Raw genomic sequence first — 55,780 nt, forward strand, 5'->3', positions numbered from 1 at the left:
CCTGCTGTGGTCCGGCCTCGTGACCATGGCCGCGATCGTCTACCTGCTGCTCACCATGCGCGCCCACCGCCTCACCCCCGCCCGACTCGCCGTCGCCGCCGGCTTCTACGCGGTCTTCGCCGTCGGCCTGGTCCCCCTGCTCGCCTGACCCGCCCGGCCGGTCCGCCCCGATCCACGGCGGACCGGCCCGGGCTTCTCCTGACCGGGCGCGCTGTGTCAGCGTGTGCGGCGTGAACAGTGATCACCCACGCGACGCGGCACTGGCGCAGGCGGTGCAGCTGCGCGAGCAGGGTCGCGCCGAGCAGGCCCGGACCCGGTTGCTGCTCCTGACCGAGCGCTACCCGGACGATGCCGAGATCGCCTACCAGACCGCCTGGGCACACGACGTGCTCGAACTGGAGGCCGAGGCCGTCCCCTTCTACGAACGCGCCCTGAGCACCACGGGCCTGACCGATGAGGACCGCCACGGCGCGTTCCTCGGCCTGGGAAGCACCTACCGGGTGCTGGGCCGGTACGAGCAGGCCGTGCGGACCCTGGGCCGCGCGCTGGAGGAGTTCCCGGACGATCCCGCCCTCCAGGCCTTCCTGGCCATGGCGCTGTACAACCGCGGCGAGGGCCGCCAGGCCGTTCGCCTGCTCCTGAGGACACTCGCCGCCACCAGCGGCGACCGGCGCGTACAGGACTACCGGCGGGCGATCGAGCACTACGCCGACGACCTGGACGGTGTTCAGCAGCAAGGGGGGTAGAGCCGCCCGCCCGAGCCGGCTCGCCCGAGCCGGTCCGCCCGGATCCGCGACGGACGGCCCTGTCGGCGGAGCCCGCCAGCGTGCGCGGCATGGGGATCTACCTGGTGAGCGCGGACGTCGAGGAGTGGTTCGGCGGGGCGGTCGCGGCCGCCCTCGACGAGGAGTTGGCGCGGCGGGGCCTGCCGCCGCAGCTGCCGCCGGCTGCTTCGGTCGCGTCGTTCGCACCGTTCGAGGAGAAGGTGATGCCGCCGACGGACACCTTCGGCGCACTGTGCCGCGAGGTGCTCGCGCCCGAGGAGGCAGCGGGGCTGCTCGACTGGACCGAGCTGGTGCCGGTGCCGTTCGACGGCGTCATCGAGCTTCCGGTCCCGTCGACGTACGGCGACCGGGCGGTGGTCTTCTCGGCCCACCGGCTGCTGCCGCTCGCGGAGCGGCTGGCGGCGGTCCTGGAACTGCCCGAGGACCTTCGCCGCAGCGGCTTCCGGACCATGGAGGTGTCCAGCTGGTTCCTGGACGTCGCGGGGGAACCGGACGCGCTCGCCGGTCGGACGGGCCGCTGGACTCGGGATCTGCCCGCCGCCTTCTACGCCGCAATGTACCTGCGGGCGGCCCAGTACTGCCTGCGACAGGGCTGCCCGCTCACCTACTGCTGACGCGACAGCAGGGTGTGGACCTGGCGTGGCTCGACCTCGCGCTCGTCGAACACGACCGCCTCGGCGCACTCGTGGGCCACGGCGGCGAACGCGCCCTGGAACGCCTGCGGGGACTCGAACTCGCCGGTGGTGACGACGGCGTCGCCCTCGGGGGTGACCCAGACCTCGGCCCGCAGGAATCCCGGCTGCCGGGTCAGCACCTCGCGGACCTGGTGGCAGCGGCCGACGAACTCCTCGACGTACTCGGCCTTCGGGTAGTGGTAGGCGACGAAACCGAACGACATGGTGATGCCCTCCCCGGATTGTACGATGGCGTACAACGAAACTAGACCCGTTGTACGCCCCCGCACAACGGCGGAGATCATGAGGTGGATCACACCATGGGCGCACTGCGCACACCGCGCGAGAAGTGGGTCGGGGCCGGCCTGCAGACCCTGGCCTCGGGCGGCGTGGACGCCGTACGCGTCGAGGCGCTGGCCAAGTCCCTCGGTGTGACCAAGGGCGGGTTCTACGGCTACTTCGCCGACCGCGACGCCCTGCTGACCGAGATGCTCGACGCCTGGGAGCGCGAGGCCACCGACGACGTCCTGGAACGGATCGAGCACGAGGACGCGGACACCCGCGCCAGGGCCCGCCTCGCCGGGAAGCTCACCTTCTCCGACCGCCTGCGCCCCATCGACCTGGCCGTCCGCGACTGGGCCCGCCGCGATCCGGCCGTCGCCGAACGCCTGCGCCGCGTGGACAACAGGCGCATGGACCTGCTGCGCGAGGCCATCGGCAGCTTCTGCGCCGACCCCGACGAGATCGAGGCCCGCAGCCTGCTCGCCTTCTGCCTCGCCATCGGCAACCACTTCCTCGCCGCCGACCACCCCGGCCGCACCCGCGCCGAGGTCCTCGACCGGGCCGGCCGCCTGATCCTGGAGCGCCCGACCGGCGACCCGGCCCGCTGACCGCCCTGCGCGTCGGACCACCGACCCTGCGCGCCGAGCCACCCGCCCCGGAACGCCCGGCGGACCACCGCCCCGGAACGCCCGGCGGGCCGGAACGCGGTCGCGTCCCGGCCCACTCGTCTCCCTGCTGCTGACGTCTGCTGGTGACGTCTGCTCAGAGCGCCGCCGCCAGGCGGGTGCCCTGGTCGATGGCGCGCTTGGCGTCGAGTTCGGCGGCCAGGTCGGCGCCGCCGATCAGGTGGGGCTCGACGCCGCGGGCGCGGAGGGCGTCGACGAGCTCGCGACGGGGTTCCTGGCCGGCGCACAGGACGACGGTGTCGACGGGGAGGGTCTGTTCGTTGCCGTCCACGACGACGTGCAGGCCGGCGTCGTCGATGCGGCGGTACTCGACGCCGGGGACCATCACCACGCCGCGGTGGCGCAGTTCGGTGCGGTGGATCCAGCCGGTGGTCTTGCCGAGGCCGGCGCCGACCTTGCCGGCCTTGCGCTGGAGCAGGTGGACGGTGCGCGGGACGGCCGGGCGCTCGGGGGTGGCGAGGCCGCCGGGGGTGGTGTGCTCGGCGTCGACGCCCCACTTGGCGAGGAAGTCGGAGTCGGTGCCCGGGTCGGTGAGGTACTCGGCGACGTCGAAGCCGATGCCGCCCGCGCCGATCACGGCCACCCGGTCGCCGACCTTCGCGCCGTCGCGCAGCACGTCCAGGTAGCCGAGCACGCTCGGGTGGTCGATGCCCTCGATCTCGGGGACGCGCGGGGTGACGCCGGTGGCGAGCACGACCTCGTCCCAGCCGGTCAGGGCGTCCGCGTCGGCGAGCGTGTTCAGGCGCAACTCGACGCCGGTGCGGGCGAGTTCGTACCGGTAGTAGCGCAGCGTCTCGTCGAACTCCTGCTTGCCGGGGACCCGGCGGGCGACGTTCAGCTGGCCGCCGATCTCGCTCGCGGCGTCGAACAGGGTGACCTGGTGGCCCCGGTCGGCGGCGGACACGGCGAACGCGAGGCCGGCCGGGCCGGCGCCGACCACGGCGATCCGCTTGCGCAGCCGGGTGGGGGCGAGGACGAGCTCGGTCTCGTGGCAGGCGCGCGGGTTGACCAGGCAGGAGGTGATCTTCGCGCTGAAGGTGTGGTCCAGGCAGGCCTGGTTGCAGCCGATGCAGGTGTTGATCGCCTCGGGGGTGCCGGCGGCGGCCTTGTTGACGAAGGCGGCGTCGGCGAGCATCGGGCGGGCCAGCGAGACCAGGTCGGCGTGGCCGGTGGCGAGCAGTTCCTCGGCGAGTTCCGGGGTGTTGATGCGGTTGGTGGTGACCAGCGGGATGCCGACCTTGCCCATCAGCTTCTTGGTGACCCAGGCGAACGCTCCGCGCGGCACCGAGGTGGCGATGGTGGGGATGCGGGCCTCGTGCCAGCCGATGCCGGTGTTGATGATGGTGGCGCCGGCCGCCTCGATCTCGCCGGCGAGCCGCACCACCTCCTCGAAGGTGGAGCCGCCGGGCACCAGGTCGAGCATGGACAGCCGGTAGACGACGATGAAGTCCGCGCCGACCCGCTCGCGCACCCGGCGCACGATCTCGATCGGGAAGCGCATCCGGTTCTCGTACGAGCCGCCCCAGCCGTCGGTGCGGTGGTTCGTCTGCCGGGCGATGAACTCGTTGATCAGGTAGCCCTCGGAGCCCATGATCTCCACGCCGTCGTACCCGGCGGAGCGGGCGAGCTCGGCGCAGCGCGCGAAGTCCTCGATGGTCTGCTCGATCTGCTCCTCGGTCAGCTCGTGCGGGACGAACGGGCTGATCGGGGCCTGCAGCGCGGACGGGGCGACCAGGTCCTGGTGGTACGCGTAGCGGCCGAAGTGCAGGATCTGCAGCGCGATCCGGCCGCCCTCGGCGTGCACGGCGTCGGTGATCACCCGGTGCTCGGCGGCCTCCTGCTCGGTGGTGAGCTTGGCGCCGCCCGACCACGGCCGGCCGGCCTCGTTCGGGGCGATGCCGCCGGTGACGATCAGGCCGACGCCGCCACGGGCGCGCTCGGCGTAGAACGCGGCCATCCGCTCGAAGCCGCCCTCGGCCTCCTCCAGGCCGACGTGCATGGAACCCATCACCACCCGGTTCGGCAGGGTGGTGAAGCCCAGGTCGAGCGGGGCCAGCAGGTGGGGGTACGCAGCAGTCATCGACGCCTCCGGTCAGGATTTGTTACCCAACGGTAGGGGCCGTCCGGCCGACTCTGCAACTAGTTGCACAAACGCGGGCGCGGGCCCGGGCGGGCGATAGGCTCGGGCCATGAGTACGGACGAGGCGAGCGTACGGATCGACAGCTGGATCTGGGCGATCCGGCTGATCAAGACCCGCTCCGCGGCGGGCGCGGCCTGCCGGGCCGGGCACGTGAAGGTGAACGGGGCCACCGCCAAGCCCGCCCAGCACGTCAGGGCGGGCGACGACGTCCGGGTGCGGATCGAGGGCCGCGAGCGGATCGTCCAGGTGGTCCGGCCGATCGCCAAACGCGTCGGCGCCCCCGTCGCGGAGACCTGCTACGTGGACCACAGCCCCCCGCCGCCGCCCCGCGCCGAACGGCCCGCCGAGATCGGCCTGCGCGACCGCGGCGCCGGCCGGCCCACCAAGCGCGACCGCCGCGACCTGGAGAAGCTCCGCGACGGCTACCGGCCCTACTTCTGAGCAGGCGTCAGGAGCCCTGAGCCCGTTCCTTCGCGACCCGCACCTGCTCGGCGAACTCCTCGGCGGTGATCCGCTCCACCGGGGCCCCGTACTTCGCGGCCAGTTCGTCGGCGGGTGCGCTGTCGTGCTCGACCACGTCCATCACCAGCAGCGCCCGCCCATTGTCCACCCGCGACGACAGCACGATCAGGCCCGCGCCGCCGTCGGTCATCTCGGTCTGCTCGGCCGCGTTGCCGATCGCCGCGCCCGCCGCGAAGCCCAGCAGCGCCCCGATCGGCCCGCCGAGCAGCCCGACCAGCCCGCCCACCAGTCCGGAGCCGATGGTCGGCACGCCCGCACCGCGGATGTGGCTCTCCGGAATGTCGACGATCCCCTCGTCGCTGCGCTCCAGCACCGCGACCTGCCGCACCCCCGGCAGGTGCATCGCGTCCTCGTACGCCCGCCGGCACGCCTCCCGGTCGGTGAAGCCGAGCAGCAGCACGTTGTGGTGGTGGTCGCTCATCGCAGTCCCCTTCGCCGACCGGTCGCCGTCCGCCCCGTCCGGGCGCGGACCCGCCCATCCTGCCCCGCGGGGCCCGCGTCGCGCCCGTCCGGCACGCCCGTCCGCGTGGCCGCTCTGCACCGGCCTGTCACTGCGGCCGCCCAGTCCCTGCGCATCGACCGAGGAGGGGGACATGGGTTTCAGCGGAGAATACGTCCTGGCCTGCAGTGACCGGCCGCTTCGCGAACCGGCCGCGTTCGCGGCCGGCTGCGCGGAGGGCCACTCGGACTGCGTGACCGAGTGCCTGCCGCGTCCCGGCGGCCGGCAGACCCTGCAGATCCACCACGGCCTCCCGGGCGACTCGCTCCGGCCGTTCCGGCAGCTCGCGGGCTCCACCGGCGCCCCGGTCCTGATCGCGCGCGTCATGGACAGCGACGTGTGCGAGGTCGTCGGCCTGGCGCCGTCCGGGGCGCGGTGGTCGACCTACCTGGACCCCGCCACGGCGGCCGACTACGGGTTCCCCGAACTGCCGCCCGGCGCCGCCGAGCACATCACCCGGTGGGCCGCCGAGGCCGGCTGCGTCGCCGATCCGGTCGCGCTCGCGGAGGTTCCGACCAAGCGGGCGGACTCGCTCGTCGACGATCTGATCTTCGACTTGATCGACGCGTGCGGGTTCCCACCGAGCATCCCCGCCGGGGCACCCGCCTCCGCCTGACCGCGGCCGGCCGCGACGGAGTCGGCTCCCGCGGGCGGCGATAATGGTCGCCATGGCCCGCCGACGCACCCCCTCCTCCGCCTCCGCCGCTCCGACCGGCTGCCCGTGCGGGCTGCCCGCTGCGTACGCCGACTGCTGCGGGCGGCTGCACCGCGGCGAGGCCGCCGCGGGCAGCGCCGAGCAGCTGATGCGCTCCCGGTTCAGTGCCTTCGCGGTGCGCGACGAGCCGTACCTGCTGCGGTCCTGGCACCCGGACACCCGGCCCGCCTCCGTCGACTTCGACCCGTCGCTGCGGTGGGAGCGCCTGGAGATCCTCGGCGCCACCGACGGCGGGCCGTTCCACCAGGACGGCACGGTCGAGTTCCGCGCCCACTACCGCGAGCGCGGCCGGGCCGGCTCGCTGCACGAGAACAGCCGCTTCGTCCGCCACCAGGGCGAGTGGGTGTACCTGGACGGCGTCATCCAGCCCTGAGCAGGCGGTACTTGAGGCCGAGCAGCGCCCCGCCCGGGCCGCGCGGCAGCAGCAGGCTGACATCGGTGCGGTCCTGCGCGCCGAACCGGTACTTGTACGGCTCGTCGCCGCGCAGGAAGTCGAAGACCCGCACGCCCTCGGCCGCGCAGCTGCGCACCGCCGCGTCGATCAGTGCGGTGCCCAGCGATTCGGCGGCCCACCGCTGGTCCCAGCCGATCTGGTAGTAGGCGAACCGATCGGCCCACCGAAACCCGTACAGTAGGCCGATCAACTCGCCCTGGTGACGGGCGAGTTGAAAGGCCGGCCCACAGCCGGGCCGGGCGGTCTCCAGCAGCGCCCGGTGCAGTGGCAGCCGGCTCGCGTCGAAGCTGCTGACGCCGCCGGCGGCGGCCTGGCGGCGCAGCCGGTGCAGGCGCAGCAGCTCGTCCAGCACGCCGGGCGGGGCGGCCGTGGGCGGCGCCCAGTGGAAGGTGACCCCGGCCGCCGCCAGTCGGCGGTGGGCGCGCCGGTTGGCGGCCCGGAAGTCGCGCGAGCCGAGCCGGTCGGGGCCGACGGTGAGGTCGAGTCGCGGGCAGGCGGTGCGGGCGACGGGGCGGGCGCCGGGCGGCAGCAGGTCGTGGTGCGCCTGGTCCAGCGCGGGCAGCCACAGGGTGCGGCGGCGCGTCCGGGAGGCGAGCCAGGCGGCCACCTCCTCGCGCCGGTGCGGCCGGACGGCGGGCCCGCAGTGGTCGGCGGCGCCGGGCCCCGCCCCGAGCAGGGTCACCATCGGCACCCCGAACGGCACCCGGTGGTGCAGCCGCAACCGGCCGCGGGCCAACGGCAGCACCGCCTCCACCCGTCCGTCCGGGCCGCGCCACACGGCGATCTCGCCCCGCTGCCCGGCGCCGAGCGTGCGCCACCAGGCCAGCACCCAGTCCGGCCCGGCGAACCACGACCCGTCCGGATCGTCGGCGATCAACTGCCGCCATCCGTCGACGAGTTCGCCGTCCAGCCGATCCGTCCGCACGATCTCCACGCCGCACCCCCGGTCCTCGGCACTCATCTCCATTCCCTTCAACGCCCCTTCAACGCCCCTTCAACGCCCCCCGCGCAGGCGGTGCACCGCCGGATGGAGACCCGACAGGATGGTGTCGAAGCGGTGGCGCCCGGTGTGCGAGTTGACGCGCAGCCGGCTGATCCGCAGCCGCTCCGCGGGGACGAGTGCGGTGTGGCGGTGGTCGAAGAGGAACGCGGTGCGGTAGCCGAGGATGCGCAGCACCGTCTCGGCGCGCGGGTCGTGGTTGCCGTTGGGGTAGGCGAAGGTGGTCGGCGGGCGCCCCAGCCAGGTGGTCAACCGGTCGTGGGCCTCGACCAGTTGGGCGTCGAGGTGGTCGTCGTCGCAGCGGTCGAGGCAGGGGTGGGAGGCGGTGTGGTTGCCGACGGTGAGGCCGCCGTCGGTCAGCGTGCGCAGTTCGGCCGCGGTCAACTGCCGCTGCCGGGGCGCCTGCCGCCCGGCAGTGGCGCGCAACTCGGCGAGGGCGTGCAGCCGTTCACCGTCCGGCAGGGTCTTCAGGCGGTGGACGGCGGCGGCGGAGGGGAGGCCGCGCAGGGCGCCGGTGTGGCCGCCGCGGCGGATCAGCTGGGCGGCCTCGGTCCACCAGTACGGATGGTCGGTGTCGATCAGGTCGGTGATGACGTACGCGGCGGCGGGGATGCGCAGTCGGGCGAGGATCGGCAGGGCGTGGGTGAGGACGGTGGGGTCGCCGTCGTCGAAGGTGACCAGCACGCTGCGGGGCGGCAGCGGGCGGTGGTGCTCGGCGGCGTGGGCGACCTGGTCGGGGCCGACCGGGTGGGCGGTGCGGGCCAGGTGCTCCATCTGGGCGCGGAACGCGGCGGGGTCGTCGATGCCGTGGTAGGCGAGGACGGCGAGGCGGCGGGCGGCGCGGGCCCGGAAGGCGGGCTGGAGCGGGGAGTGCCGCAGGAGCGCGTCGAGGGTCCGGCGCCGGGCGGCGCGGTCCGTGGTCGGCATGGTTCCCCCCATGGGCCGGTGGCACGGACGGGCACCTGGGGCCTGCGGCCCGCGGTGCCCGTCGGAGTCAGACCATCAGCGTCCCATGCGCGGGTAATGGCTGTCCCAAGTTCCTGGAAGCTTCCTGGGAGCCGGCCGGGAGCGGGCGGCGTCCGACGGCCCGCCACCTGTCCGGATCGCACCGCTTTGCGGCTCATATAACGGATTGACATAGTTCTGGGAGACTGCTGCCCGTCCGCCCATGGGAGTGCCCTCACTATGACCATGCCCGGCTTCGGCTCGCTCGGCTCCAACGACGCCTTCTCCGAACTGCTGAATCGCTTCTTCGGCCTGAATCCGGCCGCTTCCCCGCCCGCCGTCCAGCGGGTCCCGATCGGGCGGCTGCTCACCGAGTCCGCCCGGGACCTGATCGGCCGGGCCGAGCTGCGCGCCCAGGAGGACGGCAGCACCGATCTCGACACCCCGCACCTGCTGTGGGCGGCGACCCTGACGGACCCGGCGCGCTCGCTGCTCGCCCAGGCCGGCGCCGACCCCGACAAGCTCGCCGTCACCATCGAACGGTCGCTGCCGGCCGGCGAGGCGGACCCGTCCGCGGAGCCCGGCCTGACCCCGGCCGCCAAGCGGGTGCTGATCGGCGCGCACGCCCGTTCGCAGGCCGCCGGCGTCTCGTACATCGGGCCGGAGCACATCCTGGCCGCCCTGCTGGACGACCCGGACTCGGCGGCCGGCCGCCTGCTGGCCGCGCACGGCGCCGACGCCTCCCGCATGCGGCGCGGGGCGGAGGCGGCCGCGGCCCGCGGCGAGCGGGGCGTCCCGGCCAAGGAGGAGAGCAGGACGCCGACCCTGGACGAGTACGGCCGCGACCTGACCGAGGACGCCAAGCTCGGCAAGCTGGACCCGGTGGTCGGCCGGGCCGAGGAGATCGAGCAGACCATCGAGATCCTCTCCCGCCGCTCCAAGAACAACCCGGTGCTGATCGGCGAGCCCGGCGTCGGCAAGACCGCCATCGTCGAGGGCCTCGCCCAGCGGGTGATCGCCGGTGACGTCCCCACCACGCTGAAGGACCGCCGGGTGGTCTCCCTGGACCTGTCGGGCCTGGTCGCGGGCTCCAAGTACCGCGGCGAGTTCGAGGAGCGGCTGAAGAACGTCATCGACGAGGTCCGGGAGGCCGCCGACTCGACCATCCTGTTCATCGACGAGCTGCACACCGTGGTCGGCGCGGGCGCCGGCGGCGAGGGCGCGATGGACGCCGGCAACATGCTCAAGCCGGCCCTGGCCCGCGGCGAGCTGCACGTGATCGGCGCGACCACCATCGACGAGTACCGCAAGCACATCGAGAAGGACGCGGCCCTGGAGCGCCGGTTCCAGCCGGTGCTGATCCCCGAGCCGTCCGTCGAGGAGACCGTGCAGATCCTGGAGGGCCTGCGCGACTCCTACGAGGCCCACCACCAGGTCCGGTTCACCGACGACGCGCTGCGCGCCGCCGCCGACCTGTCCGACCGGTACGTGTCCGACCGCTTCCTGCCCGACAAGGCCATCGACCTGATGGACCAGGCCGGCGCCCGGGTCCGGCTGCGGGGTCTGGGCCGCTCCACCGAGGTGATCGGCCGGGAGGACGAACTCGCCAAGCTGCGCCGCGAGAAGGACGAGGCGGTCGCCGCCGAGGACTTCGCCCGCGCCTCCGAGCTGAAGGACCGGATCGCCGACCTGGAGTCGCAGAGCGCCGAGATCGAGGAGCGCCGCGAGGGCGTCGTCTCGGTCACCGTCGACGACATCGCCGACGTGCTCTCCCGGCAGACCGGCATCCCGGTCGCCCAGCTCACCGAGGACGAGAAGGCCCGGCTGCTCAAGCTGGAGGAGGAGCTCCACAACCGGGTGATCGGCCAGGACAAGGCGGTGGTCGCGGTCTCCGAGGCGGTCCGCCGCAGCCGGGCCGGCATGGCCGACCCGAACCGCCCGGTCGGCTCGTTCCTGTTCCTCGGCCCGACCGGCGTCGGCAAGACCGAACTCGCCAAGGCCCTGGCCGAGTTGATCTTCGGCGACGAGGACCGGCTGGTGCGCTTCGACATGAGCGAGTTCCAGGAGAAGCACACCGTCTCCCGGCTGGTGGGCGCCCCGCCCGGCTACGTCGGCTACGAGGAGGCGGGGCAGCTCACCGAGGCGGTCCGCCGCCGCCCGTACAGCGTGCTGCTGTTCGACGAGGTCGAGAAGGCCCACCCCGACGTGTTCAACGCGCTGCTCCAGGTCCTCGACGACGGGCGGCTGACGGACGCCCAGGGGCGCACCGTGGACTTCCGCAACACGGTGGTCATCATGACCTCCAACATCGGCTCGCAGCTGATCCTCTCCCACCGCGGCGAGACCGACGAGATCCGCGACCGGCTGATGGCCGAACTCCGCGGCCGCTTCCTGCCGGAGTTCCTCAACCGGATCGACGACATCATCGTCTTCGACGCGCTCGGCGAGTACGACCTGCTGCGGATCGTCGACCTGATGCTCGCCAACTCCGAACGGCGGGTGAAGGCGCAGGGCCTCCACCTCGACGTCACCGAGGCGGCGAAGCAGTGGCTGGTCGACCGCGGCCACCAGCCCGAGTTCGGCGCCCGGCCGCTGCGCCGCACCATCCAGACCCAGCTGGACAACCGGCTCGCCACCATGCTGCTCTCCGGCGACCTGCAGCCCGGGGACACCATCGTCGCGGACGCCCAGGACGGCGAACTGGTCTGCTCGATCGGCCGCCCGGACGCCGCCTGAGGCCTGCGGCCCGCCGATCGGCCGCACCGCCACGGCCGGATCCGCCCCGGGAGCCTCTCCCGGGGCGGATCCGCGCGTCATGCGGAGGTGGCGCGGGCGGCCCAGTCCGCGAGGGCCGTCCGGTTCGGCTGGCCGGCCTTCTCCAGCAGGCTGGCCACGTGCTTCTCCACCGTCCGCGGCGAGATGCTCAGCCGGGCGGCGATCTCCTGGTTGCCGAGCCGCTGGGCGACCAGCAGCACCACCTCGTACTCCCGCACCGTCACCCGCCGCCCGCGCAGCGGCTCCGGGACCTGCTCGGTGCCGGTGCGCCGCTGCGGGACGCTGGCCCCCGCCTCCCGCAGCAGACGGCGGCAGGCCGCTCCGACGGCCGGCACTCCGGCGCGGTGGAAGTACTCCTCGGCGCTGCGCAGCCACCCCACCGGCTCGCCCCAGCCGTCGGCGAGCGCGGCCTCCGCGACCAGCCGCAGCCCCAGGTGGCGGGCCATCGCGAACGGGCGGGCGGCCCGGGCGGCCTCCTCGACCGCCTCGGCGGCGGGCCCCGACTGCCCGGCCCGGCCCAGGTGGACGGCATGCGCGAGCCGTTCGAACTGCCGGTTCCAGGCCAGCGCGGAGGCGTGGTCGGCGGCCGTTCGGGCGTGCTCCTCCGCGGACCCGGTGCCGGCCAGCGCGCGCAGCAGCGGGTGCAGGCCGTGCGCGCCGTTCAGGTAGAAGACGGACGGGTGCCGGGCCTCCCAGCGGCGAGCCCGGTCGAACTCGGCGAGGGCCAGCGCCCGGTCCTCCTCCAGCAGGGCGCACACCGCCCGGCAGTTGCCGTGCGCCAGCGGCAGCTGCAGCGAGTCGGCGCCGTCCCAGCGGTCGAACTCGGCCAGCACGTCGGTCATTTCGGCCCGGCGGCCCTGGTGGGCGGCCACCATCGCCCGGGTCAGCAGCAGGAACTGGTGGTGGTCGACGTTGCGCAGCCGGGCGCTGGCCTCCAGGCCCTGGTCGGTGAGCTTCCGGGCCCGGGCGTAGTCGCCGCGCAGCACGGCGTGCATGGCGAGCGTCGCCTCGGCGGAGCGGACCAGGTCGAGCGCCCCCAGGTCGAGTGCGGCCCGGTGCGCCCGCTCCAGCTGGACGGACTCCCCGATCCGCATGAACTCGTTGACGCCGAGCCGTAGCTGGGCGTCGACCTGCCAGCCGGGGAGGCGGTGCCGGACGGCCAGGTCGAGCAGTCGGCGCAGGCAGCCGTCGGCCCGGTCGAAGCCGTGCCGACGCTCCAGCAGGGCGAGCAACTGCCAGGCCTGGCAGGCGACTTCGGGCAGTCCGGCGGCCTCGGCCCGTTCGGCGGCGCGGCGGGCCAGCCGCTCGGCGGCGGCGGTCCGCTGCTCGCCGTCCGGCACCCCGTCCGCATGCGCGGAGACGGCCTGCGCGGGGTCGGTCAGCGCCAGGTGGGCCTCCACCACCTCCAGTGCGCAGGTCCGTTCCGGGCCGGCCGCCGGGCCGAGCAGGGTGCGGACCAGGGCGGCCTGCTCGGCGGCGTCCGCGAGGCGGCCGGCGCTGACGGCGGCCCGGGCCAGCCGCAGGTGCAGGGCGGCGGTGCGGTCGTCGCCGAGCGCGGCCGGACCGCCCAGCGGCAGCGTCCGGGCGAGGTCGCGGGCCTGGTCGAACTGGCCGCTGTCGGCGAGGGCGTGCACCAGCCGCTCGCGGATCCCGCTCGCGGCGGCCGGGCCGGCGCCGCTCCCGCCGACCAGTTCCAGGGCGCGTTCCAGCAGGGCGACGGCGGACTCGGTCGCCCCGTCCTGCCGGGCCTCCTCGGCGGCCTCCGCGAACAGCCGGGCGGCGGCCTCCGGTTCGCCGGCGGCCTGCCGCAGCACGGCCACCAACTGCCGCCACTCGCCGGGCAGTCCGGGGTAGGCGCGTTCCACCTCCCCGGCCGCGCGGCGGGCGATCGCGGCCCGCTCGGCGGGCAGCAGGTCGGCCAGCAGCGCGTCCGCGACCAGCGCGTGCCGGAACTCGTACCGATCGGCGACCGGGCCGCTGGGCGACAGCAGCCGGGCGTCGATCCCGGCCCGCAGGTGGATCAGCAGGCTGCGGTCGTCCAGCCCGGTGACCAGTTGCAGCACCGGCAGTGCGAAGCGCCGCCCCAGCACGGCGGCGACGTTGAGCATCTCCCGGCCCGCCGGGTCGATCCGGGCGGCGCGCTGCGCCACGCTGCGCACCACCGTGGTGGGCACCTCGATGCCGAGGTCGCCGAACACCTCCCAGCCCCGTTCGGGGTCGCGGCGCAGCGCCCCGGCGGTGACCATGCCGCTGAGCAGTTCCTCGACCACGAACGGGTTTCCGCCGGCGTCCCTGGCCACCCGCTCGACCACGGCGGCGGGCAGCGCGCCGGGGGCGGCGGACAGGCAGGCGGCGGCGAGTTCGGCGGTCTGCGACTGGTCCAGCGGGTGCAGGTCGAGCCGTCGGGCCTGTCGGCGGGCGGCGGCGTCGAGGGCCAGGTCGAGTGCGGGGCCCGGGTGTTGGCGCAGCGTCGCGACCAGCAGGACGGGCAGGCCGTCGAGGTTGTCGATCACGTAGTCGAGCACGGCCAGGGTCTCCGCGTCCGCCTCGTGCAGGTCCTCGACGATCAGCAGGCAGCCGCGCGGCGGCCGGTCCGGCCCCTCCCGGCCGACCGCGCCGAGCAGCCGCAGCAGCGCCTCCGCGATGTCGGTCAACGAGGGCGGCGCGGCCGGGCGTTGCTCGCCCCGCCAGTCCGGGACCAGCGCCGCCAGCGCGGACCGGTACGGCGCGAGCGCCGGGTCCTGCGGCGGCCCGCTCACCCGGAACAGCGACAGCAGTGCTTCGGCGACCGGCCGGAACGGCACCGGCGCGCCCGCGCTGCTGCCCCGGCCGCGCAGCACCGCCATCCCGTCCGCGACCGCCCGGTAGGCGCAGTCGGCCGCCAGCCGGGTCTTGCCGATTCCCGCTTCGCCGCCGACGAACACCGCGCGCCCCTGCCCCCGGCGGGCGTCGATCAACCCGTCGAGCAGGACCCGCAGTTCCTCGGCGCGACCCACGACATAAGGCGAGGAGGTGAGCATTCCGGCAGGCTAGCCGCCGGTGCCGTCAACGGGCCATGGGGACGTTCGGGCGGTTCTCAGTCCTCGGTGAACGACAGCGAGGTGACGGTGTTCCAGGTGGTGGTGTCGTTGGTGTTGACGTCGATCGTGCTCAGGTCGGGCGCCGCCCACCCGCTCAGCACCAACGCCCGTCGCACGCGGGGCAGTTCGGCACAGCGCAGGGTCGGGGCGATCTCGCCCGCGGGGTGCGGGGCGCTCTCGTCGGCGCGGGCCTCGGGGTTCTTCCACTGGGCGACGAGGGTCGAGGCGGTCATGGCGGTCCTCCTGGTGGGGGGAGACGGAACGGGCGGACGGACGATCAGGTGCGGGCCTGGCGCAGGTGCCGCGGGGGCTCCAGCAGCAGGACGCACGGCACCTCGGCCGGGTGGGCGAGGCGGAGCAGGGTGTGGCCGATGCCGGCCAGGCCGGTGAGCAGGGCCGGGGTGGGGATGGCCGCGGGGGTGGCGCAGCGCGGGCCGGAGTGGTCGAGCTCGCCGAGCAGGGCCGCGGCGCGGGTGGCGGCGTCGGTGGGGCGGCCCGTGAGCAGGAGTTCCAGGGTGGCGCTGTCGCCGTGCAGCAGGCTGTGGTCCGCGGCGGGTCCGGCCGGCGGCGACGGCGCTGCGGTGTCCGGGGTCCGGGCGGCCGCCAGGTTCGCTGCGGGGCTCGACGGCCGGGCGGGTCCGGGGTCGGGCAGGTGGACGGCGCGGCCGGTGGCCGCGTAGCGGTGCAGGGCCCAGCGCCGGTGGGCGGCGCCGTCCGGGGTGGGGTCGGGGGTGGCGGCGAGCCGCTCGGCGCAGTGGTCGGCGGCGGCGGCCGCGGCCGGGTCGCGGGTGAGCCGGTGGACGGCGAGCAGCGCGGCCAGGCAGCCGGCGTCACCGGAGAGCAACTGCCGGTCCGGGTGCGGGTCTTCGGGCGGCGAGGTGCGGGCGGCCCGGGCGGTGAGCCGGACGGCCGTGCCGACCGCCCCGCCTAGTGTGCCCGTGGCGTCGGGCAGCAGCGCGTCCAGTCGGGCCAGGCCGTAGGCGATGCCGCCGAGTCCGGTGAAGCCGCCCGCGCCGACGGCGTCCAGGTGGGCGGGGTCGGCGGCGAGCGCGTCGAGCAGGGCGGGCAGCGGCCGGACGGCGCGCCGGGCGGTCTCGGCGTAGCGGGCGGTGCCGGTGAGGGCGGCGAGCTGGGCGAGGAACAGCGCGGTGCCGAGGTAGCCGCCGTCGAGCGCCGCGCCCTGCGGCATCAGCGCCCACTGCCAGTCGGTGATCGGTTCCAGGGTCAGCCAGTTGACGCGCCGGCGGTCGCCGTGCGCGCGGGCGAGGATCCGGTCGGCGAGGTCGCAGGCGGCGGCGAGCAGCCGGTCGGGGTCGGGGGCGACGGGCGGGCGGGAGTGTCCGGCCGGGGCGGCCGGGGCGGCGCCCGGCCCGGCGGAGCGGGTGGCGAGCGCGGCCCGGACGATCCACTCCTGGTCGTACAGGTCGGTGCGGTCGAGCGCGGCGAGCCGCCGCCGGGTGCGGTCGAGCCCGCTGTCGGCGGGGGCGGGGCCGCAGGGGCGGCCGTCGGAGTGCAGGCGGCCGTCGCCGACGGCGGCGGTGAACAACGGGACGTCGCCGCGCCAGAGTTCGACGCGTTCGGCGGCGGCGAGCGGACGGCGTCGGGGGTCGTCGGCAGACTCCCGCCAGAGCAGGCCGAGCAGCCGGTCGCGGTCGAGGCCGTCGCGCAGGGCGTCGGGGTGGGTGGACTCCTCCAGCATCGTCGCGTACCGCCGGGTGGGGCGGGCCACGACGCGCACGGTGTCGGCGGCGAAGCTCTCCAACGGGCCTTCGGGGGCGCCGAGTCGGGGCGCGGTGTCGGCGAGCGCCCGGTAGCCGGCCCGGAATCCGGCGACCAGTGCCTCGGTGTACTCCTGCGGGTCGGCGTCCGTCCCGTCGAGCCGGGGGCGGTTGGCGGCGCGGCGCAGTCGGCCCTGTTCGCGCACCAGCCGCATCCGGTCGGTGCCGGCCTCCGCCCAGCCCGGCACGGAGGTGGGCAGCGGCGCGCCGTCGTCGCCGCCGAGCCCCGACACGTCGAGTGCGCCGTGTTCGCCGAGCAGCGGGAACGGCAGCAGCGAGATCCGGTGCACCGAGTCGGCGAGCACCCGCCGCGCCGGGTCGTCGCCCGGGGCCGGTCCCTGCTCGGGGTGGAACAGCGTCTCCAGGTCGACCAGGACGGGCTGGTCGGCGGCCGCGATCAGGTTCTCGTAGTGGATGTCGGTGCCGCCGAGCACGTGCAGCAGCGCGAGCTGCACGCCGAGCCGCCGGTAGAACCGCTCCACGCCGCGCCGGTCCGCGCACGGTTCCGCCTCGACGAACTCCAGCCAGCCGTAGCCGCCGCGGTCCAGCACGGCGAGCCTGCGCAGGGCCGCGTTCGGCACCGACTCGCCGAGCAGCCGCAGCAGTTCGTTCCAGTGCCGGTGGACGCCCAGCGGGCGCGGCTTGTACACCGCGCGCCGCCCGTCGGCGAACTCCAGGACGGCGACCGCGCGGCCGCGGGCGTGCCGGTCGCCCGCGCCGGTCCGCGCCCTCACCAGCGGTCCGGGGTCCTCGCCGCCGAGCAACTCCCGTACCAGCGCCGCCCGGTCGGCGGTGAACCGGCCGGCCAGTTCGGCCCAGGCGGCCACCGCGTCCTCGCAGCAGTGCGCCAACAGCCGGGCCAGCACCGGGTACTCGGCGGCCAGCGCGGCCAGCCTCGGCCGCGTCCCGGCCTGCCGGACGAAGTCGCCGAACCGCTCCGCGCCGCTCTCGCCGCGCAGGGCGCCGCCGACCCGCGCCACGTTCAGCTCCAGCACCAGCGTGCGGCCGGCGGTCCGCACCAGCCGGGACGTCAGGCTGCGCTCGAAGTCCCGCTCCAGCTCGGCGAGTTCGGCCACGGGTTCGGCGGCCCGCCAGGCCGGCTCGGCCCGCAGGGCGGCCAGCGCGGTGGCGGTGAACGGGGCCAGCACGGCCGCGAACCCGTCCGCCCACGGCACCGGCCCGTCGGCCGCGACCGCCGCCAGAGGTGCAGCCGCCACCGCGCGCCGGACGAAGGCCGGCCAGTCGGGTTCGGCGACCCGCGCCGCCAGGCTGTCGGCCGACTCGGCCAGCAGCGCCCGCAGACGGCCCCGGTCGGCGCCCAGGTCGGCCAGCCACTCGTCGAGCCGGCCGTCGAACTCCCGCTGCCAGGCGTCGAGTCGGGCCTCGTCGGCGTCCGCCGGGGCCGGCTGCACCAGCTGGACGGCGGCGTCGCGGAACGCGGCGACGAACCCGGGGCGCGGCGGTCGCGGGGCGCCCGCTCCCCCGCCCGGTCCGGGCAGGCGCTCGGTCAGGCTCAACGCCGGTGCCCACCAGGCGCCGTCGCCGTGCTGGCCCCAGGTGGCTGTGGGATCCGTCATGGTGGCGAGCATGGCAGTCGGCGGGCCGCGCGACATGGGGGACGGCCCCCATATTCCCGCGACCGCCCCACGGGGGGCGGTGCCGGGATTCGGAATTCGGGGCCCCGCCCGGATGGGACGGGCGGCCGGGCGGCGTCACGCTCGACCCATGGAAGCGACCATGACAGACACGGCGGTGCAGGTCCTCGGCCCGATGGCGGCCACGGTCGGCGGAACGCGGGTGCGCCTCGGCGGGCCCCGGCCGCGCGCGGTACTGGCGGCGCTGGTCGCGGCGGGCGGCGCGACCGTCCCCGAGCAGCACCTGATCGACGCCGTGTGGGACGACCGCCTGCCGGCCCGCCCCCGCCACGCCCTGCACACCTGCGTGGCCGACCTCCGGCGCGCCCTGGAACCCCACCGCCCCGCCGGCCACGCCCCCTCCGTCCTGCGCCACGGACCCGGCGGCTACCGGCTGTCGCTCGCCCCGGACGCCGTCGACGCCCGGCGGTTCGCCGACCTGGTCGAGCGCGCCGGGGCCGCCGCCCGCGCCCACCGCCCGCACGACGCCCTCACCTCGGCCGACCGGGCCCTGTCGCTGTGGCGCGGCCCCGCCTTCGCCGACCTCGCCCACCTGCCCTTCCTCGACCCGGAGCGCTGGCGCCTGACCGAACTGCGCTGCGCCGCGCGGGAGATCCGCGCCAACGCGCTCCTCACCCTGGACGCCCACCACCTCGCCGTCGCCGAGTGCGCCCTCCTCACCACCGAGGCCCCGCTGCGCGAATCGGCCTGGGCGCTGCGCGCCCGCACCCTCTACCGCAGCGGCCGCCAGGCCGAGGCCGCCGCCGTCCTGCACACCGCCCGCCGCACCCTGCGCGACGAGCTCGGCGTCCACCCGGGCCCCGAACTCGCCCACCTCACCCAGCGCGTCCTGGTCCACGACCCGGCCCTCGCCGCCGAACCGGCCGCCCCCGCGCGACGGCCCGCCTGACCCGGCGTCACTCCGGCTCCTGCACCGCCACGTCCAGGCTGCGCCGGCCCACCAGGACCGCCGTCAGGGCCAGGCCGAACAGGCCGGCCACCACCGTCAGGGCGGCGGTGGCGCCGGCGGACTGGAGGAGGGCGCCGGCGGCCAGCGGGGCGAGGGGTTGGAGGGCGCCGCCGATGAAGGAGGTGGTGCCGGTGACCCGGCCGTAGACGCCGTGGTCGACGACCAGGAGGGTGGTGGTGCCGAGGGCGGCGCCGACCACGGGGGCGAGCAGCAGGACGGTGGCGAGGGCGGCGGCGGGGCCGAGCTGGCCGCCGATGAACGCGGCGGCGAGGGCGGCGAGCAGCCGCAGGCCCGCGGTGGCGGCCATCAGCCGCCAGAGGCCGAAGCGGCGGTGGGCGCCCGCGGCGACGAGGGAGCCGAGGAGTCCGCAGACGGCGGCGGCGCTGAACGCGAGGCCGGTGCCGCCGCCGGCCGCGCCGGGGCGCAGCAGCAGGATGTACATGAGCATGGAGACGGCGAGGTTGCCGGGCACCGAGTAGGCCAGTGAGCCGCGCAGGAACGGGGTGCGGCGGATGACGGCGAGGCCTTCGCGCAGCCGGGGCCAGCCGCGGGCGGTCGGGGCGTCGCCGGCGCCGGAGGGCAGGCCGCGGACGCAGGCGAGGGAGACCAGGTAGCTCGCGGCGTCGGCGAGGAACGGCACGGCCCGGGCGAGGCCGAACAGTGCGCCGCCGGCGGCGGGGCCGACGATGGAGGCGCTGTAGCCGCGGACCTGGTTGGCGGCGACGGCCTCGGGCAGCTGGTCGGCGGGGACGAGGGTGCGCAGCATCTTGCCGGCGGCGGGCCCGAACGCGGTGAGGGCGGTGCCGGAGACCACGGTGGTCACGGCGAGCAGCCACATCGGGGGGCCGCCGACGAGCGTCCACCCGGCGACGGCGGTGACGGCGGCGAGGCGGACGGTGTCGCAGGCGAGCATCAGGCGGCGCGGGGAGATCCGGTCGGCGAGTTGGCCGCAGGGGGCGGCGGTCAGCCAGGTGGTGAGGAAGCCCAGGGTGGCGAGGACGCTGGCCTTCCTGGGCGAGCCGGTGACGGCGACGGCGAGCAGCGGCACCGCCAGCACGCTCATGGAGCTGCCGAGTTCGGAGGTGAACTGGCCGATCCACAGCCGCCGGAACATCGGGTTGGCCCCGACCAGCCGGAACCGGCGCAGCGCGCGCCGGTCCTCGGCGGGTCGGGTGTCCGCCTCCAGGTGGGTCGTCACGGCAGCAGCCCGTCCACGGTGAAGTGGAAGTCGGTGCGGGTGCCGGGGCGGGCGTGGCGCAGCCGGTCGAGGAAGAGCGCGATGCCGATCGAGCCGGTGGCCAGGTCGCAGCTCTCCCGCAGCGCCTGTTCACCGGGGAAGCCGAGGCCGTCGGGGTGTTCGATCCGGCTGAGCAGGATGCCGTCGGCGACCCGGCGGGCTTCGTCCAGCCAGCGTTGTTCGCCGAGCAGTTCGCCCGCGTCGAGCAGGACGTTGCCGAAGCCGGCGAGTCCGTGGGCGAGGTGCGGGAAGACGGCGTACCGGCGGGCCGAGTCGCGCAGCAGGTCGTCGGCGACGGCGGCGAGTTCGGCGTCGGGCCGGGCCGCGAGGTAGCGGACGACGGCGACGGAGACGCCGGCGGTGCCTTCGTCCCAGTAGTTGCGCAGCACGGTGCGGCCTTCGGCGGGGCCGGTGTGGGACGGGAAGCCGAGGGTGCCGCCGGGGAGGCGGGCGGCGTGCGCGAGGTCGTGGCCGAGGGCGGCGCGGCCGAGGGTGTACCAGCGTTCCTCGCCGGTGGCGAGGTGCAGGTAGAGCAGGAACAGGGCGATGCCGCTGCCGCCGTGGCCGTGGCCGAGCCGGGTCCGGGGCCGGTCGTCGCCTGGGGTGGTGTGCGGCCAGTGCGGGCCGTCGGGGCCGTGGACGGCGGCGGCGGCGAGGTGTTCGCCGTCGGCGACGGCGTCGGCGAGCAGCGCGGGGTCGTGCTGACGGTGCCACAGGTGCAGGGCGGCGAGGCCGTGGCCGGCGGTGCCGTGCAGGACGCCGGGCAGGGCGTGCCGCAGCGGGTGGCGGCGGGCGGCGGCCATCAGCGAGCGGGCGACGTCGGGGTGGCCGAGCGCGTCGAACGCCCAGGCCAGGCCGGACTGGCCGACGTACAGGCCGGGCGGGTACGCGGCCGGGTCGACGTCCTTGGCGAGCGCCCAGCCGAGCAGCGGGGCGGGCACGGTGCCGCGCAGCCGGTGCAGGCCGTACAGGATGCCGGTGGCGCCGTACGCGAGGGAGAGCGGGTTGCTCTGGTGGGCGAGCGGGTTGGTGGGGAACAGCCGGTCGGCGCGCTGCGGGTCGGCGGCGGCCTCGATCTCGGCGGTGACGAGCCCGACGGTGGCGGCGAGGTCGGCGTCCCGCAGCCCGGGCACCGCCTCGGGGTCGCCGTAGCGGCGGCCGGCGGGCTGGGCGAGCGGGACGGGGGCCGTCCACAGCTCCGGGTCGTCGAACGGCAGGGCGTCGATCCGCTTCAGCAGTTCGTCCGGATCGGTGTCGCCGTCGACGGCCTCCGGGTCCGTCAGGTCGCGGATCAGCGCGGTGAGTTCGGCGGGGAGGCCGAGGTCCTCGGCGAGCGCGTCCAGGAACCGGTCCTGGGCGGGGCGGTGGAAGCCGGTGGTGTTGTTGACCACCATGATCGAGGAGAGCATCAGCGCGCCCAGGCAGTGCCAGTCGTTGGCCCGGTCGTAGCGGTTGGTGGCGCGCAGCCGGGGGCTGGCCAGGCCGACGGTGTGCACGCCGAGGTGCGGGTCGAGGCCCTCGCGGACGGCGGACTCCAGGTCGAGCAGCACGGCCCGGCCGTCCTCGGTGACGTGCACGTTGGTGTGCGAGAGGTCGCCGAGCAGGATGCCGCGGCGGTGGGCGACGGCGACGGCCTCGGCGATCTGCCGCCACAGGGCGCGCTGCGCGCGGTAGTAGGCGCGCAGGCTGTCGCCGTCGAGCCGGCCGGTGATCACCGGGTTGGTGACGATGCCGTGCCGGCTGTAGTGCGGGCCGTCGACGTACTCCTCGACCAGGAAGGCGTGGCCGCCCTCGTGGAAGAAGTCCAGCGGCCGCACGAAGTACCCGGTGTCGGCGAGCGCCGACAGCACCCGGTACTCCTTCTCCAGCACCTCGGCGGCCTCCCGCCCGGGCCGGCCGACCAGGATGCCGGGGCGGGCCTCCTTGAGCACCACCTGTGCGCCGGTGTCGCGGTCGGTGGCCAGGTAGACGCCGCCGCGGTTGCCGAACGTCAGGGCGGCCGTGGGCAGGTAGCGGCCGTTCAGCGCGCCGTCCGGCTCGGCCTCCTCGGGCGGGAACGGGTCGTCGACCCACGACGGTGTGCTGAAGTACGGGTTGCGGACGTCGGGGACCAGGGCGCCGTCCGGGGCGGCGATCATCAGGTCGCTGATGCCGTCGGGGCGCAGCTGCTTGATCGCGGCGAAGCCGCCGTAGCGATAGTAGACGGCGGTGGAGCCGGGCCAACGCCGGTCGGAGAGGATGTACGGGCCGCCGCGGCCCGCCAGGGCGGCGGCCAACTCCTCGCCCACGGCGTGGAATTCGGCGTCGTCGGCCGGGTAGACGGTGATGAACTTGCCGCTGGCGGTGCGGGAGAAGTTCTTGCCGCTGGTCAGGTCGACCGACCACGGGTCGATCAGGAACTTGAACGCCGCCCGGCGCGCGAACAGCACCGGGAGGGCGAGTCGCAGCACCTCCGCGCTCTCCCCCGCCGCGGCGGTGACGTGCAGCTTCCAGCCCTGCGCGGGGGTGGCGCGGCCGGGCGGGTCGGCGATGAACCAGAGGCCGCGCCGCCGGGTGGTCCAGCCGTCCGGGACGAGTTCGCGGAACGCCACGAGGTGCGCCGGGTCGGGGCGGTGGCGGTCGGCGGTCTCGTACCAGCGCCGGTCGAACTGCAGGTAGAACTGGAGCGATTGCCAGGAGAGCATGGGCGTTCCCGTCCGGACGAAGCGGTGGAAAAACGGCTTGGGCCCCGGCGGCGCGGCTCCGCCGGGGCCCGGATGACCGGTGGGTCAGCAGCTGTGCGAGTCGCAGGAGGAGACGCTGATGGCCTCCTGGTCGATCGGGCTGCCCTCGACGGTGACCATCTTCTGGAGCTCCAGGACCTTCGACATGAGGTCCTCCTCTCGGTTCGTTTCCTCCGCCCCGACCGGTCGGCCGGTGCGGTGGAGACATCACATCAACGGCCGCTCCGAAACCGCTCCGAGACCGCTCCGAAGCCTGTTCCGACAGTGCCCCGTGGCAGACTCCGCGCCATGAACATCACTGCGGTGCACCACAGTTGGCATGACTGCGTGGCGCTCTTCGAGAGCCGCGGCCTGCCTTCGAGCAGCTATGAGAACCTCTACGAGGAGGGCTACGACGTCCACGCCGGCCGCCTGGCCGTCTCCGGTCCGCTGGACCTCGACGCGACCGAGCCGTACGGCACCGGGTTCGTCATCGACGGCGACCTGGAGGTGACCGGCACGATCCTCAACCTGGACGACGGCTGCCCGGCGCTGATCGTCCTCGGCGACCTGACCGCCGGGGCGGTCTACCTGGAGGGCGACGCCAAGCTGCTGGTCCGCGGCACCGTCCGGGTCGGCGCGTTCGTCGGCAACATGACGGACAAGCTGGTGATGATCGGCGGCGACCTGCAGGCCGGCGTCACCGTCCTGTCCGGCGGCTTCTTCCCCGACCTGGTCGCGGGCGCGCTGACCGGCCCGGTGCTCGCCCAGCCGTACGCGGTGGCCGAGTTGGGCCACGACGTCGCCACGCCGCCCGCCGCCGAGGTGCTGCTGCCCGAGCTCCTGCGCGCCGACGGCGAGGAGGACGGCCACTACTTCGACGTCCCGGGCGTCCACGGCTCCCGCCTCTTCGCGCACCTGGAGGCCGGCCGCCCGGTGCTGCGCTGACGCCGGGGACGGCGCCGCCCCGGCGCCTCGCCCGGGTCGACGGGGGCGCCGGGGCGGCTCGCCCGGAAGAGCGGGTGCTACATGTTGATCATGTGGCCGGCGAGGCCGTGGACGGCCTCCTTGACGGCCTCGCCCAGGGTCGGGTGGGCGTGGATGTTGCGGCCGACCTCGTGGACGGTGAGGTCCCACTGCTGGGCCAGCGTCAGCTCGGGCAGCAGCTCGGTGACCTCGGGGCCGATCAGGTGCGCGCCGAGCAGTTCGCCGTGGGTGTTGTCGCAGATCACCTTGACGAAGCCGACGGGCTGGCCGAGGCCGTGCGCCTTGCCGTTCGCGGTGAACGGGAACTTCTGCACCTTCACGTCGTACCCGAGCTCGCGGGCCTGCGCCTCGGTGTACCCGAAGGACGCCACCTGCGGCTGGCAGTAGGTGGCGCGCGGGACCATCACGAAGTCGATCTCCATGGTCTCGGCCTTGGCGATGGTCTCCGCGGCGACCACGGCCATCGCCTCGGCGGCGTGCGCCAGCATCAGCTTCGCGGTGACGTCGCCGATCGCGAAGATGTGGTCGACGCTGGTGCGGCCCCGGCCGTCCACCGCGATCGCGCCGCGCTCGGTGAGCTGCACGCCGGTGACCTCCAGGCCGTAGCCCTGGGTGCGCGGCGCGAAGCCGATCGCCTGGAGGACCTTGTCGGCCTCCAGCACCTCCTGCTTGCCGTCCCGGGTGACGGTGACCCGGACCGGCTTGTTCGGGTCCGAGTCGTCGATCGCGTCGACCCGGGTGGAGGTGAGCACCTGGATGCCCAACTTGCGGTACTGCTTGGCGAGTTCGGCGGAGACGTCGGCGTCCTCCAGCGGCACCATGCGGTCCAGGAACTCGACGACGGTGACCTTGACGCCGTAGTTGTGCAGCACGTACGCGAACTCGACGCCGATCGCGCCGGCGCCCGCGATGATGATCGACCCCGGCAGCTGCTCGGTGAGGATCTGCTCCTCGTAGGTGACGACCCGCTCGCTGAGCGAGGTGCCGGGCAGCAGCCGGGTGGTGGCGCCGGCCGCGATCACGCAGTGGTCGAAGGTGACCAGCTCGAACCCGCCGCCGCGCAGCGCGACCTGCAGGGTGTGGTCGTCGACGAAGGTGCCCCAGCCGTCGTACTCCGTGATGTCGTTCTTCTTCATCAGGTAGTGGACGCCCTTGACCCGGCCGTCGGCGACCTGCCGGGAGCGGCTGAACGCCTTGCCGTAGTCGAAGGAGACCCGGCCCTCGACCTGGATGCCGTAGAGGTCGGCCTCCTTCAGCACGGTGTGCGCGAGTTCCGCGTTGCGCAGCAGCGCCTTGGAGGGGATGCAGCCGACGTTCAGGCAGACGCCGCCCCAGTACTTGGCCTCGATCACGGCGGTGCGCAGACCGAGCTGGGCGGAGCGGACAGCGGCGGTGTAGCCGCCGGGGCCGGCGCCCAGGACGACCACGTCGTAGTGCGTGCTCATGTTCCTCGTTCCTCCGGTGACATCGAAGACCACGTTGGCTTCGCGGCCATGGGGTCAGTACATCAGGTCACGAACGGTCGGAGCTCGGGGAGGTCGGGCAGCGCGCGGGTGAGCAGCCAGTCGTCCAGCAGCGGGCGCAGCGGCCGGTCGGTGTAGTGCGAGGCGTGCGCGGCGAAGTCGTCGGTGGTGACCACGGAGTGCCGGTGCGCGGTGGCCCAGCCGTGCAGCAGGCGGAAGAACGCGGCGTCGCCGAGGGCGCAGCGCAGCGCGTGCACGGTGAGGCCGCCGCGTTCGTACACCCGGTCGTCGAACATCTGCCGTTTGCCGGGGTCGCCGATGGTCAGGTCCTGCGGCAGGCCGCGCAGTTGGCGGTGCGCCTCGGCGGCCTTGGCCTGCGTGGTGGGGCCGCCGGTGCGCTCGGACCACAGCCATTCGGCGTACTTGGCGAGGCCCTCGTTCAGCCAGATGTGCCGCCAGTCGGCGATGGTGACGCTGTTGCCGAACCACTGGTGGGCGAGCTCGTGGGCGACCAGCCGTTCCCAGCCGCGCCGCCCGTCGACGTGGTTGCGGCCGAAGGTGGCCATGCCCTGCGCCTCGACGGGGACGTCCAGTTCCTCGTCCACCACGGCGACGGTGTACTCGCCGAACGGGTACGGCCCGAACAGCTCCTCGAACAGCCGCATCATCTGCGGCTGCCGGGCGAAGTCGTGCTCGAACGCGGCCTGCAGCGCCAGCGGCACCCAGGCGATCTGCGGGATGGTGCCGGGGACGCGCTCGGTCAGCGGGAACTCGCGCAGCGGGGCGATCGCCAGCCCGACCAGGTAGGACGCGGTCGGCGCGGGCTGCTCGTAGACCCAGGTGGTGGCGGAGGACCGGGTGGTGCGGCTGAGCAGCCGGCCGCCGGTGACCACGGTGTACGGGGTGGCGGTGGTGACGGTCAGTTGGTAGGCGGCCTTGTCGGCGGGCCGGTCGTTGCACGGGAACCAGGACGGTGCGCCGATCGGCTGGGAGGCGACCAGCGCGCCGTCCTCGATCTCCTCGAAGCCGAGGCCGCCCCACGGGCTGCGGACCGGGCGCGGGTTGCCGGACCAGTGCACCTCGCAGGTGAAGACCGCGCCGGCGGCGAGGGCCTTGGCGGGCTTGATCCGCAGTTTGCCGTCGCGGTGCGCGTAGTGCGCGGCCCGGCCGTCCACCAGCACCTTGCCGATCCGGAACGCCCCCAGGTCGAGGGTGAACTCGCGCAGCGGCTCGGGGCCCGCTATGGCGGCGATCCGGGCCGAGGCGGCCAGCCGGTTGGGGCCGGGCCGGTAGTCGAGGGCCAGTTCGTAGCGGTGGGCGCGGTACCGCGGGTCTCCGTTGCGGGGGAAGTAGGGATCGCCGCTCACCGGTGCTGCTCCTCCTCGCCGGGCTGCCAGGCTTCGATCGGGTTGCCGAGCCAGCGGGTGTCGGCGGGGACCGTCTCGGCGCGCATCACCAGGGAGGCCGGGCCGAGCGTGGTGCGTTCGCCGACGGTGCTGCCGGGCAGCACGATCCCGCCCGGGCCCAGGGTGGAGCCCGCGCGGAGCTCCACAGTATCCAGCCGCATGATCCGGTCGTGGAAGAGGTGCGTCTGCAGCACGCAGCCCCGGTTGACGCTGACCCCGTCGCCGAGGGTGACCAGGTCGGCCTCGGGCAGCCAGTAGCTCTCGCACCACACGCCGCGCCCGATCCGGGCGCCGATCGACCGCAGCCACAGCGTCATCACGGGCGTGCCGGCCGTCCGGCCGACCAGCCAGGGGACGGCCAGCACCTCGGTGAAGGTGTCGGCCAGCTCGTTGCGCCACACGAAACCGGACCACAGCGGGTGCTCGACCGCCCGGAACCGGCCCACCAGCAGCCACTTCGCGGCGGCGGACACCACGCAGGCGACGATGCCGGACGCCAGCAGCACCAGCCCCGACAGCAGCGGCTGCCCGACGGCGCACAGCGCGGCGGCCGTCAGCACGGCCAGCGCCGCGGAGGCGAGCACCGGGACGATCCGGGCCAGCTCGGTCAGCCCGCGCGCCCAGCGCAGCCGGGCCGGCGGCTCGTAGGTGAGCGCCAGGTCCGCGGTGTCGGCGGCCCGGGGCAGCTTGACCGGCGGCATGCCCAGGTAGGAGCTGCCGCGCTTGGCCTTCTTCGGCGTCGCCGACAGCACCCCGACCAGCCCCCGGTCCGGAACGGCCCGGCCGGGCGCGGTCATCCCCGAGTTGCCGAGGAACGCCCGCTCGCCGATCTCGGCCCGTCCGATCCGCACCCAGCCGCCGCCCAGCTCGTACGGGGCGATCAGGGTGTCGTCGGCGAGGAACGCCCCGTCGCCGACCGTGGTCAGGCTGGGCAGCGCCAGCACCGTGGACACCTCGGCGCCCTTGCCGACCCGCATGCCCAGCAGCCGCAGCCACACCGGCGTGATCAGCCCGGCGTACAGCGGGAACAGCGTCTCCCGGGCCAGGTCCATCAGCTGGCTGACCGTCCACGCCTGCCAGCCGACCCGGCCGTGCAGCGGGTGGTACCCGGTGCGCAGCCCGCGCGACAGCAGCCGCACCCCGACCAGCACCTTCGCCGCGTACGCCAGCCCGTACGCCAGCGTGGCGGGGACGAAGGCGATCAGCGCGCCCCGGAGCGCCGCCGCCAGGCCGTCGCCGGGGTGGACGAACTGCGCGGCGATCAGCAGTGCGGGCAGTGCGGAGAGCAGCGGCAGCACGGACAGCACGAACCCGGTGGCGCCGTACACGGCCGCCCAGCGGGCGGTGCGCCGCGGGCGCTCCTTGGGCCAGCCGCGCTCCGCCTTGCCGGTCTTCACGGCGGGCGCGCCGGCCCAGCGCTGACCGGTCGGGACGTGCCCGGTGACGCCGGAGCCGGGCGCGACCTCGGCCCGCTTGCCGATCTTCGCGCCGGGCAGCAGCGTCGAACGGGTGCCGACCACCGCGCCCGCACCGATCCGCAGCGCGCCGATCTCCAGCCGGTCGCCGTCCAGCCAGTAGCCGGACAGGTCCACCTCGTTCTCGATCGCGCAGCCCTTGCCGAGCCGCAGCAGGCCCGTCACCGGCGGCAGCGCGTGCAGGTCCACATCGGCGGCGACCCGGCAGCCCAGCGCCCGCGCGTACCTGACCAGCCACGACCCGGACAGCTGCACCGCCCCCGACGCCTCCGCCAGCCGCTCCGCCGTCCACAGCCGCAGGTGCACACTGCCGCCGCGCGGGTACCGGCCGGGGCCGACCCCGCGCAGCAGCAGCCGGGCGCCGCCGGCGGCGATCGCCAGCCGGCCGGGCGCCGAGTACAGCAGCACCGCACCGGCCGCCAGCAGCCACCACGGCGCGGACGGGGCCCACGGGTAGTCGCCGACCAGGTGCAGCGCCGTGCCGAGCACGCCCAGCAGCAGCGACCAGCGCAGACCGGTCAGGGTGATCAGCGGCAGCATCAGCAACAGCTGGAGCAGCTGGGCGCGGCGCGGCACCGGTTCGACGGTGCGCGCCGGGCCCTCGGACTGCGCGGACCGCTCCAGCAGCCGGGCCAGCTTGCGCAGCGTCGGCTGCTGGTAGATGTCGAGCACCGACACGGACGGGTAGCGGCCGCGCAGCAGGGTGGTCAGCCGGGCCGCCGCGAGCGAGCCGCCGCCGATCGCGAAGAAGTCGTCGCCGGCGCCGCGCACCCGGGTGCCGAGGATCTGCGCCCACTGCTCGGCCAGCCACGCCTCGGTGCCGTACAGCTGCTCGGCGGGGCCGGACGTCTCCAGGTCGGGCAGCGGCCACGGCAGCGCGTCCCGGTCGACCTTGCCGGACGTCCGGGTCGGCAGGTGCTCGACGGTGGCCAGCAGCGGCACCAGCGCGGCGGGCAGTTCGGCCCGCAGCCGCGCCACCGCCGCGTCGCGGTCGAAGCCGTTCTGGGCCACCAGGTACCCGACCAGCAGCTGGTTGCCGCCCCGGGCCGTCCGCACCGCCGCGGCCGCGCCGGACACCGCGGGCAGCGCCTGCAGCGCCGCGTCCACCTCGCCCAGCTCGATCCGCCGGCCGCCCAGCTTGATCTGCTCGTCGGCCCGCCCGAGGAACACCAGCCCCTCGGCCTCGGCCCGCACCAGGTCGCCGCTGCGGTATGCCCGTTCCCAACCCAGCGATTCGAGCGGCGCGTACTTCTCCGCGTCCTTCACCGGATCCAGGTACCGCGCCAGGCCGACCCCGCCGATCACCAGCTGCCCGCTGCCGCCCATCGGCACCGGCGCACCCGCCTCGTCGACGACCGCCAATTCCCAGCCGTCCAGCGGCAGCCCGATCCGGATCGGGGCCTGTCCGGTCAGCAGCGCACCGCACGCCACCACCGTCGCCTCGGTCGGGCCGTACGTGTTCCACACCTCGCGGCCCTCGGTGACCAGCCGCTCCGCCAGCTCCGGCGGGCACGCCTCCCCGCCGAAGATCAGCAGCCGCACCTCGTTCAGCGCCTCGGCCGGCCACAGCGCGGCCAGCGTCGGCACCGTGGAGATCACCGTGATCTCCTGCTCGGCCAGCCACGGCCCCAGGTCCGCGCCGCTGCGCACCTGCGCCCGCGGCACCGGCACCAGGCAGGCGCCGTGCCGCCACGCCAGCCACATCTCCTCGCACGACGCGTCGAACGCCACCGACAGTCCGGCCATCACCCGGTCCCCGGGCCCGATCGGCTCGTCCTGGAGGAACATCGCCGCCTCGGCGTCCACGAACGCCGCCGCGCTGCGGTGCGTCACCGCCACGCCCTTGGGCTTGCCGGTCGAACCGGACGTGAAGATGATCCACGCGTCGTGCTCCGGGCCCGGCGCCTGCGCCTCGTGACCCGACGGCTTCACCTTCTCCAGCCGCCCGCCCGCCCCGATCACCGCATTGACGTCCGCCTCGCCGAACACCAGCTCCGCGCGCTCGTCCGGATCCTCGAAGTCCACCGGCACGTACGCGGCCCCCGCCGCGAGCGCCCCCAGGATCGCCACGTACAGCTCGTTCCCGCCCGACGGCACCCGCACCCCGACCCGGTCCCCCAGCCCGACCCCGGCCTCCGCCAACTGCCGCCGCACCCGCTCCACTTCACCCGTCAGCGCGGCATAGCTCAACGTCTGCCGCCCGTCGTCCAACGCGGGCTCCTGCGGGTACGCGGCCGCCGTCGCCGCCAGCACATCCACCAACGTTCGCGCCGCGGCCGCCGGCCGTGCGCGGAACAACGCGGTGTCGGAATCGGTGATCATGGCCATACGGTCCTCGTCCTGGGTGCCCGGGCAGTCAACCGAAAGTGTCCAAACTGCGACAACCCGGGAAAGTCTAGGCGAACAAGCAGCTGCCAAACCGGAGGAGCACACGGTCGGACGGACGCACAGCAGGGGCGCGACCCACGCCGATGACCTGCACGTGGCCGCGCCCCTGCCCTCCCGGGCGCCCCGCTACTGCCCCCGCCGAACCGCCCCCGGAGCCCGCACCGCCGGCCGGTCGGCCCGCTTCGCCGAGGTCAGCTGCCACGGCACCGATATGACCATCACGCCGGGGGTGAAGAGGAGGCGGCTCTTCAGCCAGAGGGCGGTCTGGTTGTGCAGCAGGTTCTCCCACCAGCGGCCGACCACGTACTCGGGGATGAACACCGCCACCGCATCGCCGGGCGAGGCGGCCTTCAGCGCGCGGACGTGGGCGACGACCGGCTTGGTGATCTCCCGGAAGGGGGATGCGAGCACCCGCAGGGGCACGTCCAGGCCGCTGCCGTCCCAGGCCGCCCGCAGGTCGGCCGTCGCCTCGGGCTCGACGTCCACCGTGACGGCCTCGACGGTGTCCGGGCGGAAGGCCTCCGCGTAGCCCAGGGCGCGCAGGGTGGGCTTGTGGAGCTTGGAGACCAGGACCACGGCGTGGACCTGGCGGGGGCGGGAGCTCTCCGCGGCGACGTCCTCGACCGCGAGTTCCGCTGCGACGTGGTCGTAGTGCCGCCGGATGCCGCGCATGGTGAGCCAGAGCAGCAGCGCGGCGACCACGGCCAGCCACGCGCCCTGGGTGAACTTGGTGATCAGGACGATGACCAGCACCAGCGCGGTGGTGACGGCGCCCAGCCCGTTGATCAGCCGGGAGCGCTGCGCGGCGGCTCGCACCGCCGGGTCGCTCTCGGTCGCCAGCGCCCGGTTCCAGTGCCGGACCATGCCGATCTGGGAGAGCGTGAAGGAGGTGAACACGCCGAGGATGTACAGGTGGATCAGGCTGGTGACGTCCGCCTTGTAGAACCAGAGCAGTCCGCCGGCCACCACCGCGAGCGCGATGATGCCGTTGGAGAAGGCCAGCCGGTCGCCGCGGGTGTGCAGCTGCCGGGGCAGGTAGCGGTGCTGGGCGAGGATCGAGGCGAGCAGCGGGAACCCGTTGAACGCGGTGTTCGCGGCCAGGATCAGCACCAGCGCGGTCACGGCCTGGATGAAGTAGAACAGCAGCGTGTCGGAGCCGCCGAAGACCGTCGCGGCGAGCTGTGCGATCACCGTCTGCTGGGTGTACGTGTGGCAGTCGCCGGCCAGGCCGGTCAACTGGCAGGCGTCCTCGACGTAGTGGACGTGCGAAGTGAGCGCGAGCAGCGTGACGCCGGCGAACATCACCACCGCGACGATGCCCATCACGGCCATGGTGGCGGCGGCGTTGCGGGACTTGGGGGCCCGGAACGCGGGCACGCCGTTGGAGATCGCCTCGACGCCGGTGAGCGCGGTGCAGCCGGAGGCGAAGGCGCGCAGGCCGAGCATCAGCAGGCCGAGGCCCTGCAGGGTGTCCCTGCCGTCCACGGCGGCGACGCCGAGGGCTGCCGTGGGGGCCTGCGGGTTGTCGCCGAAGGCCAGCCGGATCAGGCCGGTGACGACCATCAGCAGGATGCCGCCGATGAACAGGTAGGTCGGGGCGGCGAACGCCCGGCCGGATTCGCGGACGCCGCGCAGGTTCATCGCGGTCAGCAGCGCCACGAAGCCGACGGCGAGCGCCACCCGGTACTCGGCGAGCGAGCCGAACGCGGAGATGATGTTGTCGACGCCGGACGCCACCGAGACGGCGACCGTCATCACGTAGTCGACCAGCAGCGAGGCGGCCACCACCAGGCCGGAGTTGGCGCCGAGGTTGCGCGAGACCACCTCGTACGAGCCGCCGCCGCTGGGGTAGGCGTGCACCACCTGCCGGTAGGACATCACCACCACGGCCATCAGGGCGATCACGCCGACGGCGACCCACGGGGTGAGGTACAGGAAGGCGGTGCCGCCGACCGTGAGGACGAGCAGGATCTCGCCGGTCGCGTAGGCCACCGAGGAGAGCGGGTCGGAGGCGAAGATCGGCAGCGCGAGCCGCTTGGGCAGCAGCGTCTCGCCGAGCTCCTCGCTGCGCATGGCCCGGCCGATCACGAGGCGCTTGAGCGCCTGGGGGAGGTTGAACACAGCACGGGAGCGTATGCGCCGATGGCGTTAAGACAAGCAGCCTGTCCGATCACCGGATTTCCCGCGTTTCCGCAGGCCAGGGCCGGTACAGGTGATCGAATCGAAGGCTTTTGGGCCGTCAAGGCTGCCGTTAAGGATTCGTCAATGTCGCTCGACGAGGGCCGCAAACCGGGACGAAACGGTCACCGCGCGGTCGGCAGCCGGGCCTCGATGGCCGCCAGCGCCGCCCTGATCGCCGCCACGTCGTCCTTGTCGGCCACCTGGTCTCCGCGCTTCAGCTTCACCAGCAGGGTGCCGCCCGGCTCCAGCACGATCAGTGCGGTCTCCTCCACACCGTCGCCGCCCTGGTGCCGGATCGCCACGTCCAGGTCGGGGATCCGGATGCCCTGCCGGTCGATCTCCCGCAGGTCGTACGCGCCGTCCCGGCCGAGCACCGTCGGCGTCCCGTCCAGCAGCCGGTTGAACCAGTCCCAGCGCATCGCCTGCCGCACCAGCACCCAGTCCGTGAGCAGCAGCACCAGCGCCCCGTACAGGCCGCCGACCAGCGAGTTGTCGTTCCCGATCACCGCGTTCTGCACCACGTTCGACAGCAGCAGCATGACCACCAGGTCGAAGGTGTTCAGCTGCGCCAGCCCGCGCTTGCCGATCACCCGCAGCAGCACCAGCAGCGCCAGGTACACCAGCACGGTGCGCAGCGTCTTCTCGCCGTAGGAGATCCCCGCCTGGAACATGTCGTGCCACATGCCCGCCACCGTAGGCACCGGCGCGATCCACCTCGCCGGGCCCCACGCCCGCACTCCCCCGATCGGCCCACCGGCGGAGGCGGGCGGCCCACCGCGGCCTGCGGCCCGGTGGCGCCACGCGCGGCGGGCGGCGGGTGGCGGGTGGCGCTACGCGCGGCGGGTGGCCAGCAGCAGGCCGGTCGAGCAGTCCAGGTAGGTGGTGTGCAGCCGGGGGTCGGTGGTCAGCCGGTCCATCAGCGCCCGGACGGCGCGGGCGTGGTCGGAGGGCCAGGTCGACTGCGGGAGCAGGTCGTCGACCAGGTACTGGCCGCCGGGGGCGAGCAGGCCGAGCACCTGGTCGAGGTGGTGGAACTTGCCGGGCCAGGTGTCCGCGAAGATCAGGTCGAAGTGGCGGCCGGCCAGTGCGTCGATCAGTTCGGCGCCGTCGCCCACCATCAGCTCCAGCCGCCGGTCCGCACCCAGGTGGGCGGCCGCGACCGCCGCCACCACCGGGTCCTGCTCCACGCTCAGCAGGGTGGCGCCCGGGTCCATCCCGCTCAGCAGCCAGCTGGTGGACGCGCCGGCGCCCGTGCCCAGCTCCAGGATCCGCCCGCCCGGCCGGGCCGCCGCGAGCGTCCGCAGCAGCTGCCCGGTCACCAGGTCGCACGACATCGTGAAGCCGAGCGACGTGCAGCCCTCGACGATCGAGGCGAGCACGGCGGGGTGGGACCCGGTGGTGAGCATCACGGCGCAGCCTTCCGAGAGTGACGGTCCGTCAGCGACCCTGCCACCGTACCGGCGAGGCCCGTCCGCCCTCGATCCGTTCCACTCCTCGGACGGCCGGCGAACGGCCCGGACCGGTCGCCGCTCGGGGCCGCCGCACCCGTCCGAGTGCCGCGCACCGAAGGCGCCGCGGGCCTGCCCGACGGGCGTACGCCCGGTGGCGGATCGCGGGCCGCGCCACCAGGGTGACTTGCGGGGGAGCACCGGAACGCCTCACCGGAAAGAGCGAGACATGCCCGAAGTCACCAAACCGTATGCGACCGGCACGCCGTGCTGGGTCGATCTGATGGCGAAGAACCAGCAGGCGGCGCTGGACTTCTACCGCGACCTGCTCGGCTGGCAGGGCAAGCCCGGCCCGGCCGAGTTCGGCGGGTACGCGGTCTGCGAGCTGAACGGCAAGGCCGTCGCCGGGATCGGCCCGGCGATGGCGCCCGAGGGCCAGCCGACGCCGCCCACGGTCTGGACCACGTACCTGGCCACCACCGACGCCCAGGCCACCCAGGACGCGATCGTCGCGGCCGGCGGCACGCTGCTGGCGCCCGTGATGGACGTCGGCAAGCTGGGCCGGATGCTGATCGCCTCCGACCCGCAGGGCGCGGTGTTCGGCGTGTGGCAGGCCGTCGAGTTCGCCGGCGCGCGGGTGGTCAACGAGGCCGGCGCGGTGGTCTGGAACGAGCTGCACACCAGTGACGTCCCGGCGGCCACCGCGTTCTACGGCGAGGCGTTCGGCATCGAGATCAAGCCGATGGAGGGCGCTAAGGACTACTGGGGGCTGCAGGTCGGCGGCCGCGACGTCGGCGGTGTCACCCGGCTCGCCAACGACCCGCCCGGCACCCCGGCGCACTGGCTGACGTACTTCGCGGTCGACGACACCGACTCCACCGTGGACGCGCTGGTGAAGAGCAAGGGGACGGTGCTGGCCCCGGCGTTCGACATGCCGGCCGGCCGGATGGCGGTGGTCGCCGACCCGCAGGGCGCGCCGTTCGCGCTGATCAAGCCGCAGCCGATGTAGGCCGGCCCGGCCTGCGCACCGCCCGCCCGGGTCCGCCCGGACGGGCGGTGCGGCGTGCTCAGGGCAGCACCGGCCCGCAGGTGAACAGCAGCGGGAGGACGGGGGCGGCGGCAGTGGTGAGGGCCGCGGCGACGCGCAGCGCGGGGTGCGGGGCAGCAGCGGGGGCGAGCAGGCGGCGGACCCGCAGCAGTGCGGCGGGGCCGCCGGCGGCGAACGCCGCCCGCGGGACCTGGCCGTCGGCCACCCGGTACATGGCGGCGGCCAGCACGGCCCGCGGGTGGCGGCGCACGGCCCGGTCGTCGGCGGCCATCTCCAGTAGCAGCGGGGTCTCCCGGGCGGCGAGGCGGGCCAGCGGGAGGAACGGGAACGCGGCGGCGAACGCGTCCCCGGCAGTGCGGGCCAGGTGGTGGCGGCCGGCGACGTGGGCGCGCTCGTGGGCGAGGACGGCGGCCAGCTGCCCGGGCGTCAGCAGGTCGAGCGCGCCGCGGGTGAGCACGATCCGGGAGCGGCGGCCGGGCAGGCAGTACGCGGCGGGGACGTGGTGGTCGAGGACGTGCGCGCCGAGCTCCGGGTCGCGGGCGGCGACCAGGTCGAGCAGGGCGCGGTGGCGCCGCCGGTGCCGGGCGGTGCGGGCCAGCGCGGCGGTGAACCGGCCGAGCGGCCAGAGTGCGGCCGCGGCGGGCAGCAGCAGCCGCCACCCGCCGCCGAGGGCCTGCCCGGCGGGGTGGTCGACGCCGCACAGGTGCATCAGGCCGGCCAGCCCGAGGTGCAGGTGGCCGCCCGGCACGGCGAGGTGGTGGAGGGCCAGCACCAGGGCGGTGAGGAAGGACAGCGCCAGCCCCTGCCAGAGCGCGACGGCCAGCCGGGGCGCGCGGTGCGTCCAGCGGGCCCGGGCCAGGGGCAGCGGGGCGAGCACGCCGACCAGCACGGCGTAGCCGAGCAGCGCGAGGGCGGCGGTCACCGTCCGCTCCCGGGTGCGCCGCCCGTCCCGCCGGGCTGGTCGCGGTCGACGGAGTCGATGGCGGCGCGCAGCGCGTCGAGTTCGGCCGGGGTGAGCTGCTCGACCAGGTGGACGAGGGCGCCGGCGGGGTTGGGGCTCTCGCCGAGGACGTCGCGCATCAGGGCGGCGCTGTACGCCTCGCGGGTGCAGGCGGGCCGGTAGCTCCAGGCCCGGCCGGACTTCTCGCGGCGCAGCATGCCCTTGCGGTACAGGATGTCGGCGACCGTCATCACGGTGGTGTAGGCGAGCGGCCGGGACCGGTTGAGGTCGTCGACGATCTCGCGGACGGTGGCGGGGCGGCCCCAGGTCCACAGGCGGTCCATGATCTCCGCCTCCAGGTCGCCGAGTCTGCGCACTGCCGTTCCGTCCCCTCGGTCCGCCGTCGTCGGGCTCATCGTAGTGGGCGGGGGGTGGCTTGCCGGTCGATCTACTGAACTACTAAGTTGTCTCGTAGTTCTCGCCCGGACGGCGGGTGCCCCGACCCGAGGAGAAGAGACGCAGCGATGGGAACACACCGCCGCCCCCGACCCGCCGGCCGCACCAGGACCGCCGTCCTCGGCGCGGCGGCCGGCGCAGCCGTCCTGCTGCCCACCGGATCGGCCTGGGCCGAGCCCGGCACCGGCAGCCTCGACCAGGTCAAGGCGAAGGTCGACAACCTGTACGAGGACGCCGAGGCGGCCACCGAGCAGTACAACAAGGTGAACGAGCGGGCCGGCCAACTCCAGGACCAGGCCGGCAAGTTGCAGGAACGACTGGCCGCCCAGCAGACGAAGATCCTGCAACTCCAGGACTCCCTGGGCGCGTTGGCCGCCGAGCAGTACCGCAGCGGCGGGATCGACCCCAGCATGCAGCTGATGCTCAGCAGCTCCCCCGACGAGTACCTGCAGAAGGCCGGCTTCCAGGAGCTGGCCGGCGGACAGCAGGCCGACGCCCTGCGCAGCGCCCTGCGACTGCAGCAGTCCATCGACCAGGACCGGGCCGAAACCGCCGCCAAGCTCGACGAGTTGGAGCAGGCCCGCACCACCCTGTCGGCGAAGAAGACCGAGGTCCAGGGCAAGCTCGCCGAGGCCGGCCAGATCCTGGCCGGCCTCAAGGCCGCCGACCGGGCCCGCGTCCTCGGCGACAACCAGCAGGCCGCGTCCCGCGGTTCGGCCCGCGGCCAGACCTACACCGGCCCCGCCACCGGCCAGGTCAAGGCGATCCTGGACTTCGCCTACGCCCAACTCGGCAAGCCCTACAAGTGGGGTGCCGCCGGCCCCAACTCCTTCGACTGCTCCGGCCTCACCCAGATGGCCTTCCGGGCCGGCGGCGTCGGCCTCCCCCGGGTCTCCCAGGACCAGTGGAACGCCGGCAAGCGCATCGCCAAGGCCGACATCCAGCCCGGCGACCTGCTCTTCTACTACAACGACCTGCACCACGTCGGCATCTACATCGGCAACGGCAAGCTCCTGCACGCCCCCCGCACCGGCAAGAACGTCGAGATCGTCGACATGGACGTCATGCCGTACATGGGCGCCGTCCGCCCCTGACCGCCGCGCCACCGCGAACCCCGGCGGGCAGCGCTCCCGGCGGGCGGCGCTCTCTACGGGCGGCGCTCTCTGCGGGCGGGCTCCGAACGGCTCCCGGCAGCCGGGCTCCCCGTTCCGGCCGGGGCGCAGTAGAAAGGGGGCATGGGCAGACAGCTGGGCCTCGTGTTCTACGTGCTGGCGATGGTGGGTCTGATCGTCGGGCTGGACGTCGCGTTCTTCCGCGGCCACTTCTGGCCCCGGCTGATGCTGAACGTCGGCATCGTGCTGGTGTTCCTCGCGTGCTACCTGCGGTTCCTCAAACACTCATGAGCCGGAATCGCCCGACTCCGTGACGGGCAGGCACTCGGCGAGCAGGGCGAGCATGTCGCGCCAGGCGCGGTCGGCCTGGCGAGGGTGGTGGCCGACGCCGGGGACGACGACGGCGTCGCCGATGGGGTGGTGGAAGGCGTGCTGGGCGCCGCCGTAGACGGTCAGGCGCCAGTCGACGCCGGCGGCCTGCAGTTCGGCGGTGAACTCCTCGCGCCGGGCGACGGACATGATCGGGTCCTCGGAGCCGACGCCGGCCCAGACCGGGCAGGGGATGTTCGCGGCCTCGCCGGGGCGGCCGACGGTGACGGCGTTGAGGGTGCCGATGGCGCGCAGCGGGACTCCGGCGCGGCCGAGTTCGAGGGCGATCGCGCCGCCGGTGCCGTAGCCGATGGCAGCGATCCGGTCGGGGTCGGTACGCGGCTCGGCGCGCAGCACGTCGAGCGCGGCGCGGCCGATCTCCCGCATCCGCTCGGGGTCGGCGAGCAGCGGGAGGGCGCGGTCCAGCATCTCCTGCGGGTCGGTGAACCAGCGGCCGCCGTTGATGTCGAACAGCAGTGCCACATAGCCGAGTTCGGCGAGGGCGTCGGCCAGGCCGCGCTGGAATTCGCTGATGCCGGGGCCCTCGGGGCCGATCAGGACGGCGGGCCGGCGACCGGTGCCGGCGGGCAGCGCGAGGTGGCCGACCATGGTCAGGCCGTCGGCGGGGTAGCGGACCGTGCGAGTGGTGACCGTTGTCATGCATTCGGACTGTACGGAGCGCCGGACCCGCTCGGTACGTTCTTAGCTGCGGGCAGAGCGGGCCGAGCGGGCCCGGGCCGGGTGGAAGGGGCGGGCGGATGCGGTTGCGGGATGTCGGGCCGGGCGACGTGGCGGCGTACGTCCGGATGCGGTGCGACCCGGCGATGATGGCCGAGTTGGGCGGACCGCAGCCGGTCGCCCGGATGGCGGAGAAGGTCCGGCTCGACGTGGAGCGGACGGCGGCGGACGACTGGTGGGTCCGGATGATCGTCCCGGACGGGGCCGCGCCGGGGGCGGTCGCGGGGACGGTGACACTGTGGCCGCACGAACTGGACGGCGCGCCGATCTCCGAGATCGGGTGGATGGTGCTGCCGGAGTTCCAGGGGCGCGGGCTGGCCAAGCGGGCCGTCCGCGAGGTGCTCGAAGCGGCCGGCGCGGACGGGCGCTGGGGCCGGGTGCACGCCTTCCCGGGGGCTTCGAACGGGGCATCGAACGGGATCTGCCGCGCGCTCGGCTTCGAGCTGCTCGGCGAGCGCGAGGTGGAGTTCGCGGGGCGGGTGCTGCGGACCCGCCACTGGGTGGTCGAGCCGTGAGCGGATCCGCTGCCTGAACGGCGGGTCGGTGGCCCGGCCCGGCCGCGGGAGACGGTCGGCCGGGACGGGCCGGTCAGCGGGGCCGCGCCGTCACCGCTCGTGGCGGGTGCGCGGCTGCGGGGTGCGGGCGGACGGGCGCACGCTGCCCCCGACCGGACCGAGCGGGCGGCGCGGTGCGGGGATGGCCGGCGGGCGGGACTTCTGGAACATGCGGGGATCCTCGTTCTCGGTCGGCGGCCCACCCGTGGGACGGGGCAGGTCGGATGCGATCAGGATGCGGCACCCGCTCGGCCGCATCCGGACGGCGCAACGGGAAGCCACCCGAACGGGCCAGAGCGGCCCGGCCGCAGGGCCGCTCGGGTGGCTGTGCCAGGATCGGGCAGCAGGCCGTGCCGGCAGGGACGCCGGTGGCCGGATCGGAGAGGGACCGTGGGAACCGTCGTCGCCCCCAAGCCGCTGCTGCTCCAGAACGGCCGGCCGGCCGCCGCCGGCTGGTCGCTGGACCCGTCGCTGCGGCATCTCAACCACGGCTCGTTCGGGGCGGTTCCGCTGGCCGCGCAGCGCGCCCAGCAGGACCTGCGGGAGGAGATGGAGCGCGCCCCGGTGGTGTGGTTCCCCGCGCTCCCCCGCCGGGTCGCCCGGGCGCGCGCCGCGATCGCCGAATTCCTGCGCGCCCCGGTCGAGTTCACCGCGCTGGTGCCGAACGCCAGTGCGGGCGCGAGCGCCGTCTACAACAGCCTGCCGCACCGGCCCGGCGGGGAGGTGCTGGTCACCGACCACGGGTACGGTGCGGTCACCATGGGCGCGGCCCGGCTGGCCCGGCGCTGGGGCGGTTCGGTCCGCACCGTGCACGTGCCGCTGGCGGCGGGCCCCGAGGAGGCCGCGGCGGCCGTGCTGGAGGGGCTCGGCGACCGGACGGCGCTGATCGTGCTGGACCAGATCACCTCCGCCACCGCGCGCCGCCTCCCGATCGACCTGATCGGCCCGGCGGCCCGTGAGCGCGGCGTCCCACTGCTGGTGGACGCCGCGCACGTCCCCGGCCTGACCGAGGACCCGCGGGCCGGCGTCGACTGCGACGCCTGGGTCGGCAACCTGCACAAGTTCGGCTGCGCGCCGCGCGGCACCGCGGCGCTCGTCGCCCGGGGCGAACTCCGGCACGCCCTCTATCCGTTGATCGACTCCTGGGGCGCGGAGGAGCCGTTCCCGGAGCGCTTCGACACCCAGGGCACGGTGGACGCGACCAGCTACCTGGCCGCGCCGACCGCGCTCGACTTCGTCGAGCGGCAGTGGGGTTGGCCGCAGGCCCGCCAGTACATGAGGGAACTCGCCGACTATGCCCAGGAGTTGATCGGCGAGGCGTTCACCGCGGCCACCGGCGAACCGGCCGCGGCCGAGGTCGGCATGCCGGTCGAGGCGCTGCGCCTGGTCAAGCTGCCGGCCGGCCTGGGGCGCACCCGCCTGGAGGCGGACGCCCTGCGGGACCGGATGGCGACGGAGTTCGGCGTCGAGACGGCGTTCACCAGCTTCGGCGGGACGGGCTACTTCCGACTGTCCACGCACGTGTACAACACGGCCGCGGACTACGAGTACTTCGCCGAGAACTGCGTTCCGATGCTGTGCGACTGGGCCGCGAAGGCCCGTCAGGAGGCTTAGTCCGATGGGGAGTTACCGCAGAGTGGCCCCGGGTGAGCGGCGGGTTCAGCTGGACCTGCCGGTGGACCTGGCCGAGTGGCTGCAGAACTTCGCGGAACTCTCCCACCGGACGGCGACGGACGTGGTGCGCACCCTGCTGGAGGCGGAGCGCCGGCGGGTGGCGGCGAACTGGGAGCGCCCGCAGTGATCCCGCCTCCACCGGCCCTGACTAGGCGGGGAGTTCGTAGTCGACGTGGATGTGGTGGGTGCCGTCCTCGTCGATGGTGATGCCGCCGGTGCCGGTGATGCCGGCCAGCGCGGCGGTGCCGCTGCTGGGGACGATCACGAAGTAGTCGCCCTCGCGGCCGACGCCCAGCGTGGTGGCGGAGTGCGCGAAGTTGAACGTCCCCTCGGCGTCGTGCAGTCGGCCCTCGAAGGACTCCATGGCGAGGTACGTCCCGACCCCCGCCGCGTGGTCGAACGCGGCGGTGAACAGGGTGGTGGACCGCCCTGCGATCTCGCCCTGGAACTCCTTGCGCATGGTGGCGACACCGACGCCCACGGCCGTCTTGATGTCGCCCTCCGGGACGGGCACGGGGGTGTACTCGGGGACGGTGAAGGTACCTGATGCTCGCATGGGCGCGATGCTAGCGGCCGCCACCGACAACTGCCAGGCTCTCAGGGCCCGGTGGCCGCCCACTGCGGGTACGCGGCCGGCCCGGTGCGGCGGCGGCGGGCGGCGATCACGCCGAGGATCGCGGAGACCACCACGAGCAGCAGGCCCAGCACCCCCGTCGCGCCGACGGCCACCAGCGCCCGGACAGTGCTGGGCACGTCGCGCGCCTTGACCGTGTCGAGCGGGACGGCGCCCCACGCCCGGGAGTCGAGCGAGTTCGCCCGATGGTCCCCCATCACGAACATCTGCCCGTCCGGGACGGTGGTGTCGAAGCAGCGGAAGCCGTTGACCTCCCCGCCCTCCAGGTACGGCTCGGCGAGCGGGGCGCCGTTCAACTGGACCGGCTGGTCGCCACACTGGGAGACCCGGTCGCCGCCGAGGGCGATCACCCGCTTCAGGTGGCTGCTGACCGGCTCGCCCGGTGCGGGGGACGAGCGGAACACCACGACATCGCCGCGCCGGACCTTCCCCGGCGCGACGGCGGTCAGCACGAGGGACCGGCCGGGCCGGTAGGTGGGCTCCATGTCCCCGCTCCGGATCGCGACCGACTGCGGGCCGAGCACCATCGCGTACCCGAACGCGCCGACCACCAGCAGCACGCCGAGGACCCCCAGGATCAGTGCCGCCCTGCCGAGCCTGCCCCATCGCCGCACGTCCGTACCCGCCCCCGCCTCGAACGCCCGCACGGTGCGCGCGGGCGTTCGGGAGTGTAGCGGGCAGGCCGGACCGACGGTCCGTCCGCCCGTGGCCGACATCGCCGACCGGGTCCGCCTCCGCCCGACAGGGCATCCCCACCCCGTTGACCGGCCGGGAAATGGCGGCGCGGTGAGCACGGGCGGTCGATTAGTCTCCGCGCCATGGCACACCATCATTCGTACAGCGAGCATCCGACGAAGCCGCGCCCCGCCCGCGAGCCGGCCACGGCGGCGGACGTCGAGCAGGCCGTGCGACTCGCGGTCGCGACGCTGACGGAGGCGCTGGACGCGGACTGGCGCGCCCCGGCCGGGGGGCTGGAATGGGACTGCTGGGAGACCCTGGAGCACACGGCGGACGGGCTGCTCGCCTACGCGACCCAACTCGCGCCCGCCCGCCTCCCGTTGGACGGGTACGTCCCGCTGCGCTGGCAGCGCGACCGCCCGGAGGGGCCGGCGAGCGTGGTGTTCGTCGACCGCGCCGTCGGCGCGGCGGGCCTGCTGCAGACCCTGGACGCGGGCGGCGGGCTGCTGGCGGCCATGGTCCGGACGGCCGCCCCACAGGCACGCGCGTTCCACGCCTACGGGGTGACGGACCCGGAGGGCTTCGCCGCGATGGGCGTGGTGGAGATCCTGGTGCACACCCACGACGCAGCCACCGGCCTCGGCCTGCCCTGGGACCCGCCCGCCGACCTGTGCGACCGGGCCCTGGCCCGACTGTTCCCCGAGGCCCCCACAAACACCGACCGCTGGCCCACCCTCCTCTGGTCCACCGGCCGCACCGAACTCCCCACCCACGGCCGCCGCACCTTCGAACGCTGGCACAGCGAACCGCTGCCGTGACAGCCCTCGACTCTCGCGACCGGTTATCCGGCGGCGGTCTCCGCCTCCAGCCAGGCCAGGTAGCCGGGCGCCCCGGCGACGATCGGCACGGCGATCGCCTCCGGGGTGTCGTATGTGTGCAACTCGCCGATGCGGTCGATGAGTTGCGGAGCGAGCGGGGCGGTGGTCTTGAGGTCGATCCGCCATTCGGCGGCGTCCTGGACCTCGCCGTCCCACCAGTACACGGAGTGGACGGGACGGACCTGGGCGCAGGCGGCGAGGCGTTCGCGGACCAGGGTGACGGCGAGGGCGCGGGCGGCGTCCTCGCCGTCGTGGGTGGTGGTGACCACCAGGTGCTGGGGCTCGGTCATGGACCGAGCCTACGGGGGCCGGGAGGGAGGCACTGGGTTGCTTCGGGCTGCTGCCGCCGGGTGTCCGGCGGTGGTGCGCCATGGCGGCTCGGGCACCCCGCGCACGGGCCGCCATGGCGCTCGACGGTGACGGCCCCACCCCCGGTTTTCCCCTCCCGGGTGTGGGGCCGTCCCGCCGCTTCAGGTGGCTGTCGTCGCTGACCGCTCTCGTGGGGGTGGAGCGGTCAGCGACGGGACCAGAGGGCCGGGACGTTCGGGGGCTCCCAGCCGGCGAAGGCGGTGTGCGCCTGGATGCACACGTACGTGACGCCGTTGTAGGTGACCTGGTCGCCGACCTTGTAGCTGGTGCCGGCCTGCCAGGTGGTGGTGCCGCCGGGCGAGGAACTCGCGCTCGGGCTCGGCGAGTTGCCGGACGGGCTGCTGCTCGGGCTGGTGCTCGGCTTGGGCGTCCCGTTGACGTTGAGCACGAAGTCGAAGCTGGCCTGGCTGCCGTTGCCGACCTGGCGGACCGTCATCACCAGCGCCGGGTCGAAGATGCTGTCGGTGGCGTTGCGCGGCTCGTTCGGGAAGTACAGCTGCGTGGTCAGGATCGACTGTCCGGGGGCCTGCACCTTGACGTGGATGTGCCGGGTGCGGCCGGGGTAGAGGCCCGGGATGATCGTGCCCAGCGTGTACGCCCCGTTGGCGTCGCTGAACTGGTGGCCGCGGAAGGTGTACCCGGAGTTGTCGTAGTTGCCGTTGACGTCGGCCTGCCAGAAGTCCAGCAGCGCACCGGCGATGGGGACGCAGTTGCGGCCGAACACGTAGCCGCTGACGGTCAGCGGGGTGCCTTGGGTGCCCGGGGTGACCAGGTTGGTGCGCAGCGGGGAGCCCGGCTTGAAGTAGGGGCCCTCGATCTGCGCGCCGGTGGGCGCGTCGCCGTCGTGGCAATCGGGGGTGAGCGGGGCCGTGTTGCCGCCGGCGGCGGCGGTGTCACGGGCCAGGGCGGTGCCACCGCCGATCAGCACCGGCACGGCGCCGGCCAGTGCGGCGGCCTTCAGCAGACTCTTGCGGCTGATCTGCCGGTCGCCCAGGGGGTTGTGGGGGGTGGACATGGCTCTCCGTTCGGCTGCTTCTTCGGACGACGCCGCCCGCCCGGATTCCCATGGCTAGGACATGACACCTGGAGAGGTCGGGTGTCCCCGTGCGGCGGCGCTGTGGGGTGCCTCAGACGCTAGGCCCTGCCGGGCGGGCCGTCGATGGACGGGGGCCGCCGGACGTGGTGCATTCCTCAGCCGAGCTTTTACCCGCCATTGACGCTGCCATGGGCCGCCGTCCGCTCCGCCCGTCAGCCGGCGTGCTCGCGGAACTCCCCCGGCGTGCGGCCGACTTCGCGTCGGAAGAACCGACAGAAGTAGGCCGGGTCGGAGAAGCCCGCCGCCACCGCGACCTGGCGGATCGTCATGTCCGTGGTGGCGAGCAGGCGTTTGGCCTCCAGGGTCTGCTGCTCGCGGATCAGCCGGGCCGGGGTGCGGCCGGTGGCGTCCTTCACCACCTCGTGCAAGTACCCGGCGGAGACGCCGAGTTCGCGGGCCAGCGCGAGCACCGAGCGGTCGGTGCGGCCGGCCTCGGCGATCAGCCGGGCGAACCGGTCCGCCAGCGGGTGCACGGGCGCCCGCGGCGCGACCGCCCCGTCCGCGCCCTCCCGCTGCCGGGCCACCCGCAGCGCCCGCACCAGCAGCACGTGCAGCAGCGCCTGCAGCACGCCCAGCCGGCCGTCCAGGCCGGCCCGGTACTCGGCGGTCAACTCCGCGAGCAGCCGGGAGAGTTCACCGTGCCCCTGACGCGTCGGCCGGGGTGCGGTGGCGCCGCCCAGCGCGCGCAGCAGGGCCAGGTCCTCCGGGTGGCGGTGCAGGAAGTCCTCGTTGAACAGCAGTACCCAGCCGTCGAGTTGGCGCGCCTCCACCCAGTGGTGCACCTGTCCGGGCAGCACCACGTACAGCACCGGCGGCTCGATCCGGTACTCCGCGAGATCGACGACGTGCGTCCCGCTCCCCTTGGTCACGTACACCAGCTCGTAGAACGAGTGCCGATGCGGAAAGTCGGCCCGGGAGAGCGGCCCGATGGAGTCGAAGCTGCCGGCGGCGAACGGCACCAACCCGGGATCCGGGACGTCCAGGTCGTGCAGTTCCAGGCCGGCGGGCGGTCGGAGCGTCATCGCGCCAGTGTGCGCGGACTCCCCTCGAACCGTCCAGTGGTCCAGACCAGGGACGGTGGTGGTGGCACCCCGACCCCAGTAGGGAAAAGTCGACCATCAGGTCTCGACCTGGCCCCGCTGACGTCGGCCGGTCCGCCGACTGGAATGGACGGGTGTTCACCTCCCTCCGTCAACTCGCCCGCCGTCACCGCTGGTTGTGGCCCGTCGGCTGGCTGCTCTGCGCAGTCTGGGCAGGCGTCTTCCCGCTGGTGTCCCCGCTCGGGCCGCACCGCGACTGGGGCGTCGTCGCCGCGGCCGGCTACCTGCTGGCCGCCGTCGCCGCCGCACCCTGGTGGCGCCGCGACACCCGCATGCTCTCCGCCGTCCTGGCCCTGGTCACCGCCGGCCTGCTCCCGCTGGCCCTGGCCCTGCGGACGGGCGCGGGCCAGAGCGAGGTCACGGTGATCGGCCGCGCCGGCACGGAACTGCTCACCCACGGCTCCCCCTACCTCGACTCCCCCGACTCGGTCCTCGACCTGACCCCCTACCTCCCCGCCATGGCCGCCTTCGGCCTCCCCCACGCCCTGCTCGGCCCGAACACCCCTCTCGGCGACCCACGCCTGTGGTGCGCGGCGGCCTTCCTGGCAACGACGGGCGCCACCTGGCACCTGCTGCGCCGGGGCGCGGCCCGCCAAAGCCCCTCCGCGCTCCACGCCCGACTCCCGCTTGCCCGCCCGTCGCTGCCGCAGACCGCGCGGGCAACAGCCGGGCCCGCGCTGCTGCGCCGCGCTCGACTCCCCTCCACGCGAACGCGAACGCCGTTGTCCCCCGGGGCCGTCGCACTGACGGCCTCGCCGGTGGCGGCGTCACCGCAGGCCACAGGAGCGACCCTCCGACCCGCCCGCCTGCACCTCGCCCGACGCGCGCTCGCCCCCGGCACGGCAACACCGCCGGCCTCGCCCGACGACCGTCGCCGCACTCGCCGACCGGGCCCGCGGCACCCGCACACCTCCCTCCGCACTCGACTCCCCTCCACCCAAACGCCGCTGCCCCCCACGGCCGTCGCACTGGCGGCCTCGCCGGTGACGGCGTCACCGCAGGCCACAGGAGCGGCCCTCGGACCCGCCCGCCTGCGCCTCGCCCGACGCGCGCTCGCCCCCGGCACGGCAACACCGCCGGCCTCACCCGACGACCCTCGCCGCACTCGCCGACCGCGCCCGCGGCGCCCGCACACCTCCCTCCGCGCTCGACTCCCCTCCACCCGAACGCGAACGCCGTTGTCCCCCGGGGCCGTCGCACTGGTGGCCTCGCCGGTGGTGGCGCTTCCGCTCGCGGTGAGCGGGGTCGATCTGCCGATGACCGGGCTGCTCTGCCTGGCGCTCGCCCTCGCGGCGCGGCGGCGGGCGGGTGGGGCCGGGCTGGCGCTGGCGGCGGCGTGCGCGTTGAAGTGGACGGCCTGGCCGGCCGTTCCGGTGGCGGTGGCGCTGCTGGCCGCGGTGGCGGGGCGGCGGACGGCGTGGCGTTGCGCCGGGGTCACGGTGACGGGGGCGACCGCGCTGATGGCTCCGTGGCTGCTGCTCGCACCCGGGCCGATGGTGCGTCAGGTGTTCGCGTTCCCGCTCGGTCTCGGCGAGTGGCGGACGCCCGCCGCGAGCCCGCTGCCGGGTCGACTGCTCGCCCACCTCGGCACCGGTGGCTGGTGGTCGGCGCTCACCCTGCTCCTGCTCGGCGGCGGCGCGGTGGCGGTGTCCCTGGTCCGACGCCCGCCGACGGACGCGGTCGCGGCGGCCGACCGCCTGGCGATCGGGCTGGCCCTGGCGTTCCTGCTCGCACCGGCCGGACGCTACGGCTACCTGGCGCTGCCGCTCTTCCTCGCCGTCTTCACCCGTCTCGCCCCGCACCGGACGCCGAGTCCCCGCCGTCCGGCGGCCGCCGCGGCCGCCGCGGCCGCCCCGGCCGCCCTGCCGTCCGCAACCCGTCGACCCCGCGCACCCGCCGCGGCGCCGGCCGACCCTCCGGTCCTCGTCGCCGCTCCTTGAACCGCGGCCAGGACCTCTGCGCCACCGACCCCCCGTCGCCCCCGATCCCCTGCGAGGCACCCATGTCCACCACGCTGATCGTCACCAACGACTTCCCGCCCCGGCAGGGCGGCATCGAGACCTTCGTCCACGAGATGGCCGTCCGGGTCCCCGGGAACGACGTGGTCGTCTACACCTCCGCCGAGCCCGGCGCGGCGGCCTACGACGCGACGCTCCCGTTCCCGGTGGTCCGTGACCGGTCGCGGATGCTGCTGCCGACGGGGCGGGTGACTCGGCGGGCGGTCGAGCTGGCCCGGGCGCACGGGTGCGACCGGGTGTGGTTCGGGGCGGCGGCGCCGCTCGCCGCGATGGCCCCGGCGTTGCGGCGCGGCGGCGTGCGGCGGCTGGTGGCCACCACGCACGGGCACGAGATCTGGTGGGCCCGGACACCGGGGGCCCGCAGCCTGCTGCGCCGGATCGGCACCCACTGCGACGTCGTCACGTACCTCGGCGAGTACACCCGGCGGCGGATCGCCCCCGCACTGGGCCCGGACGCGAGCCTGTCGCGGCTGGTGCCGGGGGTCGACCCGGCGCTCTTCCGCCCCTCGCCCGCCGCCCGTCGCGCGGTCCGCGCGCAGTTCGGCCTCGGGGACGCGCCCGTGGTGCTGTGCGTGGCCCGGCTGGTGCCGCGCAAGGGGCAGGACGCGCTGATCCGCGCGCTGCCCGCGATCCGCCGGCGGGTTCCGGGCACCACCCTGCTGCTGGTCGGCCAAGGCCCGGACGAGACCCGGCTGCGACGTCTGGCGGAGAGTCACGCGCCCGGCGCGGTCGTCTTCGCCGGCGGCCACCGGCACGCCGACACCGCCCCGTTCTACGCGGCGGCGGACGTCTTCGCGATGCCGTGCCGGACCCGCCGCGCGGGCCTGGAGGCGGAAGGCCTCGGCATCGTCTTCCTGGAGGCCTCGGCCACCGAACTCCCGGTCGTCGCGGGCGACTCCGGCGGCGCCCCGGACGCCGTCCGGCCCGGCCGCACCGGCGCCGTGGTGGCCGGCCGCGACCTCCCCGCCCTCGCCGACGCCGTCGCACGCTTCCTCGAAGACCCGTCCCGTGCAGGCGAGTTCGGCCGCGCGTGGGTCCAGCAGCAGTGGTCGTGGGACGCCACCGCAGACCGGCTGAACGCCCTCCTCGCCGGGGAGGCGCAGCCGGTGCGGGCCTGACCTCCGCCGATCGAAATCGTCGGGACGAATTGGCCGAAAGCGTCGACCGGACTGGACAACCGCCCGGGGAAGCACGAACGGCCGTGCCGGTTCGGAACCGGTACGGCCGTTCCTGACGGATCGTCAGTTCGCCGGTCAGCGGGCGAAGAAGCTGTTCATGGTGCCGAAGTCGAGCGAGTCGCCCAGCTCCTCGTAGGTGCCCTTGGTCAGCGCCTCGACGGCCGCGCGCCGGGCGACCGTGTACGCCGACTGCGCGACGGCGGTGCCGAGGCTGACCCGGCGCACGCCCGCCGCCTCGAACTCGGCGACGGACGGGGCGCCCGGCCAGGCCATCACGTTGACCGGCAGGTCGGTCGCCTTCACCAGGACGGCCAGGGCGTCCAGGTCGACCAGGCCGGGCACGAAGAGGCTGTCCGCACCGGCCTCCGCGTAGGCGGCGGCGCGGGCGATCGCCTCGTCCAGCCGGCCCTCGGGCTCGCCGATGCCGAACAGGAAAACGTCGGTGCGCACGTTGATCACCAGCTCGGGCAGCCCCGCCGCCTCGGCCGCGGCGCGGGCCGCGCGCAGGCGCGCCGCCTGCTCCTGCACGTCGAACAGCGGCCCGCCGGGCGCGACCGAGTCCTCGAGGTTCACGCCCACCGCGCCGGCCTCGACCGCGGCCTCGACGGTCTTGGCGACGTCCTCCGGGGTCGGGCCGTAGCCGCCCTCGACGTCGGCCGTCACCGGGACGTCCACCGCGGCGGCGATCCGCCGGACCTGCTCGATCATCTCCTCCCGGGTCAGACCGTGTCCGTCGGTCCGGCCCCGCGACCAGGCCACGCCGCCGCTCGTCGTGGCAATGGCCTTCGCCCCGGCCGCCGCGATCACGGCCGCACTGCCCGCGTCCCATGCGTTGGGCAGGACCAGGACCCCTTCCGAGTGCAGCGCCCGCAACGACTCCGCCTTGGCCTGCTGCGCCTTCTCCACCACGCGAATCTCTCCTCAGTGCAACTGCTCTGACGCGGCGTCACATGATCGACCGCGTAGGAGAGTCATAGCAGCGCGGCCCGCCGCGGGCCCGGTCTTCCGGCCAGATTCGGTCATGACCTCGTCGACTGCGGGCCGGCGCCGTCCGGCGCTTCCGCGGTGCTGTTGCGATAGGCGAGGACCGCCAGGACCCGGCGGTTGCCCTCGGTGGGGTCGAGGTCGAGCTTCATGAAGATGTTGCCCGCGTGCTTGACCACCGACGCCTCGGTGACGGTGAGACGGTGGGCGATGGTCTGGTTGTTGAAGCCCTCGGCCATCAGGGCGAGCACTTCGTGTTCCCGGGGCGTGAGGCGGCGCAGCGGGTCGTCGGCGGTGCGGTGGGCGAGCAGGATGCGGACCACCTCGGGGTCGATGACGGTCCGGCCGGAGGCGACGCGTTCGAGGGCGTCGGTGAAGTCGGCGACGTCCATCACCCGGTCCTTGAGCAGGTAGCCGAGGCCGCCCCGGTCGGCGGTGGCCGCTCCGAGCAGACGCGTCGCGTAGGCGGTGGCGACGTACTGGGAGAGCACCAGGACGGGCAGGCCGGGGTGCTGTTCGCGCAGGTACAGTGCGGCGCGCAGGCCCTCGTCGCGGTGCTCGGGGGGCATCCGGACGTCGGTGACGACCACGTCGGGACGGTCCTCGTCGACGGCCCGGATCAGCTGTTCGGCGTCGCCGACGGAGGCGGTGACGCGGTGGCCGAGCCGGGTGAGCAGTTCGGCGAGGCCGGCCCGGAGCAGCACGGCGTCCTCGGCGATCACGATCCGGAGCACGGCACCTCCAGGTGCAGGCGGGTCGGCCCACCGGCGGGGCTGGTCACGGTCAGACGTCCTTTCAGGATCGCCACCCGGTCGGCCAGGCCCTGCAGGCCGGCGCCGGTGGCGGGGTCGGCGCCGCCGCGCCCGTTGTCGGTGACGGACAGCACCAGCGTGTCGCCGTCCAGCGCGCCGCGGACGGCGATCTCGTCGGCGCCGCTGTGCTTGGCGGCGTTGGTGAGGGCCTCGGTGACGGTGAAGTACGCGGCGCTCTCCACCGGCCCGGGCAGCCGCCGCGGCAGCTCCAGGTCGACCAGTACCGGCACCGGGTGACGGAGCGCCAACTCGGCGACCGCGGCGGGCAGTCCGTGGTCGGTGAGGACCTGCGGGTGGATGCCGCGCACCAGGGCGCGGAGCTGGTCGAGGGCGAGCCGCGCCTCGCCGCGGGCCCGGGTGACGAGTGCGGCGGCCGGGCCGTCCTGGCCGCGCAGTTCGAGTTCGGCCAGGCCCAGCGTCATGCCGAGGGCGACGAGCTGCTGCTGCGCGCCGTCGTGCAGGTCGCGTTCGATGCGGCGCCGTTCGGCCTCGAAGGCGTCCGCCAACCGGGCCCGGGAGCGGGTGAGTTCGACCACCTGCGCGCCGAGGTCCTGCTCCCGGACGGTGAGCAGCAGCCGCGCCAGCCGGACCTGCGCGCCGGCCAGCAGTGCGCCGCTGTACGCCGCGACCACCAGGCCGAACAGGCCGACGGCGCTCGCGGCGAGCCCGTCCGCCGGCCCCGAGACCGCCCGTCCGGGCACCAGCATCACGGTGTCCGGGCTCACCGCCCAGATGAACACCGGCGCGGCCACCAGCATCAGGCAGAAGGCGATGCCCGCCGCGAACGCCAGGCCGACCGCGCTGAACAGGGTCGACAGCACGGCGGCGTACCCGAGTTCGCGCCAGGTCGCCCGCTCGCGCAGCCGGGTGCGGAGCCAGCGCCGGGCCGCCGTCCGGTGCGGATCGGCGAGCCGGGCCGGCTCGACCAGGCGCAGCCGGTGGCGTTCCAGCGCCCCGACCGGCACCCCGAGCACGGCCGTCCCGGCCAGCACCGCCAGCCCGATGCCGACCGCCGACAGCGCGACGCCCAGCGCCAGCCCGACGGCCAGCGCCAGCAGGACCAGGACGCCCTGCACCGCCCCGCTCAGCAGCAGGGCCCAGGCCCGCCACGGCCAGCCGGACACCAGGAACCGCAGGGGCCGCCGCCGCACCGCCGCCCACACCGCGACGTCCATCCGCGCGCCTCCCCGTTGCCGATCGCGCCCGACTCTACCCAGCCGGGCCCGGCGGGCCCTCAGACGACGAGCAGTGCGCCGCAGGTCTCGGTGAGGGTGGCGCGGGCGTCCGCCGGGATGTCGTGGTCGGTGATGAAGCAGTCGAGGTCGGTGAGGGCGGCGAAGCTGCTGAGGCCGACGATGCCCCACTTGGTGTGGTCGGCGACGGCGACGGTGCGGTGGGCGGAGGCGATCAGGGCGCGGTTGGTCTGGGCCTCGGCGAGGTTGGGGGTGGTGAGGCCGGCGTGTTCGCTGACGCCGTGGGCGCCGATGATGAGCAGGTCGACGTGCAGGGAGCGGATCGCCTGGTCGGCGAGCGGGCCGACCAGCGCGGCGGAGCGGGTGGGGGCGCCGCCGGTGAGCAGCAGGTCGGGGCCGTCCTCCCCGGGGTGGGTGCGCAGCAGTTCGGCGACGGGGAGGGAGTTGGTGACGACGGTCAGGCCGGGGACGTCGAGCAGGCGGGCGGCGACGGCGTAGGTGGTGGTGCCGGCCGAGATCGCGACCACGCTGCCGGGCTGGACCTGCGCGGCGGCGGCCTCGGCGAGCGCGGCCTTGGTGTCGGTCTCCAGGCCGGACTTGGCCTCGAAGGCGGGCTCCTCGGCGGCGGCGGTGCGGGCGACGGCCCCGCCGTGGACCTTGCGGACGGCGCCGGTGCGGGCGAGGGCGTCCAGGTCGCGGCGGACGGTCATGTCGGAGACCCCGAGCCGGTCGACCAGTTCGGCGACCTTGACGGCTCCGTGGCGGCGCACCTGGTCGAGGATCAGCGCCCGCCGCTGGGCGGCGAGCAGTACGCCGTCGGTCACTCGGTCCTCCACCGGGGTGTCTGGGGAGCCGTCAGCATAGTCGACCGACCGAACGCTGTTCGGCTCTGGTGCTGTGTGTTTGAATGTGTTGAGTATCCGTGAAGGATCTTCCCATGTCGTGATCGCCCGCTGGAGTAGCCCGATGACCACCGACGCCGCCGACGCCTTCGCCGCCACCTACGGTGACGCCCCCGACGGCGTGTGGGCCGCGCCCGGCCGGATCAATGTGATCGGCGAACACACCGACTACAACCAGGGCTTCGTGCTGCCGGCGGCGCTCCCGCACACCACCCGGGTCGCGGCCCGCCGCCGCGCCGACGGCCGGATCCGGCTGATCAGCGCGCAGGGCGACGGTAAGGTCACCGAGCTGGCCCTCGACGGGCTCGCGCCGGGCGCGGTCCCGGGCTGGGCCGGCTACCCGGCGGGCGTGTTCTGGTCGCTGGCGCAGGCCGGCCACCCGGTGGGCGGCGCGGACCTGGCGTTCACCTCGAACGTGCCGACCGGCGCGGGCCTGTCCTCCTCGGCGGCGCTGGAGTGCGCCACCGCGATCGCCCTGGACGAGCTGTACGGGCTCGGCCTGGACGCCCCGACCCGGGCGCTGCTCGCCCAGCGCGCCGAGAACGACTTCGTCGGCGTGCCGTGCGGCGCGCTCGACCAGATGGCGTCCAGCTGCTGCGTCGCCGGCCACGCCTTCTTCCTGGACACCCGGACGCTGACCGGCCGCCAGGTGCCGCTCGACCTGCCCGCCGTGGGCCTGTCGCTGCTGGTGATCGACACCCGGGTCAAGCACGACCTGGGCGACGGCGCGTACGCCGCGCTGCGGGCGGGCTGCGAGCGGGCCGCCGAACTGCTCGGGGTGCGGGCGCTGCGCGACGTCGGCGTCGCGGAGCTGGCGGCGGCCGAGGAGAAGCTGCCGGCCGAACTGCGGCCGCTGCTGCGGCACGTGGTGACGGAGGACCAGCGGGTGCTGGACACCGTCCGGCTGCTGGACGCGGGCGAGCCGCGGGCGCTCGGCCCGCTGCTGACCGCCGGGCACGCCTCGCTGCGCGACGACTACCGGGTGTCCTGCCCGGAGACCGACCTGGCGGTGTCGGCGGCGAACGCGGCCGGCGCGCTGGGCGCCCGGATGATGGGCGGCGGCTTCGGCGGCTCGGTGCTGGCGCTGGTCGACACCGACCGGCTGGCGGCCGTCGAGCAGGCCGTGCGCGCCGCGTTCGCGACGGCCGGGTTCGGCGCGCCACTGGTCTTCCCGGCCGTCCCCTCGCCGGGCGCGCGCCGCATCGCGTAGGCACGGAGAGCACGCAGGCACGGACGAAGCCCCGCCCGGGAACTTCCCTTCCCCGGGCGGGGCTTCGCACTGCCGCGGCCGAGCCGCCGGAGCTCTACAGCTCGCGCAGCGTGCGGGCGGCGGTCTCGGGGCGGATGTCGTTCATGAACGCGCCCATGCCGGACTCGGTACCGGCCAGGTACTTGAGCTTGCCGGCCGTCCGCCGGATGGTGAACAGCTCCAGGTGCAGGGCGAGTTCGGCCTCGGCGGGGCGCGGCGCCTGGTGCCAGGCGGCGATGTAGGGGGCCGGCTCGGGGAACAGCCGGTCGAAGCGGCGCAGCAGGTCGAGGTAGATCCGCGGGAACTCGGCGCGGGCCGGCTCGTCGAGCTCGGTGAGGTCGGCGACCCGCCGGTTGGGGTACAGGTGCACCTCGTACGGCCAGCGGGCGGCGAACGGGACGAACGCCGTCCAGTGCTCGCCGGCCAGCACCACCCGGGAGTCCGGGTCGCCGAGGGTGGCGCGTTCGGCGGCGAGGACGTCGTCGTACAGGTTGCGGCCGGTGGCCCGCTGGTGCTCGGCGACCTTGGCGAGGGCCTGCGCGGTGCGCGGGGTGGTGAACGGCAGGGCGTAGATCTGGCCGTGCGGGTGGCCGAGGGTGACGCCGATGTCGGCGCCGCGGTTCTCGAAGCAGTACACCTGCCGGACGTCGGGGCGGGCGTGCAGTTCGGCGGTGCGGTCGGTCCAGGCGTCCAGCACCAGGCGGGCCTGCTGCTCCGTCAGGTCGCCGAAGGAGGCGCCGTGGTCCGGGGTGAAGCACACCACCTCGCACCGGCCGGTGCCGGGGGCGAGCGTGTACGGGCCCTCCGACCAGGGCGCGACGTGGTCGGCGGAGGAGCCGGCCAGCGACGGGAAGCGGTTCTCGAACACCGCCACCTGGTAGTCCGCGGCGGGCACTTCGCTGAGCCGGCCGTCCCGCGACGGGCACAGCGGGCACTCGTCGGCCGGTGGGTGGTAGGTGCGGCCCTGCCGGTGCGCGGCGATGGTGACCGCGTCGCCGGTGAACGGGTCGACCCGGACCTCGGAGACGCCGGCCGCCGGGCTCAGCGGGCGGGCGTCGACCGCGTCGCGCACTGCGGGCTCGGCGTCGTAGTAGATCAGTTCCCGGCCGTCGGCCAGCTTGGTCACCGTCTTGTGCACGGCGGCGCTCCCTCGATGTTCGACCATCACATCAAACATTTTCGAACATGAAGCACCGCAATGCAACAACCGGGAGTGCAGAACGCCCGGGGACGTGAACCGGCTCACGTCCCCGGGCGTTCCGTACTGCGTCTTTCGGTGCTACTTCTTCTTCGGCGCCGGCTTGTCCTTGATCCGCTGGGCTTCCTTGCGGACCTCGGCCTGGATGGTGCGCTCGCGCTGCAGCCAGTCCGGGTTCTCGTCGCGGAGGGCGTTGATCTGCTCGGTGGTGAGGGCCTCGCTGACGCCGGCCCGGTTCAGGCCGGTGACGGAGATGCCGAGGCGGGAGGCGACCACCTGGCGCGGGTGCGGGCCGTTGCGGCGCAGGTCGGCGAGCCACTGCGGCGGGGCGGCCTGCATGGCGTTGAGCTCGTCGCGGGTGACGACGCCCGCC

At 74.8% G+C, this 55,780-nt stretch carries 50 protein-coding genes (2 of these 50 running past the window's edge); 20 read left to right on the forward strand and 30 right to left on the reverse strand.

Features of this window, described 5'->3' with window-relative positions; all coding sequences use genetic code 11:
- The 3 genes from ACI1MP_RS06970 to ACI1MP_RS06980 form a co-directional block, all read left to right on the forward strand.
- Positions 1–148 carry the end of a sodium:calcium antiporter gene (locus ACI1MP_RS06970; RefSeq protein WP_404868038.1) on the forward strand. Its footprint begins 911 nt before the window's first position, so the window shows 148 of its 1,059 coding nt (coding positions 912–1,059); its start codon lies beyond the left edge, outside the window; its stop codon occupies positions 146–148.
- A gap of 82 nt (positions 149–230) precedes the next feature.
- Complete coding sequence (locus tag ACI1MP_RS06975; protein ID WP_380333053.1) at positions 231–746, forward strand: tetratricopeptide repeat protein; 516 nt, start codon at positions 231–233, stop codon at positions 744–746.
- Between the two features lie 89 nt (positions 747–835).
- Positions 836–1,399: a hypothetical protein gene (locus ACI1MP_RS06980; RefSeq protein ID WP_404868039.1), complete on the forward strand. Its 564-nt coding sequence runs from the start codon at positions 836–838 to the stop codon at positions 1,397–1,399.
- Here ACI1MP_RS06980 and ACI1MP_RS06985 read toward each other — a convergent pair.
- On the reverse strand, positions 1,390–1,683 hold the full coding sequence (locus tag ACI1MP_RS06985) for an antibiotic biosynthesis monooxygenase family protein (protein ID WP_380333055.1): 294 nt from the start codon (positions 1,681–1,683) through the stop codon (positions 1,390–1,392). The two genes, ACI1MP_RS06980 and ACI1MP_RS06985, sit on opposite strands and share 10 nt — an antisense overlap.
- A gap of 96 nt (positions 1,684–1,779) precedes the next feature.
- Between ACI1MP_RS06985 and ACI1MP_RS06990 the strand changes: the two genes are divergently transcribed.
- The gene (locus tag ACI1MP_RS06990) at positions 1,780–2,349 is read left to right on the forward strand and encodes a TetR/AcrR family transcriptional regulator (protein ID WP_404870771.1); all 570 of its coding nucleotides are present in this window, start codon (positions 1,780–1,782) and stop codon (positions 2,347–2,349) included.
- A 154-nt stretch (positions 2,350–2,503) separates the two neighbouring features.
- On the opposite strand, the gene ACI1MP_RS06995 is transcribed toward ACI1MP_RS06990, so the two are convergent.
- Entirely contained in the window at positions 2,504–4,507 is a 2,004-nt protein-coding gene (locus tag ACI1MP_RS06995) for an FAD-dependent oxidoreductase (RefSeq protein ID WP_404868040.1), read from the reverse strand.
- Between the two features lie 109 nt (positions 4,508–4,616).
- Here ACI1MP_RS06995 and ACI1MP_RS07000 point away from each other — a divergent pair, with 109 nt between their 5' ends.
- On the forward strand, positions 4,617–5,009 hold the full coding sequence (locus ACI1MP_RS07000; protein WP_404868041.1) for an RNA-binding S4 domain-containing protein: 393 nt from the start codon (positions 4,617–4,619) through the stop codon (positions 5,007–5,009).
- Positions 5,010–5,016: 7 nt separating this feature from the next.
- Here the strand turns inward: ACI1MP_RS07000 and ACI1MP_RS07005 are convergent, their stop codons facing one another.
- Positions 5,017–5,511, reverse strand: coding sequence for a hypothetical protein (locus ACI1MP_RS07005; RefSeq protein WP_100587729.1), 495 nt, complete (start codon positions 5,509–5,511; stop codon positions 5,017–5,019).
- A gap of 172 nt (positions 5,512–5,683) precedes the next feature.
- Here ACI1MP_RS07005 and ACI1MP_RS07010 point away from each other — a divergent pair, with 172 nt between their 5' ends.
- A complete protein-coding gene (locus tag ACI1MP_RS07010; RefSeq protein ID WP_404868042.1) occupies positions 5,684–6,205 on the forward strand; it encodes a hypothetical protein in 522 nt (173 codons plus the stop codon).
- Between the two features lie 52 nt (positions 6,206–6,257).
- Positions 6,258–6,677 carry a YchJ family protein gene (locus ACI1MP_RS07015; protein WP_100587894.1) on the forward strand — a complete coding sequence of 140 codons (420 nt, stop codon included), beginning with the start codon at positions 6,258–6,260 and terminating at the stop codon, positions 6,675–6,677.
- Here the strand turns inward: ACI1MP_RS07015 and ACI1MP_RS07020 are convergent.
- The gene (locus ACI1MP_RS07020) at positions 6,664–7,719 is read right to left on the reverse strand and encodes a GNAT family N-acetyltransferase (protein ID WP_404868043.1); all 1,056 of its coding nucleotides are present in this window, start codon (positions 7,717–7,719) and stop codon (positions 6,664–6,666) included. The two genes, ACI1MP_RS07015 and ACI1MP_RS07020, sit on opposite strands and share 14 nt — an antisense overlap.
- 33 nt (positions 7,720–7,752) lie before the next feature.
- Positions 7,753–8,685, reverse strand: coding sequence for a polysaccharide deacetylase family protein (locus tag ACI1MP_RS07025; RefSeq protein WP_404868044.1), 933 nt, complete (start codon positions 8,683–8,685; stop codon positions 7,753–7,755).
- A gap of 258 nt (positions 8,686–8,943) precedes the next feature.
- On the opposite strand from ACI1MP_RS07025, the gene ACI1MP_RS07030 reads away from it, so the two are divergent.
- A complete protein-coding gene (locus ACI1MP_RS07030; protein WP_404868045.1) occupies positions 8,944–11,439 on the forward strand; it encodes an ATP-dependent Clp protease ATP-binding subunit in 2,496 nt (831 codons plus the stop codon).
- A 77-nt stretch (positions 11,440–11,516) separates the two neighbouring features.
- Here ACI1MP_RS07030 and ACI1MP_RS07035 read toward each other — a convergent pair whose 3' ends face one another.
- From ACI1MP_RS07035 to ACI1MP_RS07045, 3 genes are read right to left on the reverse strand one after another with little or no spacing between them, the layout of a single operon-like run.
- Positions 11,517–14,498 carry a helix-turn-helix transcriptional regulator gene (locus tag ACI1MP_RS07035; protein ID WP_404868046.1) on the reverse strand — a complete coding sequence of 994 codons (2,982 nt, stop codon included), beginning with the start codon at positions 14,496–14,498 and terminating at the stop codon, positions 11,517–11,519.
- 56 nt (positions 14,499–14,554) lie between these two features.
- Positions 14,555–14,791: a hypothetical protein gene (locus ACI1MP_RS07040; RefSeq protein WP_043910878.1), complete on the reverse strand. Its 237-nt coding sequence runs from the start codon at positions 14,789–14,791 to the stop codon at positions 14,555–14,557.
- 44 nt (positions 14,792–14,835) lie between these two features.
- Positions 14,836–17,913 carry a type 2 lanthipeptide synthetase LanM family protein gene (locus ACI1MP_RS07045; protein ID WP_404868047.1) on the reverse strand — a complete coding sequence of 1,026 codons (3,078 nt, stop codon included), beginning with the start codon at positions 17,911–17,913 and terminating at the stop codon, positions 14,836–14,838.
- 160 nt (positions 17,914–18,073) lie between these two features.
- Here ACI1MP_RS07045 and ACI1MP_RS07050 point away from each other — a divergent pair, with 160 nt between their 5' ends.
- Positions 18,074–18,880 carry a BTAD domain-containing putative transcriptional regulator gene (locus ACI1MP_RS07050; RefSeq protein ID WP_380333065.1) on the forward strand — a complete coding sequence of 269 codons (807 nt, stop codon included), beginning with the start codon at positions 18,074–18,076 and terminating at the stop codon, positions 18,878–18,880.
- A 7-nt stretch (positions 18,881–18,887) separates the two neighbouring features.
- Here ACI1MP_RS07050 and ACI1MP_RS07055 read toward each other — a convergent pair whose 3' ends face one another.
- Both ACI1MP_RS07055 and lanKC read right to left on the reverse strand, forming a co-directional pair.
- The gene (locus ACI1MP_RS07055) at positions 18,888–20,138 is read right to left on the reverse strand and encodes an MFS transporter (protein WP_380333066.1); all 1,251 of its coding nucleotides are present in this window, start codon (positions 20,136–20,138) and stop codon (positions 18,888–18,890) included.
- Positions 20,135–22,861 carry a class III lanthionine synthetase LanKC gene (lanKC, locus tag ACI1MP_RS07060; RefSeq protein WP_404868048.1) on the reverse strand — a complete coding sequence of 909 codons (2,727 nt, stop codon included), beginning with the start codon at positions 22,859–22,861 and terminating at the stop codon, positions 20,135–20,137. Before lanKC ends, ACI1MP_RS07055 begins: the two co-directional genes overlap by 4 nt.
- A 327-nt stretch (positions 22,862–23,188) precedes the next feature.
- Here lanKC and ACI1MP_RS07065 point away from each other — a divergent pair, with 327 nt between their 5' ends.
- Positions 23,189–23,827, forward strand: a complete 639-nt coding sequence (locus tag ACI1MP_RS07065) for a hypothetical protein (protein ID WP_404868049.1) — start codon at positions 23,189–23,191, stop codon at positions 23,825–23,827.
- 77 nt (positions 23,828–23,904) lie between these two features.
- On the opposite strand, the gene lpdA is transcribed toward ACI1MP_RS07065, so the two are convergent.
- The 6 genes from lpdA to ACI1MP_RS07095 form a co-directional block, all read right to left on the reverse strand.
- Positions 23,905–25,311 carry a dihydrolipoyl dehydrogenase gene (lpdA, locus tag ACI1MP_RS07070; RefSeq protein WP_387990389.1) on the reverse strand — a complete coding sequence of 469 codons (1,407 nt, stop codon included), beginning with the start codon at positions 25,309–25,311 and terminating at the stop codon, positions 23,905–23,907.
- Positions 25,312–25,373: 62 nt separating this feature from the next.
- Positions 25,374–26,696 carry a M1 family metallopeptidase gene (locus tag ACI1MP_RS07075; protein ID WP_404868050.1) on the reverse strand — a complete coding sequence of 441 codons (1,323 nt, stop codon included), beginning with the start codon at positions 26,694–26,696 and terminating at the stop codon, positions 25,374–25,376.
- Positions 26,693–30,532 (reverse strand): Pls/PosA family non-ribosomal peptide synthetase, encoded by a 3,840-nt coding sequence (locus ACI1MP_RS07080; protein ID WP_404868051.1) that lies wholly within the window; start codon positions 30,530–30,532, stop codon positions 26,693–26,695. Before ACI1MP_RS07080 ends, ACI1MP_RS07075 begins: the two co-directional genes overlap by 4 nt.
- A gap of 192 nt (positions 30,533–30,724) precedes the next feature.
- Positions 30,725–32,719, reverse strand: coding sequence for an APC family permease (locus ACI1MP_RS07085; RefSeq protein ID WP_404868052.1), 1,995 nt, complete (start codon positions 32,717–32,719; stop codon positions 30,725–30,727).
- Between the two features lie 182 nt (positions 32,720–32,901).
- Positions 32,902–33,462, reverse strand: a complete 561-nt coding sequence (locus ACI1MP_RS07090; protein WP_404868053.1) for a DUF421 domain-containing protein — start codon at positions 33,460–33,462, stop codon at positions 32,902–32,904.
- Between the two features lie 147 nt (positions 33,463–33,609).
- Complete coding sequence (locus tag ACI1MP_RS07095; protein WP_404868054.1) at positions 33,610–34,185, reverse strand: O-methyltransferase; 576 nt, start codon at positions 34,183–34,185, stop codon at positions 33,610–33,612.
- Between the two features lie 271 nt (positions 34,186–34,456).
- On the opposite strand from ACI1MP_RS07095, the gene ACI1MP_RS07100 reads away from it, so the two are divergent.
- Positions 34,457–35,236: a VOC family protein gene (locus ACI1MP_RS07100; RefSeq protein WP_100587710.1), complete on the forward strand. Its 780-nt coding sequence runs from the start codon at positions 34,457–34,459 to the stop codon at positions 35,234–35,236.
- Positions 35,237–35,294: 58 nt separating this feature from the next.
- Here the strand turns inward: ACI1MP_RS07100 and ACI1MP_RS07105 are convergent, their stop codons facing one another.
- The gene (locus ACI1MP_RS07105; protein WP_380333074.1) at positions 35,295–36,197 is read right to left on the reverse strand and encodes a M56 family metallopeptidase; all 903 of its coding nucleotides are present in this window, start codon (positions 36,195–36,197) and stop codon (positions 35,295–35,297) included.
- Complete coding sequence (locus ACI1MP_RS07110; protein WP_043910860.1) at positions 36,194–36,592, reverse strand: BlaI/MecI/CopY family transcriptional regulator; 399 nt, start codon at positions 36,590–36,592, stop codon at positions 36,194–36,196. Before ACI1MP_RS07110 ends, ACI1MP_RS07105 begins: the two co-directional genes overlap by 4 nt.
- A 147-nt stretch (positions 36,593–36,739) precedes the next feature.
- Between ACI1MP_RS07110 and ACI1MP_RS07115 the strand changes: the two genes are divergently transcribed.
- Both ACI1MP_RS07115 and ACI1MP_RS07120 read left to right on the forward strand, forming a co-directional pair.
- Complete coding sequence (locus ACI1MP_RS07115; RefSeq protein ID WP_380333075.1) at positions 36,740–37,765, forward strand: NlpC/P60 family protein; 1,026 nt, start codon at positions 36,740–36,742, stop codon at positions 37,763–37,765.
- A 141-nt stretch (positions 37,766–37,906) separates the two neighbouring features.
- Entirely contained in the window at positions 37,907–38,074 is a 168-nt protein-coding gene (locus tag ACI1MP_RS07120) for a hypothetical protein (protein WP_380333076.1), read from the forward strand.
- Here ACI1MP_RS07120 and ACI1MP_RS07125 read toward each other — a convergent pair.
- Positions 38,069–38,812 (reverse strand): dienelactone hydrolase family protein, encoded by a 744-nt coding sequence (locus ACI1MP_RS07125; RefSeq protein WP_380333077.1) that lies wholly within the window; start codon positions 38,810–38,812, stop codon positions 38,069–38,071. The two genes, ACI1MP_RS07120 and ACI1MP_RS07125, sit on opposite strands and share 6 nt — an antisense overlap.
- A gap of 98 nt (positions 38,813–38,910) precedes the next feature.
- Here ACI1MP_RS07125 and ACI1MP_RS07130 point away from each other — a divergent pair, with 98 nt between their 5' ends.
- The 3 genes from ACI1MP_RS07130 (at position 38,911) to ACI1MP_RS07140 (ending at position 41,245) form a co-directional block, all read left to right on the forward strand.
- On the forward strand, positions 38,911–39,405 hold the full coding sequence (locus ACI1MP_RS07130; RefSeq protein WP_189274521.1) for a GNAT family N-acetyltransferase: 495 nt from the start codon (positions 38,911–38,913) through the stop codon (positions 39,403–39,405).
- A gap of 429 nt (positions 39,406–39,834) precedes the next feature.
- Entirely contained in the window at positions 39,835–41,058 is a 1,224-nt protein-coding gene (locus ACI1MP_RS07135; RefSeq protein WP_404868055.1) for an aminotransferase class V-fold PLP-dependent enzyme, read from the forward strand.
- Positions 41,059–41,062: 4 nt separating this feature from the next.
- The gene (locus ACI1MP_RS07140) at positions 41,063–41,245 is read left to right on the forward strand and encodes a hypothetical protein (protein WP_404868056.1); all 183 of its coding nucleotides are present in this window, start codon (positions 41,063–41,065) and stop codon (positions 41,243–41,245) included.
- A gap of 21 nt (positions 41,246–41,266) precedes the next feature.
- Here the strand turns inward: ACI1MP_RS07140 and ACI1MP_RS07145 are convergent, their stop codons facing one another.
- Both ACI1MP_RS07145 and lepB read right to left on the reverse strand, forming a co-directional pair.
- Positions 41,267–41,674, reverse strand: coding sequence for a DUF3224 domain-containing protein (locus ACI1MP_RS07145; RefSeq protein WP_380333080.1), 408 nt, complete (start codon positions 41,672–41,674; stop codon positions 41,267–41,269).
- 41 nt (positions 41,675–41,715) lie between these two features.
- Positions 41,716–42,366, reverse strand: coding sequence for a signal peptidase I (gene lepB / locus ACI1MP_RS07150; RefSeq protein WP_404868057.1), 651 nt, complete (start codon positions 42,364–42,366; stop codon positions 41,716–41,718).
- Between the two features lie 204 nt (positions 42,367–42,570).
- Between lepB and ACI1MP_RS07155 the strand changes: the two genes are divergently transcribed.
- A complete protein-coding gene (locus ACI1MP_RS07155) occupies positions 42,571–43,248 on the forward strand; it encodes a hypothetical protein (protein WP_404868058.1) in 678 nt (225 codons plus the stop codon).
- Between the two features lie 23 nt (positions 43,249–43,271).
- Here the strand turns inward: ACI1MP_RS07155 and cutA are convergent, their stop codons facing one another.
- From cutA to ACI1MP_RS07170, 3 genes are all read right to left on the reverse strand, one after another.
- Positions 43,272–43,598 carry a divalent-cation tolerance protein CutA gene (gene cutA / locus ACI1MP_RS07160; protein WP_189274512.1) on the reverse strand — a complete coding sequence of 109 codons (327 nt, stop codon included), beginning with the start codon at positions 43,596–43,598 and terminating at the stop codon, positions 43,272–43,274.
- A 224-nt stretch (positions 43,599–43,822) separates the two neighbouring features.
- Entirely contained in the window at positions 43,823–44,692 is an 870-nt protein-coding gene (locus ACI1MP_RS07165) for a carbohydrate-binding protein (protein ID WP_404868059.1), read from the reverse strand.
- 233 nt (positions 44,693–44,925) lie between these two features.
- Complete coding sequence (locus ACI1MP_RS07170; protein ID WP_404868060.1) at positions 44,926–45,795, reverse strand: helix-turn-helix domain-containing protein; 870 nt, start codon at positions 45,793–45,795, stop codon at positions 44,926–44,928.
- A 152-nt stretch (positions 45,796–45,947) separates the two neighbouring features.
- Between ACI1MP_RS07170 and ACI1MP_RS07175 the strand changes: the two genes are divergently transcribed.
- Together ACI1MP_RS07175 and ACI1MP_RS07180 are read left to right on the forward strand one after the other, a co-directional pair.
- The gene (locus ACI1MP_RS07175) at positions 45,948–47,813 is read left to right on the forward strand and encodes a hypothetical protein (protein ID WP_404868061.1); all 1,866 of its coding nucleotides are present in this window, start codon (positions 45,948–45,950) and stop codon (positions 47,811–47,813) included.
- A gap of 62 nt (positions 47,814–47,875) precedes the next feature.
- Positions 47,876–49,009 carry a glycosyltransferase family 4 protein gene (locus ACI1MP_RS07180; protein WP_404868062.1) on the forward strand — a complete coding sequence of 378 codons (1,134 nt, stop codon included), beginning with the start codon at positions 47,876–47,878 and terminating at the stop codon, positions 49,007–49,009.
- A 135-nt stretch (positions 49,010–49,144) separates the two neighbouring features.
- Here ACI1MP_RS07180 and ACI1MP_RS07185 read toward each other — a convergent pair whose 3' ends face one another.
- The 4 genes from ACI1MP_RS07185 to ACI1MP_RS07200 form a co-directional block, all read right to left on the reverse strand.
- Positions 49,145–49,978 (reverse strand): isocitrate lyase/phosphoenolpyruvate mutase family protein, encoded by an 834-nt coding sequence (locus ACI1MP_RS07185; RefSeq protein ID WP_404868063.1) that lies wholly within the window; start codon positions 49,976–49,978, stop codon positions 49,145–49,147.
- 110 nt (positions 49,979–50,088) lie between these two features.
- Entirely contained in the window at positions 50,089–50,787 is a 699-nt protein-coding gene (locus tag ACI1MP_RS07190) for a response regulator (protein ID WP_404868064.1), read from the reverse strand.
- Positions 50,772–52,040 (reverse strand): sensor histidine kinase, encoded by a 1,269-nt coding sequence (locus ACI1MP_RS07195; RefSeq protein ID WP_404868065.1) that lies wholly within the window; start codon positions 52,038–52,040, stop codon positions 50,772–50,774. Before ACI1MP_RS07195 ends, ACI1MP_RS07190 begins: the two co-directional genes overlap by 16 nt.
- A gap of 59 nt (positions 52,041–52,099) precedes the next feature.
- Complete coding sequence (locus ACI1MP_RS07200; protein ID WP_043910838.1) at positions 52,100–52,882, reverse strand: DeoR/GlpR family DNA-binding transcription regulator; 783 nt, start codon at positions 52,880–52,882, stop codon at positions 52,100–52,102.
- A 142-nt stretch (positions 52,883–53,024) separates the two neighbouring features.
- Between ACI1MP_RS07200 and galK the strand changes: the two genes are divergently transcribed.
- Positions 53,025–54,170 carry a galactokinase gene (gene galK / locus ACI1MP_RS07205; protein WP_404868066.1) on the forward strand — a complete coding sequence of 382 codons (1,146 nt, stop codon included), beginning with the start codon at positions 53,025–53,027 and terminating at the stop codon, positions 54,168–54,170.
- 94 nt (positions 54,171–54,264) lie between these two features.
- Here galK and galT read toward each other — a convergent pair whose 3' ends face one another.
- Together galT and ACI1MP_RS07215 are read right to left on the reverse strand one after the other, a co-directional pair.
- On the reverse strand, positions 54,265–55,347 hold the full coding sequence (gene galT / locus ACI1MP_RS07210) for a galactose-1-phosphate uridylyltransferase (RefSeq protein ID WP_404868067.1): 1,083 nt from the start codon (positions 55,345–55,347) through the stop codon (positions 54,265–54,267).
- Positions 55,348–55,488: 141 nt separating this feature from the next.
- Positions 55,489–55,780, reverse strand: partial view of a DUF5997 family protein gene (locus tag ACI1MP_RS07215; protein WP_404868068.1) — the 3' portion only. Its footprint extends 98 nt past the window's final position; the window shows 292 of its 390 coding nt (coding positions 99–390); its start codon lies off the right edge, out of view; it ends in the stop codon at positions 55,489–55,491.

Source organism: Kitasatospora griseola (assembly GCF_044999035.1).
GTDB lineage: Bacteria > Actinomycetota > Actinomycetes > Streptomycetales > Streptomycetaceae > Kitasatospora > Kitasatospora griseola.

Excerpts from the sequence above, each read along its gene's own strand:
- ACI1MP_RS07095 (WP_404868054.1), bottom strand. The coding sequence starts at position 34,185 with ATGCTCACCACCGGGTCCCACCCCGCCGTGCTCGCCTCGATCGTCGAG.
- ACI1MP_RS07100 (WP_100587710.1), top strand. The coding sequence starts at position 34,457 with ATGCCCGAAGTCACCAAACCGTATGCGACCGGCACGCCGTGCTGGGTC.
- ACI1MP_RS06980 (WP_404868039.1), top strand. The coding sequence starts at position 836 with ATGGGGATCTACCTGGTGAGCGCGGACGTCGAGGAGTGGTTCGGCGGG.
- ACI1MP_RS06995 (WP_404868040.1), bottom strand. The coding sequence starts at position 4,507 with ATGACTGCTGCGTACCCCCACCTGCTGGCCCCGCTCGACCTGGGCTTC.
- ACI1MP_RS07030 (WP_404868045.1), top strand. The coding sequence starts at position 8,944 with ATGACCATGCCCGGCTTCGGCTCGCTCGGCTCCAACGACGCCTTCTCC.
- ACI1MP_RS07180 (WP_404868062.1), top strand. The coding sequence starts at position 47,876 with ATGTCCACCACGCTGATCGTCACCAACGACTTCCCGCCCCGGCAGGGC.
- ACI1MP_RS07195 (WP_404868065.1), bottom strand. The coding sequence starts at position 52,040 with ATGGACGTCGCGGTGTGGGCGGCGGTGCGGCGGCGGCCCCTGCGGTTC.
- ACI1MP_RS07140 (WP_404868056.1), top strand. The coding sequence starts at position 41,063 with ATGGGGAGTTACCGCAGAGTGGCCCCGGGTGAGCGGCGGGTTCAGCTG.
- ACI1MP_RS07080 (WP_404868051.1), bottom strand. The coding sequence starts at position 30,532 with ATGATCACCGATTCCGACACCGCGTTGTTCCGCGCACGGCCGGCGGCC.
- ACI1MP_RS07045 (WP_404868047.1), bottom strand. The coding sequence starts at position 17,913 with ATGACGGATCCCACAGCCACCTGGGGCCAGCACGGCGACGGCGCCTGG.
- ACI1MP_RS07020 (WP_404868043.1), bottom strand. The coding sequence starts at position 7,719 with ATGAGTGCCGAGGACCGGGGGTGCGGCGTGGAGATCGTGCGGACGGAT.
- ACI1MP_RS07170 (WP_404868060.1), bottom strand. The coding sequence starts at position 45,795 with ATGACGCTCCGACCGCCCGCCGGCCTGGAACTGCACGACCTGGACGTC.
- ACI1MP_RS07000 (WP_404868041.1), top strand. The coding sequence starts at position 4,617 with ATGAGTACGGACGAGGCGAGCGTACGGATCGACAGCTGGATCTGGGCG.
- ACI1MP_RS07010 (WP_404868042.1), top strand. The coding sequence starts at position 5,684 with ATGGGTTTCAGCGGAGAATACGTCCTGGCCTGCAGTGACCGGCCGCTT.
- ACI1MP_RS07050 (WP_380333065.1), top strand. The coding sequence starts at position 18,074 with ATGACAGACACGGCGGTGCAGGTCCTCGGCCCGATGGCGGCCACGGTC.
- ACI1MP_RS07120 (WP_380333076.1), top strand. The coding sequence starts at position 37,907 with ATGGGCAGACAGCTGGGCCTCGTGTTCTACGTGCTGGCGATGGTGGGT.
- ACI1MP_RS06985 (WP_380333055.1), bottom strand. The coding sequence starts at position 1,683 with ATGTCGTTCGGTTTCGTCGCCTACCACTACCCGAAGGCCGAGTACGTC.
- ACI1MP_RS07035 (WP_404868046.1), bottom strand. The coding sequence starts at position 14,498 with ATGCTCACCTCCTCGCCTTATGTCGTGGGTCGCGCCGAGGAACTGCGG.
- cutA (WP_189274512.1), bottom strand. The coding sequence starts at position 43,598 with ATGACCGAGCCCCAGCACCTGGTGGTCACCACCACCCACGACGGCGAG.
- lanKC (WP_404868048.1), bottom strand. The coding sequence starts at position 22,861 with ATGCTCTCCTGGCAATCGCTCCAGTTCTACCTGCAGTTCGACCGGCGC.
- lpdA (WP_387990389.1), bottom strand. The coding sequence starts at position 25,311 with ATGAGCACGCACTACGACGTGGTCGTCCTGGGCGCCGGCCCCGGCGGC.
- galK (WP_404868066.1), top strand. The coding sequence starts at position 53,025 with ATGACCACCGACGCCGCCGACGCCTTCGCCGCCACCTACGGTGACGCC.
- ACI1MP_RS07090 (WP_404868053.1), bottom strand. The coding sequence starts at position 33,462 with ATGTGGCACGACATGTTCCAGGCGGGGATCTCCTACGGCGAGAAGACG.
- ACI1MP_RS07115 (WP_380333075.1), top strand. The coding sequence starts at position 36,740 with ATGGGAACACACCGCCGCCCCCGACCCGCCGGCCGCACCAGGACCGCC.
- ACI1MP_RS07005 (WP_100587729.1), bottom strand. The coding sequence starts at position 5,511 with ATGAGCGACCACCACCACAACGTGCTGCTGCTCGGCTTCACCGACCGG.
- ACI1MP_RS07130 (WP_189274521.1), top strand. The coding sequence starts at position 38,911 with ATGCGGTTGCGGGATGTCGGGCCGGGCGACGTGGCGGCGTACGTCCGG.
- ACI1MP_RS07015 (WP_100587894.1), top strand. The coding sequence starts at position 6,258 with ATGGCCCGCCGACGCACCCCCTCCTCCGCCTCCGCCGCTCCGACCGGC.
- ACI1MP_RS06990 (WP_404870771.1), top strand. The coding sequence starts at position 1,780 with ATGGGCGCACTGCGCACACCGCGCGAGAAGTGGGTCGGGGCCGGCCTG.
- ACI1MP_RS07145 (WP_380333080.1), bottom strand. The coding sequence starts at position 41,674 with ATGCGAGCATCAGGTACCTTCACCGTCCCCGAGTACACCCCCGTGCCC.
- ACI1MP_RS07065 (WP_404868049.1), top strand. The coding sequence starts at position 23,189 with ATGAACATCACTGCGGTGCACCACAGTTGGCATGACTGCGTGGCGCTC.
- ACI1MP_RS07025 (WP_404868044.1), bottom strand. The coding sequence starts at position 8,685 with ATGCCGACCACGGACCGCGCCGCCCGGCGCCGGACCCTCGACGCGCTC.
- ACI1MP_RS07125 (WP_380333077.1), bottom strand. The coding sequence starts at position 38,812 with ATGACAACGGTCACCACTCGCACGGTCCGCTACCCCGCCGACGGCCTG.
- ACI1MP_RS07165 (WP_404868059.1), bottom strand. The coding sequence starts at position 44,692 with ATGTCCACCCCCCACAACCCCCTGGGCGACCGGCAGATCAGCCGCAAG.
- ACI1MP_RS07040 (WP_043910878.1), bottom strand. The coding sequence starts at position 14,791 with ATGACCGCCTCGACCCTCGTCGCCCAGTGGAAGAACCCCGAGGCCCGC.
- ACI1MP_RS07155 (WP_404868058.1), top strand. The coding sequence starts at position 42,571 with ATGGCACACCATCATTCGTACAGCGAGCATCCGACGAAGCCGCGCCCC.